Source organism: Wolbachia endosymbiont (group A) of Pogonocherus hispidulus (genome assembly GCF_964028195.1).
Taxonomy (GTDB): domain Bacteria; phylum Pseudomonadota; class Alphaproteobacteria; order Rickettsiales; family Anaplasmataceae; genus Wolbachia.
Map to the genome: position 1 here is coordinate 980412 of NZ_OZ034750.1, position 56947 is coordinate 1037358.

The window sequence follows — 56947 nt, forward strand, 5'->3', positions numbered from 1 at the left end:
AGTATCTCACACAAATAATCAGCTATTGCTAGAATACAACAAAAAATATGATCTAAAACTTGAAGAATTTTCAAGCATTGAAGCGCAAGTTGCTTCAATTGCCGATGATATTGCTTACAGTGTTCACGATCTTGATGATGCACTCAGGGCAAATTTAGTAACCATCGAAGATTTGCTGAATGTCCCTTTAATTGGAAAAATGTTTAAAGACGTAAGGAGCGGATATTCAGAATTGCCTCAGAGCAAACTCATACATGAATCACTGAGTGGAACTATAGGAATTATGATAAGTGATGTTGTTTCTCAGACTGAAAGAAATATTGAAGATCACAAAATAAAAAGCGTAGAAGACGTAAGAAGTCTAAACAAAATGTTAGTCACATTTTCACCAGAAGTTGCGAATGCTACAAAAGAAATGAAAAGATTCAACATGGAGAAAATATACAGAAGCTATAAACTGAGTAGAACGATGAACAAAGCGAAACGCATAATACAGGAACTTTTTCAATGTTTTTATGAAAACCCAAGATTACTTCCTACAGAGTGGAGCAAACTTGCTTGTGAATCTCAGCGTTCAGTAATAATATGTGACTATATCTCAGGTATGACAGATAGATTTGCCATACACGAACACAGAAGAATTTTTGATACCTCATACGAAATGACTTCTTTCTAATGACTGATGATCATTTCATGTCAATTGCATTAAGGCTTGCAGAAAAAAATCTTGGAAATGTTGCACCAAATCCTGCTGTTGGGTGTGTCATTGTAAAAGATGGTGTGATGGTTGGTGAGGGCTATACAGGGATCGGTGGGCGTCCGCATGCGGAGGTAGTCGCTTTGCAAAACGCGAAAGGTTCAACTCAAGATGCAACTATGTATATCACGCTCGAGCCATGTTGCCACTTTGGAGTTACAGAACCTTGCACCGCAGGAATTATAAGAGCTGGAATAAAAAGGGTAGTAATTGCAACTATTGACCCAGATAGTAGAGTTTTAGGTGGAGGCATTAAAGCTCTAAAAGAAGCAGGAATTGAAGTGAAACAAGGAATTATGCAAAAAGAGGCAGAAGAACTGAATGTCGGCTTTTTCACCACTAAAGAATTACATAGACCATTTATAGCTTGCAAAATCGCAACAACTCTTGACGGAAAAATCGCAACATTTACAGGCGATAGCAAATGGATAACAAGTGAGGATACAAGAAATTGGGTGCATGAGCTTAGAGCAAAATATGACGCAATTATGATTGGCAGCAATACCCTCATTAATGACGATCCACTCTTAACTTGCAGATTACCAGGACTTGAAAACAGATCGCCAATAAGGCTAATTATAGATAGCCAGGGAAAATTGCAGGAAGAGCATAATATTGTAAAGACTGCAGACAAAGTAATAACTTGGGTAATCACAAATAAGGAAGTAGAGAGAAAAATAAAAAACATTAATTATTTGATAGTCAATTCAAATCACAAACCTCCTGTTATTCCAGATGTCACCCCAACACACTCTCCTGTCATTCCAACGCCTTCTCCTGTCATCCCAGTGCCCAGACACTGGGATCCAGAGAACTTAATTGCAACCAAGCAATTGCATAATGAAAACTGGATTCCAGCGTCACGCGCTGGAATGACATCGGAACCTGATGTTATCGGCAAAGTCTGTCTAAAAGACATGGCATCAAAACTTGTTTCAGCAATTGGTATAACAAGATTATTAGTCGAAGGCGGAGGAGTGTTAATTACAGAACTATTAAAGTGTAATTTAATCGACAGGTTGATAATCTGCCGCAGTGGTAAAATTCTAGGTAATGATGCCACTCCTTTTGTAGGAAATTTAGGAATTCAATCCATCAATGAATGTTATCGGTTCAAAAAAGCAGAGGTAATAGATTTTAGTGAGGATGTAGTTGAGGTGTGGGACAGATTACCGTAACTCTTCTCAAATGAAAAAAAGAGGCAAAACCATCTCTACCTCTGTGCCATTTAGCTTATTTATTGTTTTTGAAATCCTTTGTCTATGAATGCTTGAACAACTGTAGACTCTTCTAATGAACTCTTAAGTGTTTCATTAAATCTACTTGAATCCAGTTTGTCAGCTAATTCAGTCTTGTCAGCTTTGTCAGCCAATTCAGTTTTAGTAGCTAAATCTTGAACTTTTCCCTCAACTCCATTCTTAGCTGTTTCAGCTTTCTGAGCTGCTGTTTCAGCACCTGTTTTAGCTTCACTTATTTCTTCATTCTTATACATTTGCTGATATGAAGAATAAGCTTGTGCAGCAAAATATACAGCTGCAATAAATAGAACTGCAATTCCAGCAGGGCTAGCAATAAGTGCTAAAGATGTAGGTCCAGCAATCACTTTAGTAGCAATTAATATTGTTGTTATTGCTGCTGCTAAAGATGCAAGTGCAACTGTACCTTCAATACCCATTTTTGTTATATGTGCAGTGTTTTCCCACTTCAATATGCTTTTATCTGTAGTCGTAATAGTCCCCTTAAAATAAGGCTAATAAAAAGATTAAGTATGTGTTAATAGATGCATGTTAGTCAAGCTATTTTTTACATTATTATTTAAAGTATATATTTCAAGCTAAACTGTTACCAATTGTATATAATTAACTATGAAACATGGTTGGCTGAATCTCGATAAACCAATAGGAATTAGTTCTGCACAAGCTGTAACTCAAATTAAAAGGATTTTTGGGATAAAAAAGGCTGGTCATCTGGGAACACTTGATCCTTTAGCTTCAGGTGTGTTGCCAATTGCTCTTGGTGAAGCAACAAAAACTATACCGTATTTATCTTGTAACTTAAAGGCATACGATTTTACAATAAAATGGGGCGAACAAAGAACAACGGACGATTTGGGTGGTGATATTATTAGAACTAGCACTATAAAACCTCAATATAATCAAATAAATTGTGCAATTAAAAATTTTATTGGTGAGATCAAGCAGACTCCTCCTCAATTTTCAGCAATAAAAATTAAAGGAGCAAGGGCGTACAAATTGGCAAGAAGTGGGCAAAAGGTGAATATAAAACCCCGACAAGTCAAAATACATGAACTGAAATTGATATCTGTGGACACCATAAATAATAGTGCAGATTTTTCTATGATGTGCGGTAGTGGTGTATATGTGAGATCAATTGCTCGGGATCTTGGAATTGCATTAAATTGCTTTGGACACATTACGAAATTAAGAAGAACTATGGTAGGTGACTTTAGAGAAAATGAATCAGTGACAATTGAACAGCTTACTAAAAAGGATGAAATAATTCCAATCGTATCAGCTTTAAAATCGATGTTCAAAGTTGAAATTTCCCCAGAAGATGCGGGGAAAATCAGAAAAGGTCAGGAAATTGTATTAAATAACTTGCGTAATTTAAAGAATTATGATATTTGTTGTACGATAGTGGGTAGTGTACCTATTGCAATCTGCAGTTTTATTTATGGTTGTGTGAAACCTATTCGTGTTTTTAATATTTAAAATGAGGTTTAGATGTCGATAACATCCGAAAAGAAAAAGAGTTTGATAAATATATATGCAATTAAAGAAGATGATACAGGTTCATCTTTTGTACAATGTGCAATTTTGACCGAGAGGATCAGTAATTTAACTGAGCATTTTAAAGTGCACAAGCATGACCATCACTCTAAGCGTGGTTTACTTATATTGATAGGTAGAAGACGCAAGCACTTAAATTATATAAAGCGTAAATTTGGTAATGAAGCCTATCAGGAATTAATAGAGAAGTTAGGCATTAGAAAATAATCGAGGAATTTAGTATGTTTAAAATTATAAAAAAATCTATAGAGTGGGGTGGTCGTACCTTATCTTTAGAAACAGGAAAAATAGCACGCCAAGCTCATGGTTCAGTAGTTGTAAATTACGGTGATACTTCTGTTTTAGTAACTGTTGTAAGTAAAAAGAAGGAAGAAAATGTTGATTTCCTACCTTTAAATGTACAGTTTATCGCAAAAAGCTATGCCATGGGTAAGATCCCTGGTGGCTTTTTTAAAAGAGAAGGCAAGCCATCTGATAGAGAAACTTTAATCTCAAGAGTAATAGATAGAAGTATAAGACCACTATTTCCAGAAGGATTTAATGATGAAGTTAGTGTGGTGTGCAATCTATTAACTTATGATACAGTCAATCCTCCTGAAGTGCCAGCATTGATTGGTACTGTTGCAGCTCTTGCAATTTCTGGTGTTCCTTTTCACTTTACTATAGCTGGAGTGATGGTTGGTTGTGATGAAAATAATAACTATATACTCAACCCTTCTGTTCAAGAGATGAAAGCAAGCAGCTTGGATCTATTTTTGTCTGGTGATGAAAATTCAATTTTAATGGTTGAATCAGAAGTGAAAGAGCTCTCTGAAGAAAATGTTTTTAATGCAATAAAATTTGGCCATGAACACCTTAAGCCTGTCATTGAGCTCATAAAAGAGTTTGCTGATACAGTTGGCAATAAACCTGAAAGCTTTGCTCCTGTTGATATATCAGATATAACACAAGAGCTTGAAAAACACGGTAAAGATTTTGAGAAAGCATATTCACAAACAGTAAAACAAGAGCGAGTTCAAGCTCTAGAAGCGATCAGAGATAATATATTGAATGCTCTTAAGGAAGCTGGAAAAGACGAAAAGTTAATTACGTATGCAGTAAAAAACTTTGAAAGATCTTTAGTACGTGAAATAATTAGAAAGAAAGGTGTAAGGATAGACGGTCGTAAGCATGATGAAATACGTCAGATAGAAATTGAAGTTGATGTTCTATCCAAGACTCACGGTTCTGCGTTGTTTACCAGAGGTAACACTCAGGCGCTGGTTGTTACTGCTCTTGGCACTACGCAAGATGAGCAAATCGTGGATGATATTGAAGGGGATAGACGTGAGCACTTTATGTTACATTATAATTTTCCTCCTTTTTCTGTTGGAGAAATTTCTACTGGACGTCCACCTGGAAGAAGAGAAATTGGTCACGGTAAACTTGCTTGGAAAGCAATTCATCCTGTTTTACCCGATAAGTCTGAATTTCCTTATACAATAAGAGTAGTGTCCGAAATTTTGGAGTCTGATGGTTCTTCTTCTATGGCAACAGTTTGTGGGACTTCTCTTGCTTTAATGGATACGGGTGTGCCAATAAAGGCCCCTGTTGCTGGAATTGCTATGGGCCTCATTAAAGATAAAGACGAGTATGTAATACTTTCCGATATATTGGGTGATGAAGATTATCTTGGTGATATGGACTTTAAAGTAGCAGGAACTAGTGAAGGGGTTACGGCGCTACAAATGGACATGAAAATTTCTGGTATAAACTTTGAAATTATTGAAAAATCTTTAGAACAGGCAAAAGCTGGAAGATTACATATTTTAGAAAAAATGAATGCAGTGATTTCAGAACACAGTGATGATGTCAAAGACCATGCACCAAGAATGTTATCATTTTACATAGATAAAGATAAAATTTCTGCAGCTATTGGTGCTAAAGGAAAAAATATACGCAGTGTGTGTGAAAGAAGTAATGCAAAAATTGAAATAGGAGATGATGGTAAAGTTTCTGTTTTTGCCACGAGTGGCACTGAAGCTGAAATTGCAAAGAGTATGATGATTGATTCAATAACAGAACTAGAACAAGGTTCTATAGTTGATGTCAAAGTTGTAAGAATAGAGAAGTCTATTGTAGAGCTTGAATTTCTTAATGGCAGAAAAGGAAAAATGCACATAAGTGAAGTAGCTAATGAACACATAGATTCTATAGAGAGCATACTTAAACAAGATGATACTTTCAAAGCACTAGTAATTGACTTCGAAAAAGGTGGATGTCCAAAGTTGTCAAGACGTCGAGTTGATCAAGAGACGGGAGAGTTTTTTGAAGGTGAGCTTTACAACGAGGAAAGGAAAGATGGTCCAAATGACAGGGATAATTATTACAATAATTCATTTAATAGAAAACCTGGAGGAAGTCACCATAAGAGGCCTTCTCGTCCTCGTTCTGGTTTCAGCAACAGAAATAGGCCGAAATTTGGTAATAATGATTCATCATCAGGCTTTTATTAAGAGTAAACTTCTTGCGTTACCTCTTGTCATCCAAGTAGCTTGACTACTTGGACCAGAGACTTTTTCAAATTGGTAGATAATAGAAATGGTTTGTGTTAACTAGCTAAAGATCTTAGGTTTGCCAACATTCCGCTACGTGTTAGTGGCTGAGATACCGCGAATGAATCCATAGCTGTACGAACATTGTGATTTTGGCCCATCAGGAGGGTGTCATCCCAGTGCTTGACACTGGGATCCAGGAATTTTATTAAGTTGGTAAGCATAAAAGTAGCCATTTTATGTAAAAATACAACATTTTGATGATTATGAAAAAGCTGGATCCCAGTGTCAAGCACTGGGATGACATCATAGAGGCACTGGAATGACACCTTCCTAGTGGAAATTGCTCTCAAATCATAATTGTTCTACAGTTGTGGAATGAATCGCGGTATGACGTAGGGCTGCACTAGCTATATAGGATTACCACGATGGATTTTTAAGATCGTTTACAGCCTTCTTAATATCTTCAGCTTTGAATATCGCCGATCCCGCAACTAAAATATCAGCACCTGCTTTTATTATATCAGCTGCGTTAGAAAAGTTAATTCCACCATCTACTGAAATTTGTGTTTTAAGATTACGCTCCTGTATCATTTTTTTTATAGTAGATATCTTGTTCAACTGTGAATGAATAAATTCCTGCCCTCCAAAGCCAGGGTTGACTGTCATAATCAGCACAATATCTAGCTCATGTATTATGTATTCAAGCACACTTGGGGAAGTTGAAGGAACAATTGAGACTCCAGCTTGAATCGGTTTTTTTGCGTCGTTTACATTTTTGTATGACTTTATCTTTCTTATCAACCTCTCAAGGTGTATCTCTGCTTCTGCATGTACATTGATAATATCAGCACCAGCATTTATAAAGCTTTCAATGTGGTTACCAGGAGATTTGACCATTAAATGCACATCAAAAGGAAGATTGCTATATTTACGTATTGCAGAGACAACACTAGGACCAATTGTAATATTTGAAACGAAATTCCCATCCATAACGTCTATGTGTATGTAATCTACACCTAAATCGCTAATTTTTCTTACTTCTTCCCCTAATTTTGCAAAATCTGCTGAAAGTATAGAAGGTGCAATTTTAATACTCATGAGCTGTTTTTTACTAAAAAATAACTTATTTTTAAAACTCTGTCACCCTAATACTATTCGCACCATCTGAGTAGCTATAGGAACTGGATACCGATATCGGCGATGGTTTATGCCTATTTAACTAGATCTTAAATTAGATAAAAAAAGGTAGTCTTGATAAAACTTATTTACAACAAGTTTTTTTACATTTGGATTTTCTGTTTGTTCTTTTTTGTACCCTAATTTATAGCTTATTGAATCCTTATATGGACTGATCGTTTTGTATGCTTTGTTCATCTCTCTAGGAAAGATGCCATTAGCAATTACGACGCATAACCCTGTAGCTGTTGCAAAAGCTAGAGTGGTAAATGCTAGATTTTGTAAAAAATTCCTTCCACTAACTTTTTTTTCCTGTATATTAGCAGAGTGCGATTTGTTTGACACTTCTTCTAGATATTCATGCCATATATGATTGCAGTTCGTACACTTTACCTTTCTTCCAGATGCACCAATTTGCTCGGGAGATACTAAGTAAGTTTTAGTACAACTATTACATTGTATTTTCATAGCACCTGCATATAAAGTAGTAACAAGCTCAAATGATACAGAACTATAAATTTAATATTAATATATATATAACAAATGGAAGATTTGCAACTAAAAAAAACTGAGATAGAAGATATTTGGAAAAATAGAGAAAAATTTAATGACTGTAATCTAAAGAAAACAGCAAGAATAGCAATTAAAGAGGTAATTGAGCTCCTTGATAGTGGCAAAATTAGAGTAGCAGAAAAGCTATCAAGTGGAGAATGGATAGTACATAAGTGGATAAAGCGGGCAATATTATTACATTTTCTCACTGAAGAAAACAAAATAATAGACAATACCAATTGCTGGTTTGATAAGATCGGTAACAAGTTTAGTGAATGGAATGAGGAGAAATTTCGCCGGTTAAAAATTAGAACAGTTCCTGGGTGTTTTGTTCGCCGATCTGCTTATATAGGTACAAATGTTGTTCTAATGCCAAGTTTTATCAACGTTGGTGCATATGTTGATTCAGGAACAATGATAGATACCTGGTCAACGATTGGTAGCTGTGCGCAAATAGGAAAAAACTGCCATATTTCCGGTGGAGTAGGAATAGGTGGAGTCCTTGAGCCTATTCAAGCTTCACCTGTCATTATAGAAGATAATTGCTTTATTGGAGCACGTAGCGAGGTGGCCGAGGGTGTGGTAGTGAGAAAAGGATCAGTTCTTGGCATGGGTGTGTTTATTGGGGCGTCAACAAAAATTATTGATAGAGAAACTAGCAAGGTATTTTATGGCGAAGTACCGTCTTATTCTGTAGTGGTACCAGGGTCTATTCCATCTAAAAATAACATTTCAACCTATTGTGCAGTCATAGTAAAAAAAGTGGATGAAAAGACGAGATCGAAAACCTCTATAAATGAAATATTGAGAGATTAAACTATATATCTGTAATATGACACAATATTACATAGTAAATGATGTCATTTCAGTACTTACTGTACGAACATTGTAATTTGTAGGCAATTTGTGTGGCAGGTGGTGTCATTCCAGTGCTTGACACTGGAATCCAGTTTTTCACGCAACCCCATCAAAAACGTAGTGTTTTAATATAAATGAGATTAGCTACTTTTATATTCACCAACCTAGCTGGATCCCAGTGTCAAGCACTGGGATGACAAGAGAGAAGGTATAGGAAAGACAGGAAGAAGATATTGGATGATAAGAGAGCAGTTTGCTATTTTTTGCTATCGCTTTTTTTATCATTATTACTAACCACAGTAATGGCATACGCACATAACTCTGAGAAAGAGACTCCATTTTCTTGAGATAGTTTATATAATTTTTGTAGACTTTCTTTTACTTTATTAGGGATATTCCCTCCACGTTCTTTTACAAGCCAGGAATCTTGATGATGAATTGGATGAGCATCACTTTTTGGATTTCCTATATATATTGCAAAAGGTGAACTTTGCCCTTTGAAGTCACATTGTACAGTAAATTTTTTTATAGATTCAGCCATCTAAAGACCTCTACTTTTCTTTTTGGTCGATTTTATAGCAGGTGGAAGAGGTGGTTTCTTTATAAAATCTTGTCTATTGACAACACTTTCTTTACCTTCCAAAGCTCGGCGAACATCAGCTCTGCTTAATTGCGACTCTTTTGCTACCTTCATTCCATGCTTTGCCATAATATTAGCATATGCTAGTACTTTTTTTACCAATTCTAGATCACCATCTAGCATTTGAACTAGCACTTGAAACACTTCCGCTAAAGTTAGTCCATCAGCATTTATAACCTTGTTTTCTATAAAATTGACAGCTTCTTCAAATTTGTATTCAATACTATCATCTTGAGGTATAAGGGCAACATAATCGGTGTTTTTGTCGTCCATAACTGAAGCACTATTACTCACAAACTTAAGTTTATACTATATATATAAATACTCTACTATTTTATATTATGGCACGCTATAGTTAAACATTTATTAATAACATGCTCACTTATATACACGAATTAATTGACAAAAGTCAAGGATCAATATCCATCAGTGATTTCATGAATGCCGTTTTGTACCATGAAAAATACGGCTATTATACGAGTAAATTGCCACTTGGTAAGGATGGTGATTTTACTACCGCACCTGAGATTAGCCAATTATTTGGTGAAGTAATTGCAGTTTGGATAATGCATACATGGGAAAAATTAGGAAAGCCATCAAAATTTTCGCTAGTTGAACTTGGGCCAGGCAAAGGAACACTCATTCACGATATAATAAGAGTCACTAAAAAATACAGCAGCTTTTTTAATTCAATGTTGATCCACTTAGTTGAAATAAGCCCTACTTTACGGAAGATACAAAAGGAAAAATTAAAAGGCTTAGATGTTAATTGGCACAAAGATATTGACAACCTACCAGAACAACCAACCATTTTTTTAGCAAATGAGTTCTTTGACGCTCTTCCGATAGATCAGTTTGTATATCGTGATGAGGGGTGGTATGAAAATAGGGTGACAAAACAAGATGATGGCAGTCTCTTGGTGTCATGCCAGTGCGTGACACTGGAATCCAGAAAAAAAGAATCATGGATTCCAGTGTTAGCTACTCAGATGACAAATGAAAAACTTTTTAATGGTGCAGTGGTGGAAATATGTTCAACTGGGGTTGAAATATTAAAAAAACTTGAGAAGAAGATACATAATAATAAAGGAGCTGCTTTGATTATAGATTACGGTTATGTATACCCCGCATATAAGAGCACTTTGCAATCGATAAAACAACATAAGTATGCTAATTTTCTTGAGAATATTGGTAATAGTGATATTACCGCACTTATGAACTTTCAAGCATTAAAAGATTCATTAAAACACGTAGATTGCGAGATTTTAACTCAAAGAGAATTTTTATATCTTTTTGGCATAAAAGAAAGAACCCAGGCTTTAATGAAAAGCGCAAGTGATGAACAAAAGAATAGGATCTTTAGTGAATTCTTAAGGTTGACTGAAAATATGGGCACTCTTTTTAAAGCAATGCTATTGATAGCATAGCTAAAATAATTTATGTTATTGGGAATGTTGTAACAAACTTAGGTATATTGGTACATACCTAAGTGGGGTAAAAGGAGGCTGACATGGCGGGTTTATACTATTCTAGAAGTGATATACGGAAAAGGGGGGATTCGAACCCCCGACATATTTTCATATGTGCACGCTTTCCAAGCGTGTGCTTTAGACCACTCAGCCACCTTTCCATGCATATTCATAATATTGAAAATTGTGCTGCTAAACAATATAAAAACCTGGTATATAGGGTTCACCACGAAAATTTACAGTATTGTTAAACTTGCTTCTGCAAGTTGGAAATGTTTTATCGCAACCTGCGAGTATTGAATATTTATCTCCAGCAAAAATTTGGTATGAAGGCGAAGTAAACAATGTAACTACTTTATTTTTATATTCTTTTACTATACCTTCAAACGCTGTTGAGCCAAAGAATTTCACTACTCCGTGCTTATAATATTCATCACTCTCAGTTAAATTCGTGTCTTCAAATCTTCTTTCATCTATTACTTTAGTGATTGTACTTATTTTACTAAATTTTTTAGTATCGGCTTTACATTTATCATCGCAAAATTGTGCTCTGCATGCAGGAGAGTATAATTCTGCTATGCTTCTCTCAAGCTTTGCTGAGAGCCCTCTAATTTCAACAATAAATCTTCCACTACTTAATGTCACTTTACCAAAAATTCCTGAATGTAGATTCATTGTCCCCTGGGTCAAGTCTTTATAATTCACAAGAAATATCTCAATATTTGCAAAGTCGTACTTTCCTGATAAAACATCTTCTTCTTTAATATCAACACTATTTAATATCCCTTCAATTTCTAGATTATCAGTTTTTAAATCGCTGTTTAATATTATACTACTGGCTGTAAATCCACTTGAAGATTTATAGAGTATATTATCAATATTTAAATCTTCATCATAGTCAGTGAATCCCATTACTTCTCCACCTGCGAGCTTTAATTTCCAGCACGTAGCGGTGGTAAGTAATTCTCCAGCCAAGTGATTTTTTAGTATGGTTTGCATAGGGGCCTCCTGCTTAATTGATTGAATTTGAAAGTAGCTATACGGCTAGTAGATAAGGTTGTCATCTGAGTAGTGACCTGGATCTAGAAACTTTCAGTCTGGAAACCCATCACTGTACGAACAGGTATAAAAAACGGCGTCATCCCAGTGCCCAGACACTTGTATCTTTATGATGTGAGGTATTAGAGCTAAAATATCTCACAGGGAGGGTGAAGCCAACTTGACACTAATGCCAATAAGGCTGAATCCCAGATTTTGCTCCCCTCCCATAGAGTTAGAAGACTGAACAGTATCTTTGGAATTATATCCCGTATTTACAAGAACTCTCAATTTATTTATAGTCTTGGAGGCAGTTTTATGCAAGTAAATGCTATTTTAGGTGTAGATATTTCTAAAAAGAAATTTGATGTTTGTTTGCTAATAAACGATAAGAAACGGCACAAAGTCTTTTGAAGACGGCTTTACAAAACTTGTAGTGTGGTGCAATGGACATGGAGCAAACCTTATTCATCTTTGTCTTGAAGCAACTAGCTGGTGTGGTGAAGATTTGGCTACTTTTATGCACGACTTGGGACATAACGTAAGTGTAGTAAATCCAGAAGGCTTTTGGCAAAAGTGAACTGCTCAGCCGATAAATCAGATGCAGCTATAGATTTTGTATCGCTAATAAACCTGCTCTTTGGAAACCTATTTCCCCTGAAGTTAGGCATTTAAGAGAGCTTTATCGTTGCATGCAATCACTTAAAGACGACAAGTTGCAACAGATGAACCGTTTGGAAAATAAAAATATGCACTCCAGCTGCAAAAACGCTAGATCCGAAGTAATTTCAACAATAGATGCACAAATTGCTATCCTGGAAAAAGAAATTGATGAGCATATTAATCACTATCCATACCTAAAAAATATGATAGAAAACCTCAAAACTGTAAAAGGCATAGGATATCTTACTGCTGTTGCTGTTATCGCAGAAACGCCGTCAGTTGATAATTTTAGTCATGCTAACAGCTTTTGCCGCCAGAACATCATCAATCTGGATCGTCAATAAGTAGAAGAAGCCGAATATGTAAAATAGGATCTGAGCGTATTCGAAAAGCTTTTTATATGCCAGCTATAGTAGTACAATCATCATTTTCAAAAATTTTGTCAGCGTTTAACGAGTAAAGGAAAGTGTCCAAAAGTCGTAGTTTTAGCCTTGATGAGAAAACTGATGCATGTCTTTTTTGGTATTCTTAAAAACAATCAGCCATTTAATTGTAAATTAATTGTTTGACATGAGAGACAGTATCTGGGATCCAGAAGACTTAATTCTAACCAAGTGGCTGCATAATAAAGACTGGATGCCAGTGTCAAGCACTGGCATGACACCTCTCTTGGGCTCTTTTAGTATAAATGTTTAAGAAATTTACCAAATGAAAAAAAAGGCAAAAGAAGCCCCGTAGTTGGCTAGTTACTTACATTATACTTTCAAGTATGGCGTTTTTTTATTCTAAACACTTAATAACCGCGATTTAGCTACTTTTAAGCCGCAACTAATCTAAATTATAAACGTTAAGAAATTTACTAAACAGAAAAAAAGGCAAAAGAAACCCTAGGGTAGCTAGTTATTCACTATCCATTTTTTAAGTTGGCGTTTTTTTATGTTTTAAACGCTTTATAAGCGCGTTTCAGCTTATGTAGGTAGAAATTTTAAAGACATAAGGTGCACATAGTGCAAAAAATTAAACATGATACGCCAGATACGTGAGTTTTTTTGTCATTTAATCTGTACAGAAAAGATAAATAAATAGCTTCAGTCTCATGACGTGTATAACAATGTTACAAAAAATAATATCATAGAATTCAATAGGATAATCCCTAGAGAATTACTCATCTACAAAAAGCCAAATCGTGTTAATGCTGTTTAGATGTAAAAGATAAGCTAAATCTTTACAGGGAATTTAAAACAGTAGAATACCTTTGATTGAAAGAAAGAACCAAACTAGGCAACCTAACCGGTTTGCTATTTCAATTACTACAACTAATACCAAATCTCAATGGTAATTGGATAAATGAAAAAGAGCGCTTTCTGCCTATAGCTAGAGGTTCAAGCGAATTTATCGTATGTCCTATTTGTCTTCCCAATAACGAAGTTTGGTATAAATCAATAAATCTTAATAGGGGGAAAAACATTATGAAAACGTCAAAACTGACTGGTGAATTAGTATGTGATATATATGAGTTAACAAATAAAGATAGAAAGAATATACAAAAACTAGCAAGAAAAATAGAAGAAGGGGAAGGTGTTGCCGAAAAGTTCAAAAATGGAATATTCAAAAATTCCAGCTATAACGCAAGCACGATTCTTTTAGCGAAAATAGCTTACAAATATCAGGGTAGAGAGGAGACATTGTCACTACTACATTATGCTATAAGTCATAAAAATAATCAAGCTGTAAAAGATCTTTTAGAAGAAGCCAAAAAACAAAAACTATTAAAGGAAGTTCTGAATGAAGAAATGACCACAAAACATTCAGATGGTCGGGAAGAAAATCATACAATACTTACAGATGCTATATCACGTAGAGACAATGACATTATGAGAGCAGTGTTAAAAATCTCTGAGGAAAATGGTATCTTGAAAGAGATTGTCAAAAAAAGAATAACGATAAAACATTCAAATGGCAAGGAAATGACTTACACCCCATTCACCTATGCTGAAGCGTGTGAAAATAGTGAAGCTGTAAGAGAACTGGGAAATATTCTTAATAAGAGAGCAACCCAGCAGTCCACTGTTGTAGAAGATCTTTCTGACTTAGTTGTTGATGAAAAAAAGGTAGAAGTAATAAAACCAGGGAATTTATGGATTTTAGGTGATCATCGAATCTATTGTGGTGATAGCTCTGTAGTTGAATCATATAAAGCGCTGTTAGATGATAAAATGGCAGACATTACTGTTTGTGATCCTCCATATAACGTTGATTATGTTGCGACGCGAAGGCGTCAGAAGTAGCTGTTTCTCAGGATTTTCTAGGTTTTCTTAGAAAGATCAAGAAGAAACCGTCCGTGTTGCCGGATGAATCTAGGGGCATGAATTAAGTAGCTGCCCTGACAATGTAACAAAGCATTATGCGGGATACAAATTGCAAAAGGCGTATTCTCCCTCAAACCATACAGAGGGTAAGTGCTAGATAGTGAATAAGGTGAAGGTAACTGAACCTGTGATAAAGACCGTAAACGTTGACAAGCGAAAGCGGTTGATACGCTTGGGCCAAAAGGCATTGGAAGCAGGAGGAACATCTCGTAGTTGTGTTCCCGTAACCTATAAGCTTCTCGGTCGACAGCAGGCACCTAAGTTCACAAGCTACTTTTGGGGAAGCGTGGAAACCCTGTACTTGCTCCCTACCATAGTGGGGACAGCAAACTGTAAGGAATGCTTATGGCAGTGCAGGTTTGGGATGTCGGAAAAAGCAAAGGTCTCACTGTAATGGTGGGAATACCAGTTGAAACATTACTGGACATAAAAGTGTGCCCACGTCCGATAGGTCTTTCTTTGTAAGAGATTTTGGAGAACTTTTTATATATGAGGAAAAGCAAATGACAACACTGACATATTCAGCGATTGGTGCATCCTCTACACCTACAATTACATGGGAATCTATTAATTGGACTAAAGTGATAATAGGTGTCAAAAAGCTCCAGATGCGTATTGCAAAGGCTGTTCGAGAAAGAAGGTACGGCAAAGTGAAAGCTTTGCAATGGATATTGACACATTCGTTTACTGCAAAACTTTTGGCTGTTAAACGAGTCACTCAAAATCAAGGAAAAAACACCCCTGGGGTTGATGGCTTAGTTTGGCGCACACCGCAACAAAAGATCAAAGCTGTTCAATCGTTAAAGCGTCGAGGATATTGCGTCCAACCGCTCCGACGAGTATGGATTCCAAAAAGAGCAGGAAAAAAACGTCCTTTGGGAATACCAACTATGAAGGATCGGGCAATGCAGGCTCTTTATCTGCAAGCACTTGAACCAGTTTCAGAATCAATTTTAGATCGTCATGCCTATGGTTTTCGGCATAAAAGATCAGCTGCTGATGCTATTGACCAATGTTTTAAAACGTTGTGCCAAAAAGTATCGGCACCATGGATCCTAGAAGCAGATATCAAATCTTGTTATGACTCCATTAGTCATGCATGGCTTTTAGAACACTGCCCTATGGATAAGAAAATTCTGAAAAAATGGCTGACAGCAGGATACATGGATAAGAACACTTTTTATATCACTAAAGAAGGTACTCCTCAAGGAGGGATCATCTCTCCTACACTGATGAATATTACCCTTAGAGGCTTAGAAAAGACAGCCCAAAAATCTGCCTTTTGGCGCGATAAGGTTAATACTACCGCCTACGCAGATGACTGTGCGCCGTAGAAACACGGAAAGTGTTGAAGCTGTGCAGTAGATGAGGGAGGGCCCCTCGGAGCCGGTTTGCAAGAGCAGGCTTCAAACAGCCATAAGCTGCTTTGGTAAAGAGCTAAGGTAGTGAGCGTTATGGAAAAGGCACAATTATGTGTCATGTATGAAATAGAGAGACGAACGCAAGTGAACCACTGATGAAGTGTCGAAAGCGTAGAGACGACGTCAAAACCAGGGGGTAGTCGTTAACCTGGGATGAATCTACAGGGAGCTTGTTTACTGGGTAGGTGGCGTCCGGCATAAAAGTGGCGTGAATCTATTTTAGGCTATTGCATGGAACTACGGGAACCTGTCGTTTCGATGAAAAGGGAGAAGTCCAAAGAGCTGATCTCTGAGGATGAGAGTACCGATGCGAAAAACAGGGGCGGATTAGCTCGTAGTAGCGAAGAAGTTTCTGTAATGGAAATGGAGTGAAGGGGCTAAGTTATTTAGTTTTAATTATTTATCAACCGAAAGGGAGGAGTTAATGAATGAAACAAAGTCTTTTGATATACCAAAGCAACTTATTTGGAGAGCTTATAAACAAGTATCGAAAAATAAAGGTGCAGCAGGTGTAGATGAGGTCTCGATAACAAAGTTTGAAGAAAATCTAAAGGATAATCTATACAAATTATGGAATCGGATGTCATCCGGAAGTTATTTTCCAGAGCCGGTAAAAGCTGTTGCGATACCAAAAGATACAGGAGGGCAAAGAATTTTATGTGTGCCTTCAGTATTCGACAGGATAGCGCAAACAGCAGCTACAATGTATCTTGAGCCGTTAGTAGAACCGAAATTTCACGAAGATTCATATGGTTATAGACCAAATAAGTCTGCGCTGGATGCGGTATACACAGCACGGAAGAGATGTTGGAAAAATGATTGGACGGTAGATCTTGATATATCTGGATTTTTCGACAATCTGGACCACGATTTAGCACTGCAGGCTATCAAGAAACACACAGACTGCAAATGGGTCATACTGTATGTTGAGAGGTGGATGAAAGCCCCCATTCAGCAAGCAGATGGCAGTAGGGTAACAAGGGATAAAGGAGTTCCGCAAGGAGGTTCAATAAGCCCAATCATTTCAAGCATATTTATGCACCATGCGTTTGATATGTGGATGAAACAAAATTATCCAACAGTACCATTTGAAAGATATGTAGATGATGCGATAGTGCACTGCAGAACTAAAAGACAGGCAGGATTTATGAAAGTAATGATTGAAGAAAGATTGGCTAAGTGTAAATTGAAGTTACATCCTGAAAAGACACAGATTGTGTACAGTAAGGATGATGATAGAAAAGAACAATTTCCTAAACAAAGCTTTGATTTTCTAGGTTATACTTTTAGACCTAGAGTAGCAAAGAATAAGATGAGGAATTATTTCATCTCATTTCTACCTGCAATTAGTAACAAAGCCAAGAAGAAGATCAAGAAAACCATAAAGTCATGGAGAATACATCGGATTACATGGACCACACTAGAGGAAATATCGAAGAAAATAGATCCAATAGTCAGAGGCTGGTTTCAGTACTATGGCAGGTTTTATAAATCAGAGATGTATCCATCTCTCAGAAATATAGAGAGATACCTCATAAGATGGGTCAGGACAAAATATAAGAAACTTCGTGATCACGGAAGACTAGCAAAGCAATTTCTAGGAAAAGTGAGAAAGAGGTCTCCAAGTATTTTCTATCATTGGACACTTGGGTTAGGATCAAAAGGCTAAATAATGGGAGCTGTATAAGCCGAGAGGTTTCCGTGCAGTTCTGCAAGAGACTGGTGGGGAAGTTCCGCCGGTCTACTCTCCTTATTATTACAGGAAGATCGAAAGAAGTCCTTGAAAACAAAGTAAAACCAGCAGTGTGTGCCTTTTTGAAGGAGCGTGGATTGGAATTCTCAGTAGAAAAAACTAAGATTACTTCCATTGATGAAGGATTTGATTTTCTAGGATTTACGATTCGAAAGTATCGAGGAAAGCTCTTGATCATGCCTTCTAAAGCAAGTATCAAAGAGTTCCTAAAAATGATCCTGGAAACCATGAGACTTCACAGCACAATAACAACGGAACAACTTATCTACACCTTGAATCCTAAGATCAGAGGATGGACAAATTATTACCGTCATGTTGTGTCAAAGAAAGTGTTCAACTATGTCGATCATAAGATCTTTGGTGCGCTTTTGAGATGGATTAAAAGAAGGCATCCAAATAAAAATTTTCAATGGAGAAAGCAGAGATACTTTTGCACCATTGGCAATAATAACTGGACCTTCTTTGCTAAGTCTTCAAAAGATAAAGGACAAGGTAGCATGGTAACTTTAATGCAAGCTGCCTCAATTCCGATTGTGAGACATGTCAAAATAAGAGCAGATGCTAATCCCTATGATCCAAAGTTTAATTCATACTTTTTCAAGCGAAATCTTGAAAGAAAGAAATACCAACATTGTATTAAGGAGAAGTAATTATGACGAAACTTGAGAACCAGTCTTCTATCGATAACAGCCGGGCAAATAAATCTGCCTTTGAAAGGCTTGAGCCGTATGACGGGAAACTGTCAAGTACGGTTCTTAGGGGGAAAAGGAGCGGCAACGCTTCTCTTTCTACCCGGCGTAGCAGTCAAGAAAGAGAAGATAAAAAAATATTAAACGATAATCAAGGTGAAAAGTATGAACTTTTTCTCTATGATATTTGCACTCATATTTTAGCATACACCAAAGGAGCAATTTACATCTGCATATCATCATCAGAGTTTTCAACGTTGCAAAAAGCATTTGAGGAGGCAGGAGGAAAATGGTCAACATTTATCATTTGGGCAAAGAATCATTTTACACTAGGCAGATCTGATTATCAAAGACAATACGAAGCAATGCTTTATGGATGGAAAAGCGGCAATAAACGTGAGTGGCATGGTGGTAGAAATCAAAGTGATCTGTGGTTTTATGATAAGCCAACACATAACTCACTGCACCCAACAATGAAGCCAGTAGAGCTAATGGAAAAAGCAATAGTAAACAGCAGCAGACCAGGAGACATAGTACTTGATCCATTTAGTGGTTCTGGCAGCACACTGATTGCATGTGAGAGAACAGGAAGAATCTGCAGAACAATAGAGCTAGATTCAAAGTTTGTAGATGTAACGATAAAACGTTGGCAAGTATACACGGGAAGAGATGCCATTTTAGCCGGTACTGGTAAAACCTTTTCAGAGATTCAAGAAGAAAATTCGTAGAAACAAGAGAGAGGAAAAAAAAGTGGAAAAAATAACACAAACAGAATGGGCAAGAGAGATAGGAGTATCAAAGCAATACGTCTGTTACTTAGTAAAGAAAGGAATAGTTGAGCTGGAGGATGGACTCATTAACCGAGAGCAAGCAAATAGGGCTATAGAAACAATCAGAGATCCAAGTCAGCCGCTGAGAAGAAAAAACTATTCAGAAAACGGAGAAAAACTTTCCACGATGTTACTAAAAACGCGAATAAAAAATGAAATGGAACGTGGTAAACTGCTTGAGGCGAAAGCTAAGGCTGAAATAGGAGAGCTTGTAGCAGTAGAGGAAGTAAAGCGCGATGCATTTAATGTAGCAAGAGTTGTCCGTAATAATTTGCTTAATATTCCAAATAGAGTTTCAGCACTACTTGCATCACTGAGTGACACTGAAAAGATTCATCAGACGCTAACTGAAGAGATTACAAACTCGCTTGAAGAATTATCTAACACTAAATTTCAAATATAAAAAGATTTTAAATATAAAATGGCTGATAACTTAAGTTTGGAGTTAATAAAGTGTCTCATTAATCAACCTGGATTAGATGTTAATGTTAGAGGATTAAATGGAAAGACACCACTACATTGCGCTATAGAGTTTGATGAATTAAGTATGGTGGATCTGCTACTCACAAAAAAGAATATCAATCCTTTTGTAGAAGATAATGATGGCAAAACATCTCTTGATTACGCCAAAGAAGGTAAAAAAGCAGAAATATTACAAGCGCTAATTAATAATAAATACGGATTGGAGAAAGATAGCTTACTTCACCTAGCTGCAATGTTGAATGAAGCAAATGCTGTAAGATTTTTACTTAACAAAGGAGTTAATGTTAATGAGCAGAATGCTTTACTACATACACCGTTACACTTAGCGGCAGGAGCTGGGCATGAAGGGATAGTAGAAATTTTAATTAGAGAAGGAAATGCGGATAAAGATGTTCTTGACGTGAGAAATCATGCAGCAATTCATTATGCAGTAAACAACAAGAAGCTAGAAGTAGTAAAATTACTTTCAAATCTTGGTGCGAATGTCAATATAGCTGGTAGCGGCAGCAATGCAATTATCTTCTTTGCACGTAGCTATAAGTAGTAGTAATTACGATGAAAGAGACTTATGTTTAGATATTGTAAGATGCTTAATAAATGCTCCTAATGCTGGGGTCAATTTACAAGACTACGAAAATAAAACACCACTACATTATGCTGAAAGACTTAAAACAATAGAAGTTTTACTAACGCGAGAAGATATAGATCCTTTGATTAAAGACGATAATGGCAAAACACCATTTTGTTATGCAAGAGAAGGGAATAAACAAGATATAGTGGAAGTTTTAGTGAGTAATAAATATGGAGAAGATAAAAACAGTTTACTTCATTTAGCAGCAAAAAAAGGATATGAGGAGTTCCTAGAAGCGATTTTGAAAGAGGGAGTTGAAGTAGATATTTTAAACAATAAAGGAGAATCAGCGATATATCTTGCGGCGATAAATAGGCATTTTAATATAGTAAAATTACTGCTAAAGAAAAGAGCAGATGCTACAGATGTTTTTGAGTACGCAATAACAACAAATAACGTAAAACTGATAAAGTTACTAAACAAAGAAAAGGATATAGTTTTATTTGGAAAAAATGACAACTTTCCAACATTTCATTTATTGAGCAATAAATATTTTGAAGAAAGAAAAATAGCAGATAAAAAAATAAAGAAATATAGCAGTATTATCTGTATTTCTATAACAGTATGCGCAATAGCGATAGTAGGAATTTACCCTAATATTATAGCTGTGGTAATGGTGGGAATAGTTGCGCTTATAGCTGCAATAGCAATGAATAATTTAATTCAGAAGTATATAGAAGAAGCGCTTGAAAAGAAAATGTTTACTGAACTTGAAAGTGAGAAAACAAGTAGTCCTAATTTAAGTGATGTTGAAGTATCATCTAATGATGGTGAAGAGCTAGCAATATGATATACGCCACATCTTTTTCTGAAGGTTTAAAACCAGATCCGCAACTTAAAGTATCAGAGTGGGCGAATGAGTATCGAGTTTTAGCGCCAACTGCAGCATCAGAGCCAGGAAAGTGGAGAACAGAGAGAACACCATACCTTAAAGAAATAATGGATTCACTATCTCCATCGTCGTCAGCAGAAAAAGTAGTATTCATGAAAGGAGCACAGATTGGAGGAACAGAAGCTGGTAACAATTGGATAGGCTATATAATCGATCAAACACCAGGTCCAATGCTGGTAGTACAGCCAACAGTTGAAATGGGAAAACGTTGGTCAAAAGGAAGATTTGCGCCGTTAATAGAGAGTACACCATGTTTAAAAAGTAAAGTAAAAGACCCAAGATCAAGAGATTCAGGTAATACTGTGCAAAGTAAGGAATTTCCAGGTGGAATAGTAGTAATAACTGGAGCAAATAGTAGTGTGGGTCTCAGGTCTATGCCAGTAAAATATCTCTTTCTTGATGAAATAGATGCATATCCAGGAGATTCAGGAGGAGAAGGTGATCCAGTACTGCTAAGCATAGCCCGTACCAATACATTTGCACGGCGAAAGATTTTTTTAGTATCAACACCAACGATTCATGGAATAAGTAGAATTGAGAAGGAATTTGAAGCAACAGATAAGAGATATTTTTTTGTACCATGTCCGCATTGTAATTACTATCAAGTTCTAAAATGGTCACAAATAAAATGGGAAGATAAAAATCCAAATACAGCACACTATATATGTATAGAATGTGGTGAAAAGATAGAAAATCATCAAAAAACAGAGATGCTGGACCGTGGAGAATGGAGACCTACTAATCCAATAAAGGGTGAGAAAAAAGGATTTCATCTTTCAAGTCTTTATAGTCCAGTAGGCTGGTATAGTTGGCAACAAGCAGTAGAAGATTTTCTTCATGCCAAAGAAAGTGAACAATTACTAAAAGTTTGGATAAATACTACGCTTGGAGAAACTTGGATAGACAAAGGAGAAGTACCAGACTGGAAGCAATTATTTAACAGGAGAGAATTTTTTCCCGTAGGCACAGTACCTAGGAGAGAAGTGGTACTTACTGCAGGAGTAGATGTCCAAAAAGATCGTCTAGAGGTGGAAGTTGTAGCATGGGGAAGAAGCCGTGAAAATTGGTCAATAGACTATCGAGTATTTGAAGGAGATACAGGAAGTGGAGAAGTATGGGGAAAGCTTTCAGAATTACTCAATCACCATTTTATCGGTGAAAATGGTCTTGAATACATGATAAGTATGATGGCAGTAGATGCAGGATATGCAACACAAGAAGTATACAACTGGGTAAGAGGTCATCAAGGCTCTGGAAGAGTAATGGCAGTTAAAGGTGTAAATAAAGCACTAGTGCCACTTAGTAGCCCAAGTAGAGTAGATATAACAGTTGGTGGTCAAAAGCTAAAGAGAGGAATAAAGCTCTGGCCAGTAGGAGTATCGATATTAAAGTCAGAGCTTTTTCAACTACTTAATATTTTAAAAGAAGAAGAGGGAAAAGCTCTACCTGGATACTGTCATTTTCCGGAGTATGCACCTGAATATTTTAAGCAGCTAACGGCAGAACAATTAGTCAGCAAGGTAGTAAAAGGATATACCAAACAAGAGTGGCAAAAGGTAAGAGAAAGAAATGAAGTGCTAGATTGCCGAATTTATGCGAGAGCTGCATCAATAGCACTGGGAGTAGACAGATGGCCAGAGAGTAAATGGAATAGTTTAAGTGAAAAACCAGAAAGTAAAAAACCTAAAAAAGTGAGACAAAGCAAATGGTTGAATGAGAAGTAAGATGTACAACGAAGAGTATTTAGTTCAAGTCGAAGAAGCGATAAAAAAACTGCAAAGCGGAGAGCGAGTAGTATCAATTGCATATGGTGACCATGTGGTAAGATATGCTGAAGTTCAGATAAATGACTTGCTGAATCTACGGCAACGTATTAAGGCTGAACTGAAAGTTGCAGGTGTGAGACCGAAGAGAAGAATTGTGATTGCGACAAGTAAGGGGATTGACAAAATTGTGTAAAAATGTTATAGTTTAAAGTTGGTATTTTCTAGTTAAAATATGGATCAAAGTCAAGAAAGGCTGAATGTTAATGTAAGTTTTGAGGGGGAATTTGCTCAGTATCTTACAGAGGTTGCAAAAGCATGGAATAAAACTATACCAGAAGTTTTAGTGTGTCTTGTGAAAGAAGAATTTGAGGCAGAGAAAGAGATGGCTGAAATCATAAAAGAACGTGATGTGCCAAATGCAAAGACGGTGAAAAATGAGGATGTTGACTGGGAAAAAATATTATCTGCAAAGACAATTAAAAAAGATGAGTGAAATACAGTATTATCTATTCGGAAAAGGTTCTTGAGAAAGATTTCCTTACTTTACCACCAACAATAAGATCAAGAATTAGAAGAGCTATAGACGAGCGTCTTACAATTGATCCGATTAATCTTGGTAAACCATTAAGTGGTAGGTTAGTAGGGAGTAAGAGACTAAGGGTAGGTAATTACAGGGTTATTTACAAAATAGCTAAACTAGAATATACAGTAATTATCACCGAAATAGGACATAGAGATACAATTTATAAAAGATAGCAGAACTTACTGGAGTGTAAATTGAAATAAAATCACTCAAATTTGTGCAGCAACTTGTTGCATAATTAAAACTCAAGGGGATAAATGTTACTCAAATCATTCAAACAACTATTTAACAAACCAAAAATCAAAAGTTCAGCCTGGGATGCAGTAGGCTCAGGAAGAAGATTTTTTCACTTTCAACCAGAGTTAGGAAGTATAAACAATTTGCTGTCTCAAAACCTTGAAACTTTACGTAGTCGATCACGTGACATGGTGAGAAAAAATCCATATGCAGCAAATATCATTGATACAATAGTAAGTAACTCTATTGGAACAGGAATAAAACCACAATCAAAAGCAAGGAATGCAGAATTTCGAAAGAAAGTGCAAGAATTATGGCTAAGATGGACAGATGAAGCAGACAGTAGTGGAGTAAGTGATTTTTATGGATTACAAGCTTTAGTATGCAGAAGTATGATAGAGGGAGGAGAATGTTTTGTACGGCTGAGAACAAGAAAATACGAAGATGGTCTTTATGTACCGTTACAATTGCAAGTACTTGAATCTGAACATTTAGACAATAAAACAAATCAAACTTTAGCAAATGGTAATGTAATAAGAAACGGGATTGAGTTCAATAGACTTGGGCAAAGAGAGGCATATTACTTATTTAGAGAACATCTAGGAGAAGGCTCGTTTGGAGAATCAGTAAGAGTACCAGCAAATGATGTTTTACATATTTATAGACCATTAAGACCTGGGCAAATTAGAGGAGAGCCATGGCTTTCTAATATACTGCTAAAGCTTTATGAGCTTGATCAATACGATGATGCAGAATTAGTAAGAAAAAAGACAGCAGCGATGTTTGCAGGGTTTATTACAAGACTTGATCCTGAGGCAAATATTTTAGGAGAAGGTGAAAGTAATGAGCAAGGAGTAGCACTATCTGGACTGGAACCTGGAACAATGCAGCTTTTAGACCCAGGAGAAGATATAAAATTTTCAGAGCCGTCTGATGTTGGAGGAAGTTATGAAGCATTCATGAGACAGCAACTGAGGGCAATAGCGATTGGTACAGGGATAACATATGAACAGCTAACAGGAGATTTAACAGGTGTTAATTATTCATCCATTCGAGCAGGGCTGATAGAGTTTCGCAGAAGGTGTGCAATGTTGCAGCATAACGTGATAGTGTTCCAGTTTTGTAGACCTATTTGGAATAGATGGCTAGAGTTAGCAGTACTTTGTGGAGAATTGAATATAGATGAAAAAGTTGCAAAAGCAGCGAAAGAAGAAGTAAAATGGATACCACAGGGATTTGATTGGGTGGATCCACTGAAAGATCAGCAAGCACAGCAAATGGCGGTAAGAAATGGCTTCAAAAGTCGAGCAGAAGTAGTATCAGAAATGGGTTACGATGTAGAAGAAATTGATCAAGAAATAGCAGAAGATAAAAAGCGTGCTGATTCTTTTGGACTTTGTTTCGATTCTGACGTTAACCATAAAGTAGAATAAGGGAAGGAAGGTGATGTGGATAAATAAACCAGTAATGGTAGAGAGAAGAAGCTTTGAACTATTATCATTATATAATAGCAAACAACCTATCTTTAAGAACTTAAAGCATTTTCATATAAACCCAAAAGGAATAGCAATAATACGTATTTATGGAGTTTTGACTAAAAAAACAGAAGCTTTTGATCATATTTTAGACATGACTTCGTATGAAAATATTCATGAAGAGATAGAGAGTGCTTTAGAAGATAAAAGCATAGAGACGATTCTACTTGACATAGACAGTCCAGGAGGAGAAGTAAATGGAGTATTTGACTTAGCTGATTTTATCTATAGTGCAAGAGGAAAAAAGAGGATAATAGCGATAGCAAATGATGATGCGTACTCTGCTGCATATGCTATAGCTTCAAGCGCTGAAAAGGTTTTTATGAGTAGAACCTCTGGTGTTGGAAGTATAGGAGTAATAGCAAGTCATATAGATCAAAGTGGGTTTGATGAAAAGCAAGGGATAAAATATACAACTGTTTTTGCAGGAAGTCGAAAGAACGATTTAAATCCGCATGAGCCGATAACGTCTGAAAGTTTGGAAAGCTTACAAAAAGAAGTAGATCGTCTATATGAAATGTTTTTGCAGCTTATAGCAAGAAATAGAGGTCTTTCAACGGAAAAGATCAGATCAACGGAAGCAGGGCTATATTTTGGTGAGAGAGCAATAGAGATAGGACTTGCTGATGGAATCACAACGTTTTCTGAATTTATAGATAATTATAGGAGAAATAATATGACTAAAACTGAGATAAAAGAACAAGCAATAGATATTGATGATCTAATTGAGCAAGGAAGATGTTTAGGCTACGAGAACTGTCGTAGAGAAATTTTAGAGGTAATAAGATTATGTAATTTGTCAAAGATGCCAGAAAAGATAGGAGAATTTATTGAGCAGGATGTGAATGCAAAGCAAGCACAAGAAATATTAATGTCGATACTGGCGGAGAGAACGAAGAAGACAGAGATTTTGAGTACAATACCACAAAGTTCATCAGAAGATTTAATGATGCAGGTAGCGAAAAGTCGAGCAAAATCGGGCATTTGATGGTGGTCTACTCTTAACCGCGGTATATAATACTAACATACGCCGCGGTAAAATAAAGTTGATCATCTTATAACCGCGGTATATAATGCTAACATACGCCGCGGTAAATTGTATGAGTGAACCAATAATTGGTAGAGAAAAAGAAACAGCGATTCTAGAAAATAAGCTTCTTTCCCAATCAGCCGAGTTTATCGCAGTGTATGGTCGACGTCGTGTAGGAAAAACATATTTAATAAAACAATTTTTCAACAAACGTAATGTAATCCTATTTGAGCAGACAGGTCTCAACAAAGGTGCTTTGAAGGAGCAGCTTGAGATCTTTGCAGAATCATTGTCTAGATCTTTTTACAATGGTGTAAGAATGGCTTTGCCTAAAAACTGGATGGATGCATTGCGTCAATTAACTCTTTCGATTGATATTCATAGAAATGAGCAGGTTGTTTTATTTTTTGATGAGTTGCCATGGCTTGCTGCAAGAAAATCTGGATTTTTAGTAGCACTAGAACACTTCTGGAATGTGTATTGGACATATCGAAAAAGGCTTATATTGATCGTGTGTGGTTCAGCAGCATCATGGATGTTAGAAAATTTAATCTATAATAAAGGAGGATTACATAACCGTATTACTGCAAGAATACCTTTGCAGCCTTTTAACTTAAGTGAAACTAAAGAGTATCTAAGGTATTTAGGAGTCAATCTTAATCACCAGCAGATATTACAGATCTATATGGCCATGGGAGGGATACCACACTACCTTAAGGAAGTAAGTCAAGGATTATCAGCAGCACAAAATATTAATGCGATCTGTTTTCAGAAGGAAGGTTTGTTATTTGATGAATTTGATATGTTGTTTCACTCGTTGTATGAAGAACCAGAAATGTATATAAATATTATTCGTGTGATTGCAAAAAAGCCAAAAGGGATCAGCAGGAAAGAACTTATAAAAGCAACTAAAATCACTGAAGATACCGTCTTGCAAGTCAACAAAAAAATTACAAAAATTGTTCAAGCTGTATCATAAAATCAAAAAATACTTCCAATTCACATTTTGTGTAACGTTACACAGATTATAGTTAGTGAATATGTTGATAAGTAAATTTCCGCTTTTTTGTACGTATAAAATTAATTTACTTATCAACATATTCACTAACCAACTACAAAATTTGTGTAAGATACTATTTCACATAAGATGTGATTGGAGCATTTTTTGATTTTAAAGCACTAAACTTTCAGCCAAACTCCTAGCTCTGTAGTTTTTGATATGATCTGGATCAAAAGCCTTTTTTGACCTTAAAACACCAAAAACAATATGGAGTAACTTACGCATTGCAGCTCCCACAATGGCCATGTTATGCTTGCCTTTCTCTTTTAACCTTTCGCAAAAAGTCATAATAATAGGATTATGATTCTTAGCTACTATAGCAGGAAAGTACATTGCCTTACATAATGTTCGTGAACCAGATTTACTTAATCTGGGCTTGGCATGTACAGATGTACCTGACGTTATATTTTGTGGTATAGTTCCTGCATATGCTGCCAATTGTCTGGCATTTATAAAAGCTTTTATATCAGGAATTTCAGCTAAAATAGCTATTGCTGATTCCTCTCCTATTCCTGGAATAGTTAATAGAAGTTGAAAATCCTCCAACAAATATTTGTGTTGTTTTAATAGTTCACGTATGGAATTTTTTATTGTTTCTATTGATTGTTCTATGTTAATTGCTAAGTTTTCCCAAACATTTACAACTTCTTCAGGCAGTCTCTCTTTCTTTTCTAAATGATTATTTACTAATGTCAATTCATCTTTTAATGCAACTGAGCAGCGATAAAGCTGTTTTAATTGTTTCTTTTCATGAGAAGGTGGTGTCCAACGAGAAGGTTCCTGTCTTTGACAATAATCTGCAATAATCTCTGCATCAGTCTGGTCATTCTTCTGTCGTGCAAGCTTACTTTTTGCATAAAACCTTATGCAAGCTGGATTTACAACACTAACAAAATGTCCAGCGTTGTGGAGGAATTCAGCTAAAGCTTCACTATAACAACCAGTAGCTTCCATGCAGGCTTTTACTTCTTCTAGGTTATGTTTTTGTAGAAAGTTCATCAGACCTTGAAACCCAGTATCATCGTTTTTAAAATTCCTTTTCCTACTTTCACGTTTTCCTTTTTTGCTTATGAATGAGAGAGAAACATCAAAGCGTTCTTTTGAAACATCTATACCTAAAAAGTTGTTGATCATATATAACCCCATATGTTACCATTTTAAATGAAAAGTAAGGCTAACCTTGTGAATACAGAATTAGAACCATTTAGGTTCTCTAATTGCATGAAAGTCAATAATAATTTTTTGTATCATGAAAAATATTTTTTGATATAAAATTCAGCTCTAATGCAACCTTTTATTTACTATTGTATTATCTTATTCAATCAAAAGGGGTTTTATTGGCAATAAAAACACCAGCACTAAATTTCTAATTAATCTCTTTTAAATTATGCAGCCAATGAATATGTGAATAAGTACGCTACACACACTTAAAGTGCTTATTCACATATTCATTAGGTTTATAAAAATTAAAGTGTCATATTTTCCCCATCACCCTAATGATTTTACATAAGTTAAAGTAGTATGCTTCCATGGTTCTCTCCGCGGTCTAACATGGCCAAAATTTTAATTTGCCAAGCCGCACTATACTTGTTAGGCGGAAGTGGACGGCAACATGTCTTTCACGAAGTCTATGCTTCAACCTAAATTCTTGCTTATCCCTTCCATCGGCATTACTATCTTTACTTTCAGTAAAATTATTGTTTATACTCCTTTAGTGTTTATTGATAACAAAATTCTGTTTTGTTAACCAACATCCTATGCATAATTACAGATAATTTTCTTGCTACAGCAATAATTGCTTTCTTCATACCCTTCTTTTTTGCAAGCTTTAATCCCCAGCTTCTTAATTTAAATGTCCTTTTACATTTTACCAGTAAGACTTGTGCAGCTTCATACAACATATTCCTACATTCCACTGGCCCCATTTTTGATATACTTCCGTGTCGATCAATCTCACCAGAAGCGTACTGTCTTGGGCTTAATCCCATATAGGCTCCAACCGTATAGGATGTTTCAAACCTATATGGATTATCTATTGCAGCTTTATATGTCATTGCTACTATAATACCAACTCCTGGAACAGTAGTTAATAATTTACAATCCTCATCTTTTTTACCTTGCTTTGAGAGCATTTTATCAAGTTTTCTTATCGATTCTTCTATTGTTTCTAAACTATGTACTAATGATTCAATTGAGTTTTTGCTAATTTCATCTAGATTGTTAATTGTTTCTTGCATTTTGAAAGCAAAGTTTGCAGAACTAAGACGTTGATTAACTTTTATTCCGTATATTTTCAGTAATCCTCTTATTGTCCCCGCAATTTGCTCTCTGCTACGTATTAATTGTCTTCTGCTTCCAAGCATTATTTTAACCTGACAAGCTTCGTCTGATTTTACTAATACCTCCTTAAATAGCCCAACTCTCATCATTTGTGCTATACCTCTTGCATCATTTTTATCATTCTTATTGATCCTTGCAGATAATGCTGCTGCCATATGTCTCGCATCTACACAAATTACTGGCAATCCAAGATTCCTTAACTCTTTGCACATTGGTATTGATAACTGTCCACTTTCTATTCCTATGGCTTCATATTTTTTGCATTGACTAAGCAAATACTCTGCTATTGCCTTGCTTTCGCTTGCAACAACTTCCTCTTTAACAATCTTACCTTTCTCATCAACGATACTAATAAAAGTTTCTTTGAGTGAGACATCTAATCCACTATAATATTTCATGAGACTACTCCTACCGTAAAAGTTTAAATTATTTTTGAAGAACTCATTCTATTGAATTTGTTACTTCGCGCTAAAATAATGGAGTATGTCTCTCCATCATTCAATTGCAATTACAGTATGTTTTTCTAAGATACCGTCCAGCCTTATATGTTAAAAATAGGTTTTTATAAGTACTACAAAGTAGTAATGTAAAGACATACAGAGAAGAGGAACCGTGTCCAGTCTTGGTCATAAGGACCGTAGTATAGCAAGGTTTTCTTCTCTGGTTTATACTGAAGTTCCGAACAACTGATTGAGTTTTTAGACTCGTATATAAGGGTGGAAAATACAGTATATATTGTTTATCAACATTTACGGAGGAATTATGAATTCATCAAATATTATTGCTGGCATTGATGTTAGCAAAGCTAAACTTGATATTCATATCCATCCACTTGGATATCATAAAGTATTTGAAAATAACGTGCAAGCTATTGATCAAATACTCGACTTTTTACGTTTGCATAATGTAAGCAAAGTTGGTCTTGAAGCAACAGGTGGATATGAAAAATTATGTGCCTATACTTTACTAAGCAATGGTTTTGAGGTATATGTTATTCAACCTAGATGGGTTAGAGATTATGCAAAAAGCCTTGGCGTTGCTACTAAAACCGATAAAATAGACTGTAGTATCATCTCACGTTATATTAATAATACAGATATGCGTGTTACTCCTTTAAAAGTTAGTAATGTTGATTGTTTGAGGCAAAAGCTATCTCGTAGAAATCAACTTGTAGAAATAGCAAAAATACAAAAAACCCAAGCTTACCAGGTAACTGATATATCCATAATAAAACAAATGGAAGAGCTACTTGCCATTTTACAAAATCAAATCCAAGCCTTAGAAGATGAGATGATGGAGTTGATTGATCAAAGTCAAGAGCTTAAAAGAAAATACATATCAATAACTAGTATACCAGGTGCAAGTAAAATCACAGCTATTACTATGATTTGTTATCTACCAGAACTAGGGACGCTTCAAGAAAAGCAAATATCCAGCCTTGCCGGGGTTGCACCTTTTAATCGAGACAGTGGTTTTAGTAAAGGAAAAAGGTGTATTCAAGGCGGTAGGTCACAAATTAGAACAGTTTTGTATATGTGTATTCTTAGTGCGCGGGAATGGAATTCTTACATAAAAACTTTTTTTGATAGGTTGTATAATCAATATAAAAAACCATATAAAGTTGCTTCTACCGCTGCTATGAGAAAGTTACTTTTACTTGCTAACTCCTTGGTAAGAGACGGTAGAGTGTTCACTGAGGAATATAGCCCTAAGTCTACTTCTCTAGTAAGTTAGTGTAGCTGTGGATAAGTACGCCCACATAAACTATAAGTACTTATACACAGCTACATCAATTAAGAGTTATAGCTTATATTATGTAAAAATACATTGAAGAGCACATTATATTTAACGGGCTAAATTTCTTTGATATTTTTCATTTTTCTATTGACTTTTAACACAACTGCTCTGTTATCTACAATCTTATAAGCTTGTTTGAAATCTGCCATCGCAATTACCGGTAGCTGATTGTTTGGCACCGGTGGCATATCGGCAGATTGATATACTGGTATTCCCATTAAGGTATCTGGAGCTTCAAGCGACAAACTTGGTTGCCAAAGATATTGACCTGTTTGAGCTTTTAGTAGCCTAACATTCTTCAACGTACTCCTGTTCATCAAAAATGACGCATTTCTAGAGTAATACTCATTTAGAGAATAGTACAATATCATTATTGAATCGCTATCTAATTTTTCAGTTTTAACTTGCTCTATTTTATTATAACTGTTTCCATTTTCATAAGTTAAAATCCCTTTAGGTTGAAAAGTGCCCTCACCTTTAATGAAGGCTTCGCTTTCTTCCTTACTAAAAGTCTCGGCAATCTTTTCTACCAGCCAACTCTCAACATCAACAAACGCATCATCGAGTAACTTTTGTGATATCTGTGGTTGAGCATATAACTCGTAAGTTGTTATGGAAATTTTTTGGATTTTAGGTGTGTCCGTATCTTTTGCAAAATCATACTTAGATTTATTGCCACCGTCATCATCATCTACTGTTTCACTGCTCCAACCTGCACCGGCACGGTCAAAATCTTCTATAATGTAATCCAATGTTTCAGTAGAGATTCTTTGATTGGAGCATATTTGCCGCATTGGGGACGAATCAGTTACGCGCTTGTTTATGCGTTTTACAATATGCGGAGTAATTAGATACCCTCCGATATCATTATCATCTCCACTGAGGGTTTTGTGTGATAAACCGCTTTCCATTCCCTTGCGGATATAATCAGAAAAATATTTATCACTTGTGCTAAAATCTGTATTTACTTCTGGACGTTGAGCTGCAGTTTCGATCAAGTCTAAACGCTCTTTGCAACTATCAATGGCATTATTTACCTTGCATAGCTGCTCAATCGTTGCAGAATCAGCACGCCCTTTGCTCTCAATTTCTTTTAATTTGCGATCATTTATTAATTTAAATTGCTCCCATGATGAAGCGAGTTCATTGATACGGTGAGCGATATCGGTAAGTGACATAATAGCCTCCTTTGAAAATGAAATTAGAATGGAAATAAGGTAATAGGAATGGCATCCATAGATGTTTTCCACAGTTGTACGAATATTGCAATATGGTACATAGCAAACGATGTCATTCCAGTGTCAAGCACTGGAATGACAAAAAGAGGGCACTGCCGTCTTGGATGGAAAACTGGATTCCAACGCCACGCGCTGGAATGGCATCATTTTTTATCTATTGAAAATATAAATCGAAAAATAGCGTGGCACTTTGTGCCACGCCTAGTACTGTAGGCTTAATTCAGTAATTAAATTAAGCGAGGTAAAACGAAAGGTAATGACATCATATAACGTTCGTTTTTTTGTGTCAAGCACTTTTTTTTGTCTGCTTTAATTAGTAAGGGATTTCAATATTAATTCTGCACTACTTGCAGTTTTTGTAATGGGTCTGCCAATGACGATATAATCAGCTCCTAAATTTATTGCTTCTCTTGGTGTTGCTGTTCTTTTTTGGTCGTCATGACCTGGATCTATACGAATTCCTGGAGTAATAATTTTAAAGTCTTTACCGCATTCTCGGCGCACTTCTTGAGCTTCCAATGCAGAACAGACTATTCCATGGAGTCTAATCTTTTTTGCAAGCTTTGCAAGCAAAATTACCTGTGATTTTACCTCTCTTGCTACTCCAAGCTCGTTTAAATCCTCATTGCTCATACTAGTTAGCACTGTCACTCCAATCAGCTTTATCTTTGTGCCTTGCACTACATTTAGCGCTTCTTTAAGCATTTTTGTTCCACCGCTGATGTGCAGAGTTAACATTTCAACGTTCAGAACTTTTATTACTTCAACTGTTTTAGCTACAGTGTTTGGAATGTCATGCAATTTCAGATCTAAAAAAATTGGTACATTGCATTTTGCAACTTCTTGCACTCCAGAGAGACCATGAGCAGCAAAAAATTCTAACCCAAGTTTTACCATACCAACTTTACCACGCAGAGTATTAGCTAGAGAAATAGCCTTATTTAAGTCTTCTGTATCCAGTGCACATATTATTGGGTTCATTGTATACTTCCTTGCATGATTTATTTTATAATAAGACTAATTGTTGTGTTTTGCAAATACTTTCACTCTGATTACGTTCATAAGATTCTGTCAATAGTGATTTGGCAATTTGATCGGGGTAGAACATCTACTGGAATATCCAAAATCTTCTAGCTGTGAAACTTCACTCAGCTTGCTTAATGGCAGTCCTTTTGGAGTTGATGTTTGCCGTGATCCTTCTCTAGAACTTTCAATTTTCCCGTTAGCCTGCTTATTCGATATCTCTTCAATATTATGAGTCTTCTTAAAATTTCGACAAATAACCGCAGTCCTAGTTCTGTCAGGTGCTTTTTTATTTGTACAATCTTCTATTTCCTCTAATAAACCAATCAGATTTGCTGGTGAAAAATTCTCATCAGTATTGTGTAAAATTGTGTCAGTAGACGTACCTTGCAAATTTTTCCTCTGACAATACTCATTTATTATTTTTTTACGTGTGTCTGTGTCTAATGTAGGAATCTTAATGTGTGTAGACAAACGACCACCCCTAATAAGTGCATCATCTAAAACATTTATACGATTAGTTGCAGCAATCACCGTCACACCTTTTCTAGATTCAAATCCATCCAATTTAGCTAATAAACTATTTAAAGATTCTACATTATTATTATCACTGCGTATTTTGCCAACGCTATCAATTTCATCTATAAAAACTATACAAGGAGTGTTTTTTTTTGCTTTCTCAAAAACCTTATTTATATTTGACACATTAAGCAAATCAGATCCAGAAACACTTATAAATGTAGATTTTAATCTAGTTTCACTTGCAATCGCCTTAGCAGTCATAGTCTTACCAGTTCCTGGTGAACCATACAAAATGTATCCTTCTCCTTTTTCTAGAGCATTTGGTTCATAAATCCTTATCAACTTTTGTTTTATATCGTTTGTAAGTATAACATCATTCAATGTTATCTTTCCTCTTTCTTCATCTTTTCCATAAAACTTCATCCGCAGCTCTTCTTTTACTTCAACTTTCTTTATGAGACTACCAAGCCTTTCTTCCAATTCCTCTTTTGTTATGAGACTACCAATTAGCTTTTCCATTTCACCTTTTGTTGTAGCATTATTAGCTTGCTTTGAAATTTCATCTAATTTTGTCGTGAAACTACTAATTAGCTTTTCCACTTCATCTTTTTTTGCAGCACGATCAATTAGCTTTTCCATTTCACCTTTTGTTGTAGCATTATTAGCTTCCTTTCCTAGAGTTATTTTATTTTCCAACTCTTGCTCTTTTCGAGCGAATTTATTTTTCTCAGCTTCCATTTCTTTATTATTACGAATTATCTTATATAAAAGTGCAAGCACCAAAACAGATAATGCAGCTAAAGCAAGAATTAGAGGAAGAGGTACATTAGAAGTTACAGTAAGCGCTAAAGATGTAAGTAACGTAAGAGTAGCTAAGGAACTAGCTACAAAATAAAATGTGTTAGCTTTGTTAAACAAATTGCTCATTACTCCCCTCCCCTCATGAACAAAACTTCAGCAGTCTTGTATATATTTATTAAAATTCTCTTATCTGTGGAGGAATTATAGTGCTGCACTTACAACAAACTTCCCATTTTCAGTCTGCTATAGCTAACCCAAGAAAGGTTTCCCTACGTCATACCGCGATTCATTCCACAACTGTACGAACATTGCAATGTGACACGATGTTGCATAATAAATGATGTCATTCCAGTGCGTGACACTGGAATCCAGCTTTTTTGTAATTTTATTGAAAATGTTATATAGTCGTTTGTTTATACCAAACTTCGTTATTGGGAAGACAAATAGGACATACGATAAATTCGCTTGAACCTCTAGCTATAGGCAGAAAGCGTTCTTTTTCATTTGTCTAATTACCATTGAGATTTGGTATTACAATCAATTTTTCTGGATCCCAGTGTCTGGGCACTGGGATGACAAAAAAAGGAGGCTACTTAGATGACAAGAAAGGGGCTACTCGGATGACACCCTTTTGGATGGGGACCAGTGTCAGCTACTTGGATGACAGCAGATCACCTCTTCACAAAAATTTTATCAGTAATACGCATATCAATAATACTCCAATCGCTGAAAGTAAAATCAGTTGTATTTTGCAAGTGATTTAAATAGTCCCATGCACTATAAGGGTTATCTTCAGGCAGTTTCACTGTGGAATCGTTGTCAAGTATGATATTCCATCTTCTATTCCCTATATAAGCAAAAGAAGAAATGTGGTCACTTAATTGAGCTTTACTCTCTAATACATCTTTAACAAATTCTAGGTTTGATAACGAGTTTTGTCCTGTAATTACAACAAGATCATCTATTGGATAGTCATCTACGATCACTTTGCCTTCGGAATCAATTACCGAAGTTTTGTTATTATCTTTCCAGAGAGCAAACGGTTTATGCTCATCTATATTAATGTGTAGAGTATTGGGCAAAATTCTGTGAACTCTTACGTATTTTATCCATCTGCTTACGGATTGTATGTTACCGGCAAGTTTTGAAAGTGATATATACAGGATAGGTTGCGTTCTATCTGTCAAACTTAGAATATCCTTTTTGTTTGTAAATTTATTGCCGCTCACGACTACTTCGTCGATTGAAAATCCACTACTGAGTAATAAACTGGATAGGCAGTCATTATACCAAGTAAAGTAGTAATTAAATCGATTTATTATTTTATCAAGTGAGCTGTAGAGTATTAGCGTAAGAAAAAGTGCTGTGATAATAACCAAGGCACACTTACGCAAAAAACTCCTTTGGCTTCTAGTAATACTGCTCAACATGACTTAAATCCCTAATATTTTTGTGCTGCAAACTATCTTCAATAATAATTTTAACTAATTCATTAAAATTGATTCCTTTTGCCAATTTTGCAATTTCTGGCACTAACGATAACTCAGTAAAGCCAGGATGTGTATTAATCTCAAGCATTTTTAAAGTGTTATTTTTGGGATTATAACGGAAATCTGAGCGGGAAATAGTTTTGCATTCTAAAAATTGATGAACTTTCAGTGCGTGTTCCAAGGTCATTCTATATATGTTGTCAGGAATTTCAGCAGGAAATATATGTTCTGCAAATCCATCTGTATACTTTGCTTCATAATCATAGAATTTATTTTTTGGTCGTATTTCCATAGTGCCAATTGCTTCATCTAGCAATACAGCAGTATGTAACTCTATGCCCGGTATGTATTCTTCTACAATCATCTTTTCCATTATAGTAGAACTATTATCTTTCAGTTCTAAGTAATCCTCGTGCGAGAAAATTATGTACACTCCAATACTTGAACCTTCATTAATTGGTTTTAAGACGTACGGATAATCGATTTTAATATTATTTTTTAGTACATCTTCTCGGCTAATTACATAACCTTTTGGAGTATCAATACTAAGGGACCGGAATATATGCTTTGACATTGCCTTGTTCATAGCAACAGCCGAAGCCATAACTCCTGAGTGTGTATATTTTATACCTAAGATTTCCAATAAACCTTGAATGCAGCCATCTTCACCATAAGGTCCATGCAGAGCGATAAAAGCAAGGCCCGGATTAATTTTTTTAAGCTTTTCAGCAATATTGCTGTCAACATCTATTTCTATTGCATTATATGAAAGGCTATCGAGCGCCTTCTTCACTGCTTTTCCGCTCATAAGCGACACTTCTCTCTCACAAGAAAATCCACCACTTAAAATTGCTATAGTTGGAATCATGGGCATTCTATGTTTTACTATATAGCATATATAAAAGATGCTCTTATCTTCAATAGAAAAAACGCTTTGAAAAATTCTATAGCTCTATCCTATGCACAACTGTACGAACGTTTGTTTTGTTAAGATACAACAAATGGTGTCATCCCAGTGCTTGACACTGGGATCTATTTTGCATGTAACTCCAATTGTGTTTTGGCATAAAACGCGACGCGTATTAGACTTATTTGCAAGCAAAGCTTGCTAGATCCCAGTGTCAGCTACTTGGATGACATCATAGGGGCACTGGAATGACACCATTCTTTTTTCTGGATCCCAGTGTCAAGCACTGGGATGACATCATAAAGGCCACTGGGATGACATCATAGGGACACTGGAATGACACCATTCTTTTTTCTGGATCCCAGTGTCAGGCACTGGGATGACATCATAGAAGGCTACTCGGATGACATCATAGAGGCCACTGGGATGACATCATAGGGGCTACTCGGATGACATCATAGAGGCACTGCCCTTTTGGATGGAAACCAGTGTCAGCTACTTGCATGACACCATCTGCCACCTGCAAATTGCAATGTTCGTACGATTGTGCGTCACGCGCTGGAATGACAAAGAAAAGTGAGTTGCTAGTTTTTCATATGGTTATGCAAGGAGTCTGATCTTTTTCTTTGTTAATATTATTCTAAATTTTCATCAAAATAAGCTGTTTTATCCTTTTTTTCCTTATACTCTTCTGCAGTATAGAGAGGTTGCTTCTTAGCTGTGATATTTGGCCATTTTTGTGAGTATTCTACATTTATATCGTAAAATAACTTGAAAGTTTTTTGTTCGCTGCTCAGCAACTCTTCATCTAGTTCTAAAATATCTTTTATGGAATCATCAGTTACAATTGCATCTACTGGACATTCAGGTATGCACACTCCGCAATCAATACATTCATCTGGGTTAATCACGAGCATGTTTTTACCTTCATAGAAGCAGTCAACGGGACATACTTCTACACAGTCCGTATATTTACATTTTATGCATTTATCTGTAACAAAATGCGTCATAAAACACTGTATATTTGTATTATCTTGGGTACACTAAATTGATAAGAAATTCAAGCCTTTTATGAAGATAAATAAATTGAACAACAAAGAATTAGAAGTATGGTTAAGCTTGGCTAGAACTATAGGACCAATAAAGTTTTTTAGTATACTAAGAACACATGGATCGCTAGATGAGGTGCTAAAATATCTCAATAGGGTGGCTAATAATAAGGTGTATGGCATTCAAGATGCACGAGAAGAAATCAATAATGCAGAAAGAATTGGAGCTAAAATTATACCCGCATGTGACCCAGATTACCCTGATCTTTTAAGAAATATCTCTAGTTGTCCTCCTGTAATAACTGCGCTTGGTGATATATCATTATTAAGCCGTGAGATAATTGCAATAATCGGTGGGCGTAACTCTTCAATGAATGGAAGAAATTTTGCCAATAAGTTGGCACTTGATTTAAGCGAAGCTGGTTTTGTTATCGTTTCTGGACTTGCAAAAGGAATCGATACTGCAGCAAACAGTGTAATATACAAAAATCATCCCACTATTGCTGTTACAGCAAGCGGAATTGATGTGGTGTATCCAAAAGAGAATTTTGATCTATACAAAAAAATCACTGGGAACGGTGGTTTAGTAATTACTGAGCTTCCATTTGCTACTAAACCAAAGCCTCAGTATTTTCCTCAAAGGAATCGAATTATATCTGGTCTATCGCTGGGTGTTGCAGTGATTGAAGCATCGAAACGTTCTGGCTCTCTAATAACAGCAGATTTTGCTTTAAATTAAGGGAGAGAGGTGTTTGCAGTTTCTGGTTTCCCTTTAGATTCACGCTGTAGTGGTAGTAATTATTTAATTAAAAACGGTGCTAAGCTTATCGAGTCCGCTGATGACATAATAGAAAGTGTTAGATTTAGTTTACCTCCGCAGCAAAAAAACCTATTTGATGTTGAGCACTATGCTGTTAACCAAAAACAAGAAAAATTACAACAGGCAAAATCTGTTATAGTTGATCATATTAACTCTGTACCTGTTGATATAGATGAACTTATATTAGCAAGCGGACTTTCTACCAACATAGCTCTAATGGCTCTTTTAGAACTAGAGTTGGAAAACAGAATAGAGCGTTCACCGGGGAATAAAATATCGTTAATTTTCTAGATTACTTTAGCTATAAGCCCACAACCGTACGAACATTATGATTTGAGTTCACCAAGAAAGATGTCATTCCAGCGCGTGACGCTGGAATCCAGCCTTTATTATGCAGCCACTTGGTTGAAATTAAGTCTTCTGGATCCAAGTAGTCTGGGCACTGGCGTCTTGGATAGAAATCAGTGTCAGCTACTTAGATGACACCACCTTTGTATGGAAACCAGTGTCACTCTGACAACCGTCATCTCGCTACGTGTTAGCGGATACCGTGACGTTATGACGAGGGAGTACGCGTTAGCGGAATCTGCTGAGACGCCCGTGATAGCCCTATTCCTATAGTGAGTAATTCCCTTTTATCTACTTTTAGAATTAATAAGAGAAAACTTTTTTTCAACTTGTTGTATAATTTTATAAAAGTGATCGAAATCTAAGCTTGCACTGCCAATTAAAACTCCTGATAAATTTGAAATATTTAACAAATTTTCTATATTTTCTGAACTGACTGAACCACCATATATAATGTGTTTTTTACCAGTACACAATTTTATTACCTCTATCACCTCAGCAATTGCATCATTATTTGGCACATGACCTGTGCCTATTGCCCATATTGGCTCATATGCTACGGTATATTCACCGTGTGTTGGCAAACGTTTTTTGCATTGATATTCTATTACTTCTTTTGTTTTTTCATTCTTATAATCTTCTGAATTTTCACCTACACAGATAATTGGGTGTAAGCCTGATTCTATTGCTATTTCCGACTTAAGTTTTATTTCACTATCTTTTTCATTGGCCCTTTCAGAATGCCCAAGTATTACGTAAGTACACCCTAGTTCTTTTAACATTTCTGCACTAATTTCACCTGTGTAAGAACCGAACTTTTTATGATGGCAATTCTGTGCTCCTATATTAATATTATTGTTCAACTCTATACTGCTTGGAAGTGATGTAAAAGGAGGGCAAATTACTAATTTAGAGGTAATTTCGTTGCTCTTGTTGTTAAGTTTGCCTATAAAGTTAACAAATGAAGAACGCATTCCATTCATTTTCCAATTTGCTACTATTAAAAAGGACATCAACTTTACTCATATGGGTGAGAGTGCCGGCTGTCGGACTTGAACTGACAACCTACTGATTACAAGTCAGTTGCTCTACCAATTGAGCTAAGCCGGCGTTAAACACATTAATAATATACAATCATCAATGAATTTTAGTCAACTGATTTTTAAAATACTGTATAATGAAAATAATATGAGAAAATTTTTACTGAAGCCAAAAAAGAGTCTAGGGCAAAATTTTATTTTATCGAGTGAGATAACAAAAAAAATCGTCGCTTTAGCTGGTAGTCTGGAAAATTTTAATGTCATTGAAATCGGTCCTGGATATGGTGCATTAACAAGAGAAATATTGGTGCATAATCCAAAGTCTCTACTTTCTATAGAAAAAGATAGAGATTTAGTAAAACACCATGACCAACTGCTAAATGAGCATCAAGGAAAGTATAGAATTATAGAAGCGGATGCACTTCATGTTATAGAAGAAGAGCTGATAGAACGCCCAGTCAAAGTTATTGCTAACTTGCCTTACAATATCTCGGTAGTGTTATTTTTAAAGTGGTTAAATAATATAAAATTTTTTACGAACTTGACATTAATGTTTCAAAAAGAGGTAGCAGATCGCATTACGGCAAGACCCAATTCTAAAGATTATGGTTCCTTATCAGTGCTAAGCCAGTTACTATGTGATATAAAAAAGGAATTTGATATTGAACCTAAAGAGTTTTTTCCAAGACCAAAAGTACATTCTTCAGTAATTACAGTAAATCCTTTGCCTACCCCAAAGTTTGCAGTAAATTTGGAAACCTTAACAAAATTAACACGTGCTGTTTTTTCTCAAAGAAGAAAGATGCTGAGGAATAGTTTGCAAAATATAACGAACCATGCTGAAACTGTCCTCGAAAACGCTAAATTGAGTGGAAACCAGCGTCCAGAAAACTTAACCATTGAGCAGTTTTGTTTGCTGGCAAATAATGTAGAATGCTTATTTTGCAATAAAATATATTAGCAACCATATAGCCTTTCTATCCCCTAAAAACAGTTAGAGCTATACGACAGAGCCACACCGGCTTCTATAGCTCCGCTTCTGTCATCCTATGGCTTACTGTACGAACATTGCAATATGGCACATAGTAAACGATGTCATTCCAGTGCTTGACACTGGAATCCAGCTTTTTCATAATCATCAAAACGTTGTATTTTAACATAAAACGGCTACTTTTATGTTTACCAACTTAATAAAATTCCTGGATCCCAGTGTCTGGGCACTGGGATGACATCCTCCTGCTAGACAATATTCGTACAGTTGTGGGCTTGACCATAGGATCCAGCTTATAAAAGCTGGATTCCAGCGTCACGTGCTGGAATGACAACTTAAGGCATCACCTATAGTTACTAGTCTAACTATAAATATATTTCGGTAAACCTAAATTGCTTTAGCTATAGCTAATTTTGCAAAAGCCCTATTGCAATTTAATTAATTGGCGTATAAGCTTTAAATAAAGCCTATGAAAAAAATGGAAGCTTGTTATTCGTTTGACGATATACTTCTTTTGCCAGCCTATTCTGATATATTACCTTGCGATGCAGATACAAAAACTTATTTAACAAATAGTATAGAACTAAATATCCCTCTCATATCCTCTGCAATGGATACTGTTACTGAATCGGGCTTTGCAATAGCTATTGCCCAACATGGAGGGATAGGTTGCATACATAAGAATTTATCAATAGATGAACAAGTTTTAGAAGTGAGAAGGGTGAAAAAATATGAAAGTTGGATCGTGTATAACCCAATTACGATTTCACCGGATAAAACAGTTGCGGAAGCAATTTCATTAATGAGAGAGCACAATTATTCTGGCATTCCTGTAGTCGATCAACGCAAGTTAGTTGGAATTTTAACTAACCGAGATGTGAGGTTTATTGAAGACCAGAACATAAATGTAAAAGTTTCCGAAGTGATGACAAAAGATAAGTTAGTAACAGTGCGGGAGCAGGGAGTGGATAGTGCCTCAGCAATGAAATTGTTGCATGAAAATAGAATAGAAAAGCTTTTGGTCGTAGATGAAAATTCTTGCTGTATAGGTTTAATTACGGTTAAAGACATTGAAAAATACAATAGATACCCAAATTCATGTAAAGACAGTAAAGGACGGCTCAGAGTTGCCGCTGCAATTGGCACTGGTAAAAAAGATGGTATAGAAAGATGTGAAGCTTTGATCGGAGAAGAAGTTGATGTAGTTGTTGTGGATACTGCTCACGGTCATTCCGAAAACGTTATCAATACCATTAGGGAAATAAAAAAGATGTATCCTAATACGCAATTAATTGGCGGAAACATTGCAACAAAGGAGGCTGCTGAAGTGTTGATTGATGCGGGTGTTGATGCAGTGAAGGTTGGAATAGGACCAGGATCAATCTGTACAACCAGAATAGTTACAGGTGTTGGTGTGCCACAATTCTCTGCAATCAAGAATGTTGCAGAGGCGTGTAGAGCAAGAAACGTCAGACTAATTGCTGATGGTGGGGTAAAATACTCAGGAGATGTTGCAAAAGCTATTGCAGTTGGTGCTGACTCTGTGATGATTGGTTCGATTTTTGCTGGCACTGACGAAAGCCCAGGTGAGATTATTATGTATAAGGGCAGAGCATATAAAGGCTATCGAGGAATGGGATCTATTAGCGCAATGAAACGAGGTTCAGCTAGCCGTTATTTTCAAGATAAAGATTCAAAACTAAAATTAGTTCCACAAGGAGTGGAAGGAAGAGTTCCATTCAAAGGTCCAGCTTCAGGAGTAATCCATCAGTTGATTGGCGGATTGCAAGCTGCAATGGGGTATACTGGTAATAGGAATATAGAAGAGATGAAAAAAAATTGTAAATTTGTGACTATTACTGCATCAGGATTAAGAGAGAGTCATGCTCATGATGTAGTCATTACACAAGAAGCTCCAAATTACGCTTATCAAGCGTCCAATTTGTCAACCGATTCAGAGTAGTGACCGTTTATTACTTTGCACCCCAGTCTTTTTCAAATATTGCTAGCCCTTGGTCAGTAAGTGGGTGATTAATTAATTGTCTAAGTACTTTTGCTGGTACAGTAATTGAATCAGCACCAAGCCTTGCAGCTTCTATTACATGTGCTGGGCTTCTCACTGATGCAACAAGAACTTTAGTATCAAAACCGTAATTAGAATATATAGTACATATATCTTCTATTAGCGATAAGCCATCATAGCTTATATCATCAAGGCGACCAACAAAGGGAGAAATAAAATAAGCACCGGCCTTAGCGGCAAGCAGTGCTTGTCCAGGAGAAAAACATAATGTGATGTTAACAGGTATTTTATGCTCTGTCCACAACTTTTTACAAGAAATTAATCCTTCATATGTAAGGGGCAATTTTACCACAACATTATCAGCGATTTTCGCTAACTTAAGGCCTTCTTTAACCATATCTGCATGGTTATTTGCAACAACTTCAACACTAACAGGCCCCTTGATAATAGAGCATATTTCACGCACTAAATCCTCGTATTTATCTTTACGCCCGGACTTTGCTATTAAAGAAGGATTAGTTGTTATGCCGTCAATGAACTCCTTTAGTTCTTTAATTTCATTTAAATCAACGCTATCAAGAAAAATTTCCATATTAATCTCCCATAAAAAAAATACCCTTGCAAAATCTTGTCATCCAAACGCTCTCCTTTGTCATCCAAGTAGCTGACACTGGGATGGCTTTGTTGCACCGCTCAAGTGAAAAGAACTGGCAGTTACTGACAAAATTCATTATAAAATAGCCATTTAACCTTTGAAGAAAAAATATGCCACAAAAAATGAGAGTCAGTAACTGCCATGAATATAACAAATTTCTCCATGAAAGAGGAAGCATTTTTTGTTATATCAATGACGCCATAGAAAATTGGTACGAGAATGGTCCAAAAATGCAGGGTGGCAACAATATTTACAGCAATAAAGTGGTAATTTTGATACATATAATAACCCATCTATTCAGAATAGGTTTAAGACAAACAGTTGGGTTTATAAAAAGATATTTGCAACAAATAGGAAGAGATTTGGCAGTTATCAGCTATTCACAAGCATCAAGAAAGTTTAAGAAACTTAATATTAAGATCAATGATTGCAGAATTGATAAAAATAATATGGAAGATATCGAAATTGCCATAGATAGCACAAGCATCAGCAATACCCCAGAAGGAAAATAGTGCAGACAGAACGGCTATGAGCAGACACGGAAACTGCATGTAATGTTGAGTATAAAAAGTCATAGCAGCAAAATACAGCAGCGGAGTTTATTCGGATCACTTGCGATTTGTTAGAAGAAGTTCATGCTGTAAAGGTATTATATGCGGATAGAGCATATGACAGGCATAAGCTTTACGAATTATGTAACAAGTTTGGTATAAAGACAAAAGTTCTTCCGAAAAACAACGCAACAGAGCACCAAAAATTGGATTACATGGATGATAGAAATGCTGCTGTTAGACTAATAAAGTCATATGATTGCATAAAAAAGTGGAAAGAAGAAGTAGATTATGGAAAGAGAGCTCGCATTGAAGGATTTTTCTCAAGATTAAAGCAAATATTCGGATTTAGTTTTAGGAACAAATCTGAAATTAATCGTGAGAGGGAACTGCTACTCAAGTGTTATTTACTTAACAAATTCACTGATATTGGTATGGCTAAATTTGAGATAGTTACATGAATTTACCATAAATCACCATCTCATAAAGTGCGATGCAAAAGGCCCACTGGGATGGCTTTGTTGCATCGCTCAAGTGAAAAGAACTGGCAGTTACTGACAAAATTCATTATAAATAGCCATTTAACTGTTGAAGAAAAAATATGCCACAAAAAATGAGAGTCAGTAACTGCCATGAATATAACAAATTTCTCCAAGAAAGAGGAAGCATTTTTTGTTATATCAATGACGCCATAGAAAATTGGTACGAGAATTGTCCAAAAATGCAGGGCGGCAACTATATTTATAGTGATAAAGTTGTGATTTTGGTGCATATAATCGTCAGTTTCTTTAGAATTGGTTTAAGACAAACAGTCGGGTTTATAAAAGGGTATTTGCAACAAATAGGAAGAGATTTGGCAGTTATCAGCTATTCACAAGCATCAAGAAGGTTTAAGAAACTTAATATTAAGATAAATGATTGCAGAATTGATAAAAATAATATGGAAGATATCGAAATTGCTATAGACAGTACAGGAATTAGTATATACAACAACACTCCTGAAGGAAAATAGCACTGACAGAAAATATCGTGGCTATGAGCAAACGAGAAAATTGCACGTAATGTTGAATATAAACAACAAAAAAGCCATAGCTGTAAAATACAGTAACGGTGTCTACTCTGATCACTATGGAGCTTGTGATTTGCTAAAAGAAGTTGATTTTCAGCATGCCATAAAAGCACTATATGCAGATAGAGCATGTGATAGGCACAAGTTTTATAAGTTGTGTAACGAATATGATATAAAGACAAAAATTCCACCAATAAACAATGCGGCAGAACATCCAGAAATAGATTATATGTCTGACAGGAATGCTGCTATTAGGTTAATAAAATTATACGGTGAAGATGGCATGAAAGAATGGAAAAAAGAAGTAAATTATGGGAAAAGATCTTATATTGAAGGGTTTTTCTCAAGATTAAAGCAAATATTCGGATTTAGTTTTAGGAATAAATCTGAGATAAATCGAGAAAAAGAACTAAATGCTATTTGCTTAATAAATTCACTGATATTGGTATGGCTAAATTTGAGATAGTTACATGAATTTACCATAAATCACCATCTCATAAAGTGTGATGCAACAAAGCCCACTGGGATCCAGGAAAGTTTGCTTGTGAGTAAGCAAACTATAGCTAACCCAAGTAAGGTTTCCCCGAGTGCTAAAATCAATAGCCGAATTGATATCGGGCCAAAAGTTCTGCAGAGCTTTTCTTATGGCATGCTTGATGGCAAACCATAACTTTTCAATTGGATTTAAATCCGGCGAGTATCTTTGTCTTTGCACATATTGCCAAATTTTTCAATTATCTTTTCTCTTGCTTATCTCCTCCATAGTCATTTTTTTCTCGTCTACTACTTTCAAAACACGTTCCCTCAGATCCTCACTTTGGCATCATTCTACCTTATCTAAAGCCATTTTATACCTTTTTATCCCTTCTGGGGTAACCTTTTTTCAGTTTAGCTATATAACCCTAATTATGAATTAACAGACAGTAGAATCGAAAGATTATTACAAGGAAAAGTCTATACAGATCGACCCTTTTGTGAATCTGCGTTTCTGCTTTCTTCAACTTGTTTTGCAAAAGATGTTTCCTGCTTCTGAAGTGGTTTAGCAATTTCGCGCACAACGGCAGTAACTGCTGTTAAAAATGTTTTTAACAATGCACCTAAAGCTCCACCAACTGCTTCCCTGCCATATATATGAGCTTGCTTTTCGTTATCGTCAGCAGTTTCCCCTGCTCTCCTTCTTGGATCCATCCTATGAGCAATCACCGAAAACAACACTCCCCTGATTGAAGACTTCACTCGTTTTTTTGCTTCATCATCATGTGCTGTTTCATGTCCATGACTTAAGTGTTTAGCGTTCATTAGCTCCTTTTGTTGCTGGGCAAACATGCTACTTAATACTTCTTCTATTGCTTGCTTCCTTCTTTTCTCTCTAACTCTTTTCATAGATTCTGATTTATCGCGAGTATGCTTTGTGGTTTCAAATTCTGCATCAATATCTTCAGACGCAGCCTGACTATATAAAGTCTCTATGAGCCTGTCTATGCTTCGCTTTATTTGCATAGTCCTTTCGTAACTATCCGAATTATCAATTCCTTCGTCGATCTGATTTAGAATATCCTCAAAAGCTTTTAAATAGTCTTGAATATACTGTATTATGTATTGCTTATCTTCCTCTTTGTATTGTTCTTCTTGATTTTGCTGATTTTCATTTTCTAAACTTTTCTCTCTTTTATCATCGTTATTTTCTTCAATATTATCACCGTCTTTCTCGAAAAGGTCTTCGTCGTTCATGATTTTTTTTAATTTAGTTAAAATTCTCACCAGTTACTATTGTATATGAAAAAATTAAATTAACATTAATGAAAAGCGTTTACAACTTCAGCACTCGCTAAAATTACAGTAAAGCTGTCAAAAGCAGCGGGGTCATAATATCTCTCATACAGTTCAACTGAACACCGTAATCTGATCTTTTCCTTAGTGTTAAAATTAATTTCATAATCATTATTAGAGTTTAATATAGCAGAATTACGTAATAATTCATCAGCTAATACAGAGTCTAAAATTCCATTAATTTTTATCGTAATGTGTCTGCTTCCAGCACAATCGAGCACTTTTCTCCAGCCAAAAGAAGAAATATCTTTCACCTCTTCTCTGTTATTACGCAAAGTAAACCTTAGGTTTCGTATATTATTTAACACAATAAAATTATTGTCATGATCTTTAATTTTTAGCTGTAATTTGCTCATTATCACCTCCTTTCATTAAAATATCAAAATTAATTGTTGAATGTAAAATTTCATCGTGCTGACTCATAGCACAATTACTTTCCAAAATAGTTTCATTATCAGAATATTTAATACTCTTAAGTATCAAGTTAATATGCCTTATAATGGCAAACATACTGCCTATATGATGGGTATATATGTCGCATGAAAATCTTGCCTTTGTAGCAAAATTGGACAGCATGTGCAGATTATTATAATTCACTACGCGCAATCTTAGGTAAGGAATGGTGACCTGTTTAGGTAAGTAGTCATAAATGTTAGTAACATATTTCCTTAAATCAGAGTTTGCTTTTAGTGCTGCATAAATACTATTGTACAACTCGTTTATAGCTTGAATTTTTTCCATGATTAATCCTCGAAAGATATATAGCTAAAACATAAGCAGTGATACAAACTCGTCATCCCGCTACTTGTTAGCGGGATCTATGCTAAGAGATACCGCGAATGAATCGCGGTATGACGTAGGACTGCTGTCATCCCGCTACTTGTTAGCGGGATCTATGCTAAGAGATACCGCGAGTGAATCGCGGTATGACGTAGGACTGCTGTCATCCCTCTGCTTGTTAGCGTGATCTATGCTAAGAGATACCGCGAATGAATCGCGGTATGACGTAGGACTGCTGTCATCCCTCTGCTTGTTAGCGGCCGAGATACCGTGACGGTATGACGTAGTGCTACATTATCGTCATCCCGCTGCTTGTTAGCGGGATCTATGTGAGATACCGTAACGGTATGACGTAGGTAGCCCAGTTTGGATGACAAGAAAGAGCTACAAAACAACCTTTGGTTCGCGAAATGGAGAATACACCTTCTTCACTTCAGACAAATGGCTACTTACCCCCGATTCACGATCTTTGTAAATAGCAGAAACATGCCGCATAATACCTAGTTTTATCTGCTCAGGAACATTGTCATAGCCAGCCTCGTATACAACATCTGCTCTTATTGCATTCAAATAATTGAAAAACTCAACGTAGCTCCCTACATCACTAAAATAATACTTAAGTGTTCTCTTCTCTTGACCTTTAGACATCATTGCAGTAGCCAATACTATCTTACTCACAGGGCCATAGCTTAAATAGATCCTACGAGGTACATAATCTTCATATGAAACTTGCCATGTTTGTTTCACCAGTGACTTTTCCATATGCCACTCAGCATAGTCAGTTGCCATAAAAATTAGATCTGAAATCAACTTATCATCTTGATCGTTCTCAATGCGTAAAAAAGATTTAACCTTTTCTAAAGTAACTGGAAAAGATTCAGGCTTAGATTTACGTTGCACATGTATTCTTGGTGAAGTAGATCTTATTGACATAATAACCCTCCTTTTTTGTATATAGCTAGAATAAGTAAGGTTTACCTCGTTTATCGTGGGGCAAATCTTACTTACTTTAGCTATGCAGCTTGCATTCAATATTAAGTTGAATTGGCGCAGCAATACTTATACAACTCTGAGTGCTTGAATTCTTTATCGTATGAATATATTAAGAAGAGAACGTATTAAAGCTGTTTCTCCTTTTTTATTGATAAAATTTGAACTTATAACATATTCAACTAGGCTGGATTTTAGTAGATTAACATTTTGAGAATGAATATTATTGAAGATGGAGTTTAACTCTTTAGCAAGCAGACTGCGAAATTTTTGCACACTGTCATATGCGATATTTTCAAGTTCATGTGCAAATTTATCTTGAGCTATAGTTGTTATATCTTCAATTTCCTTATTAAACTCCTCTAGCTTTTTTTCGTTATTTTTAAAATTTTTCGTAAAAGTTTTCATATCAATTAAACTCAACTACTTTTATGATTATAACTGTAATAAAAAAACTACCGAAGTAAAAAATTCATACTACTGTGTAACTTGCAAATACTTTTACGCGCTAGGGCTATAGGTGTCATCCAAGTACCCCCTTCCCGTCATCTGAGTAGCCTCCTTTTCCTGTCATCCCAGTGCCCCTGTGATGTCATTCCAGTGCCCCTGTGATGTCATTCCAGTGCCCTCTTCTTGTCATCCGAGTAGCTGACACTGGTTTACTTTATGATGATGTCATGAAAGTAGCTTTCCATCCAAAAGGGTGTCATCCCAGTGTCTGGGCACTGGGATCCTTTTTTTGGGATTCCAGTGTCAGCTACTTGCATCTGCAAACTGCAATGTTCGTACAGATGTAGGTGCTAAGTTTTACAAACACCATGTTGCGCTGAACCTTGAATATTCACTCCTTTCAATTCAGTGTCAGGAGCGATGGGTTTTGATATTGTGTATGTAATGCCACCGGCTATCAGTGCAGATACCACAGAAGCTGCAACTATTAATAGAGCAGACAATCCGGAAGCGATACTAAGAGCAGCACCTACTACTAACATAGCTGCAAGGCTCGCGTAGGCAACTTTTGGGGAAAATTGTCTTTTTCCTACTTTTTCTAGCGACACTTCTGTTTTAGAATACTGACTTTCTGTTTTGTCTAATTTATCCTTAAGCTCTGTGTTTTCATTTCCTAGATCTTGCATTTTTTGTTTTAGTGACTCATTCTCTTCATTGGATTCTTTCAACTTAGTCTCATGTTCAGCTATACAACTTTTTGATTCTCCTAGTTCCTTTTCTAATTTTTTTAATTCTTCATTTTTTGCATCAATGTCTTCTCCATCTTCTGATTCAGTACATATTCCACTGTCGTCACTACTACTACTTTCATTTAAAGAGATAGAGGTCTGTTCATTACTATATGTAGCATTTGTTTTTTTCGGTGACTCAATTTTTTTTACCATACTCTTAACATTAACACGTTGGTATTGCTCATCTACTGTACTGTCACTACTTTCACCCGTAACAGAAGTCTGTTTATCATTACGTGTAGCATCATGTTGTTTCAAATAAGGACTTATAACATTTGCTGGTGCAGCAGCTGCATTATTCCCGTTCACAACTAAACCTTCTGGAGTTTTATTCGTTTTTATTATGATATCTCTTGGAGTTTTGTCTTTATTCTTTTCTAATTGAGGATTTGCGTTAGCACTTAGTAAAAGCTGCACTATCTCTTGATTACTATTCGAAGTAGCAATGTCCCAAGGAGTCAGTCCAGAGTGATCTTTCATAGTAGCACTTACTTTATTTTCCAGTAGGAGCTTCACCATTAGTGCATTACCGCATTGTACAGCAAAATGTAATAATGTACCTCGTGCTGTAGTGCTATCTGGCATTTGCAGCTTAAATTCGTGGTTTTTATAAAAACTGTGAGATTTAAATATGTTATATACTATTGTATATGGAGAATCTATTCCGTTCTCATCACTCTTTTCTTTTAATTTATCTCGTACTTTTTTTAATACATTATCACTGCTTAAGTCTTTGCTTTCACTTACTTCTCGTATTATTAAAAAAAACTTTTCCTTTTCTATTGCCATAACCTTTGCACCTAACTTGTTTATTGTTGCTGAACAATCTCACAAAAAAGTTAAGTTTGTCGAAATTCCATGTTTGATCTAAAAATTAGTCATAAACATTTTCTATGCAAGTAGCTGACACTGGTTCACTCTATAATGGTGTCACAGCAGTCCTACATCATGCCACCGCGAACCGTCATACCGCGATTCACTCGCGGTATCTCATCCGCTAACACGTAGCGGGATGACGAGCTTATCGTCATACCACCACGAACCGTCATACCGCGATTCATTCGTGGTATCTCAAAGCATAGATCCCGCTAACAAGCAGCGGGATGACGGTTGTCGTTTAGCCATAAACATTAAGAAATTTACCAAATGAAAAAAAGGCAAAAGAAGCCCCGTGGTGGTTGGCTATTTACTATGTACTAAAATATCGGCGTTTTTTTTATTCTAAAACGCTTGATTAAGAGCGATTTAGCTGCTTTTAACTTGCAACTAACCTACACCGCAAGTGTTTAAGAAATTTACTAAGCAGGAAAAAAGGCAAAGAAAACCCAGAGTAGCTAGTATTCAAATTCTCCCTTGTCAATTTGACGTTTTTTGCTGTCTTAAACGCTTTGTAAGCGCGTTTCGGCTTATGTAGGTAAAAACCTAGAAATTTTATAAAGACATACGATGCACATAGTGCAAAAAATTAAACAATAGTACGCCAAATACGAGTTTTCTTGTCATTTTAATCTGCTGCAGAGATTGCGAAGTTAAATAAAATAGCTTCAATTTTATGACGTTCAGTACAATGTTGCAAATTAAAAATTTCTCCATCCTACACTGGTTCTTCGATCCGAAATGCTACTTCTACCTGATCACGACCAATGTTAATTTGTTCTATTAATGCTTTAATAATACCACGTTTAGTTCGCCAATCTAGCTGTTCCAAGTTCGATTTTACACTAGAATAAAGACTCTTTATGCTATTTATAATAAGATTCATTCCCTTTTCTACTGCCTTTTGGTCAACTACCTTTTTTTCTCTTCTTCTATCCCTTTTAAGCGTTCCTTCATTAGACTTCTTGCATAACTAAAGAAAAGGAGTACTATAAGGAAGGTAATATATTAGTGAAGATATGAAATTTGAACAAATAAACAAGCTTGATGAAGAAGAATTTCGTAGGTTAACAGGAGTAAAAAAAACATTTAAAAAAGTAATTCAAATTTTAATAGAGGAAGAGACTAAGAAAAAGGCAAAAGGTGGAAAGCCAAATAAGCAGTGCATGGAGGATCGTCTTTTAATGGCCTGGGAGTGTTAAATAAACCATACGCGTCAAGTTAAGGGAAAGTAGCATAAGGAAAAAGAAAAGTGGTAAAAATTATTTTAGATATTAAGTAATAAAGCTAGTAATTTATAGACTCTTCTAAAAGAATTATCTTATTTTAGATCAAAATTTCCAAAAAAATAAATGTAACAAACAAGATACCCACTTTAAATGGTGCTATATTGGGCCTTAACTTGACGCGTATGGTTTATTTAACACTCCCGTAAAGTGTAAAAAAATCAACCACATTACACCGTATTTGGCCCGTTTTATTCTAACGATTTTGTTTGTTCAGCCATTTTCTGCCGCTCCGCTGAACAGATACGTTGGAAAAGTACTTAACAAGTAACTCGCTGGCTGCCCACTCTACTTTACGTACAGTTCTGCGAGAGACTGGTGCATAAGTGTTGAAAGTATCAAAAATGGCGTGATATAAGATGATCGACAACATGTAAATTACCTCCTGATAGTAAAACAATTGAGCGTATAAAAGAATCATTAAGATCTAGTGTAAATTGCAATAATGCCATTTTAAATCCATGTAAATTGTTTTTAATTTTATAAACGAGAAACAGCAGGGCTGTAATAATAATCATATAAATATATACTTTCATTCCGTTCATGCTATGGCTCAAAAAGTGTTTATATCCAAGGTTTTGCTTTATAAATTTGAAGAATACTTCTATGTCCCACCTTCGCCTATACGCCTGTGCAACATCATAAGCAGGCATCGTAAACAAGTTAGTTAAAAACCATATTTCATTTCCTGCCTTGTTTTTGATTTTTATCAAACGTAAGTTATGCTTTTCTGCAATTTTGCCCTGTGCGCGATAAAGATTAACTATTATATCTTCTAAAATTTCTGATCCATCTTGCTGTTGTCCTTGAATAACTTTACTCCTACTTACAACATCATGCTTTCTGCTTGTTTCAACTCTTGTTATAAATTTGTATTCCTTCTCATCAAACTCAGCAAAAGTTCCAACCTTTCTGATTCCCCTATCAAATAGCAAAATATCCTCTTTTTTAACTTTTGCTTCGTTGATTGCCCTTACCAGTGCTATGTCTTCACTACCTTCTTCTTGCCCTTTACAAAACCTTATACTTGTTGGCAATTGTCCTTTTAATCCCAGACTTACTTTGACTTATTACTTTGGTTACCTAACTTTAGTCCATCTTTTATAAGATACCCTGATAAATTTATGATTGTTGAATCAAATCTATGTAAATCATGTGACGTTTTTTTGGGCAACAATTTTTCAACTTTGTTTATCAGATCAATATATACTCCCTTAAAATAATCAGAACTTTTAACCTTTTCGACAAGCCACTTTATGTGACTGTACTTTTGTCATCATTTTTATCTATCACACACCTGTTTATTACCATTGCTAATGCTCTTAAGCTTGTTTTCTGACCCATTAATATTAACTTCATTAAGCCTTTAAATATGATTTTGCCCACTAACTTAGTATTGCATTTATCTATCTCACTTAATTTTCCTAGCCTTTCCAAATCCTTGTCTTTAATTAAGCTTAATATGCCTTCTATTTGATCCATTATTGCCTCCATTTTTCTGCAATAATAGCTCTTTATATCCTTTTTGTATTACTTTCAACACTTATGCACCAGTCTCTCGCAGAACTGCACGGAAACCTCTCGGTTTATACAGCTCCCATTATTTAGCCTTTTGATCCTAACCCAAGTGTCCAATGATAGAAAATATTTGGAGACCTCTTTCTCACTTTTCCTAGAAATTGCTTTGCTAGCCTTCCATGATCCCGAAGTTTCTTGTATTTTGTCCTGACCCATCTTATGAGGTATCTCTCTATGTTTCTGAGAGATGTATACATCTCCGATTTATAAAACCTGCCATAGCCAGCCTCTGACTATTGGATCTATTTTCTTCGATATTTCCTCTAATGTGGTCCACGTGATCCGATGTATTCTCCATGACTTTATGGTTTTCTTGATCTTCTTCTTGGCTTTGTTGCAAATTGCTGGTAGAAATGAGACGAAATAATTCCTCATCTTATTCTTTGCTACTCTAGGTCTAAAAGTATAACCTAGAAAATCAAAGTTCTGTGTAGGAAATTCCTCTCTTCTATCATCATCCTTACAGTACACTATCTGTGTCTTCTCAGGATGTAATTTCAACTTATACTCAGCCAATCTTTCTTCGATCATTACTTTCATAAATTCTGCCTGTTTCTTAGAACCTGTCTTGAAAAGAAATGAGAAAGAGAATATGATGAGATAAGTAAAAAATAGTAGGTAAAAATGTATCCAAGTGATATAAGTGACAAAGAATGGGAAATTTTGGAGCCAAGTGTTGCACAAGGTGCAGTAGGACGGCCAAGAAAACACAATATTAGAACAATTATTAATGCAATAAGATACATAATGAAAGGTGGTTGCCAGTGGAGAATGCTGCCAAAAGATTTTCCGCCATGGAAAACGGTGTATGATTATTTTCTCAGGTGGCGTAATAGTGGCAAATTGGAAGAAATACACGATATATTAGTAAAAAAGGTAAGAAAAATGGTTGGCAAAAATGAAATACCTTCGGTAGGAATAATTAATCAGTGAAAACCACTCAAAAAGGGGATCCAGAGGATATGATGTTGGCAAGAAAATAAAGGGTAGAAAACGCCACATCATTGTGGATACAATAGGCCTAATTATTACAGCTGATGTTCATAGTGCAGGCATTCAAGATCGTGATGGTGCTCTAAATCTTTTTACTCAAGCTAAACGAAAAGCTCCAACGCTACAAAGGTTTTTTGCTGATCAGGGATATATTGGTAAATTGCAAAATTACTGTTTATTGAAAACAGGATACGATTACTAAAAAAGCAGCTGATGCTGTAGGATTTCAAGTTATTCCTAAACGGTGGATTGTTGAAAGAACTTTTGCTTGGCTTTCCAATTTTAGACGTATGAGCAAGGATTATTCCTCTTACTTCAAAAACTAATATCTCCTTTAATATGATTACTATTATGCTTGCTAAATTAGCTGCTTAGCTCCTTTCAAGACAGGTTCTAAGTTTTGATGAGAACAAGCTGCATATAGAGGTGTTCTACCACTCTTGCTTTTAACATTAATATCAGCCCCTTTTTCTACAAGGTATTTTATTATATCTAAATTACCTTGCTTAGCAGCCAAATGCAGAGGTGTGTAGCCCATTTCATCTTGGGCACTAATGTCACCACCTTTTTCCACAAAATATTTTACTGCATTTAAATTACCTTGCTCAGCAGCTAAGTGTAAAGATGTATTGCTATATTCCTCTGTGACATATTCTTTATTTAATATCTGAGAAAACTTCTCTGCAACTCTGAGCCCAGGAAAAGGATCTAAAACAATTTCACAAACTTCTTGTATAAAAGCCTTACGTTGTTCTTCGGTTGTATATTTTTCAATAAGCTGCTCTATAAAATTATCTATAAGTTCCCCAGTAATATACTTGCGAAGAGCATTTACAAACCCACCTAAATTAGCATTTGACAAAAATTTCCTCACTTTTAGCGCTAAACTAAGAAGTTTACGTGCATCATCCTTCTGATTTTCGGCGATAA

Annotated in this window: 58 protein-coding genes, 2 tRNA genes and 7 pseudogenes (2 of these 67 only partly in view); 34 read left to right on the plus strand and 33 right to left on the minus strand. The window is 35.8% G+C overall.

Annotated features, from left to right (window positions below; genetic code table 11):
* Positions 1–676, plus strand: the 3' portion of a protein-coding gene (locus ABWU58_RS04650; RefSeq protein WP_353282714.1) for a deoxyguanosinetriphosphate triphosphohydrolase. It extends 506 nt beyond the left edge of the window; the window shows 676 of its 1182 coding nt (coding positions 507–1182); its start codon lies off the left edge, out of view; the stop codon is at positions 674–676.
* Positions 676–1935: a bifunctional diaminohydroxyphosphoribosylaminopyrimidine deaminase/5-amino-6-(5-phosphoribosylamino)uracil reductase RibD gene (ribD, locus tag ABWU58_RS04655; RefSeq protein WP_353282715.1), complete on the plus strand. Its 1260-nt coding sequence runs from the start codon at positions 676–678 to the stop codon at positions 1933–1935. The genes ABWU58_RS04650 and ribD overlap by 1 nt, the downstream gene beginning before the upstream one ends.
* Before the next feature lie 59 nt (positions 1936–1994).
* Here ribD and ABWU58_RS04660 read toward each other — a convergent pair whose 3' ends face one another.
* The gene (locus ABWU58_RS04660) at positions 1995–2465 is read right to left on the minus strand and encodes a hypothetical protein (RefSeq protein WP_353282716.1); all 471 of its coding nucleotides are present in this window, start codon (positions 2463–2465) and stop codon (positions 1995–1997) included.
* A 157-nt stretch (positions 2466–2622) separates the two neighbouring features.
* Here ABWU58_RS04660 and truB point away from each other — a divergent pair, with 157 nt between their 5' ends.
* The 3 genes from truB to pnp are packed head-to-tail and all read left to right on the plus strand — an operon-like array spanning position 2623 to position 6062.
* Positions 2623–3489: a tRNA pseudouridine(55) synthase TruB gene (truB, locus tag ABWU58_RS04665; RefSeq protein WP_353282717.1), complete on the plus strand. Its 867-nt coding sequence runs from the start codon at positions 2623–2625 to the stop codon at positions 3487–3489.
* A gap of 12 nt (positions 3490–3501) precedes the next feature.
* Entirely contained in the window at positions 3502–3774 is a 273-nt protein-coding gene (gene rpsO, locus ABWU58_RS04670; RefSeq protein WP_006279944.1) for a 30S ribosomal protein S15, read from the plus strand.
* 14 nt (positions 3775–3788) lie between these two features.
* A complete protein-coding gene (pnp, locus tag ABWU58_RS04675) occupies positions 3789–6062 on the plus strand; it encodes a polyribonucleotide nucleotidyltransferase (protein ID WP_353282718.1) in 2274 nt (757 codons plus the stop codon).
* A 95-nt stretch (positions 6063–6157) separates the two neighbouring features.
* On the opposite strand, the gene ABWU58_RS04680 is transcribed toward pnp, so the two are convergent.
* The 3 genes from ABWU58_RS04680 to ABWU58_RS04690 all read right to left on the minus strand — a co-directional run bounded on the left by ABWU58_RS04680 (position 6158) and on the right by ABWU58_RS04690 (position 7748).
* Positions 6158–6454: a hypothetical protein gene (locus tag ABWU58_RS04680; RefSeq protein WP_353282719.1), complete on the minus strand. Its 297-nt coding sequence runs from the start codon at positions 6452–6454 to the stop codon at positions 6158–6160.
* A 67-nt stretch (positions 6455–6521) separates the two neighbouring features.
* Positions 6522–7202 carry a ribulose-phosphate 3-epimerase gene (gene rpe, locus ABWU58_RS04685; protein WP_353282720.1) on the minus strand — a complete coding sequence of 227 codons (681 nt, stop codon included), beginning with the start codon at positions 7200–7202 and terminating at the stop codon, positions 6522–6524.
* Between the two features lie 117 nt (positions 7203–7319).
* Positions 7320–7748, minus strand: coding sequence for a zinc-ribbon domain-containing protein (locus tag ABWU58_RS04690; RefSeq protein WP_353282721.1), 429 nt, complete (start codon positions 7746–7748; stop codon positions 7320–7322).
* Positions 7749–7823: 75 nt separating this feature from the next.
* Here ABWU58_RS04690 and dapD point away from each other — a divergent pair, with 75 nt between their 5' ends.
* The gene (gene dapD, locus ABWU58_RS04695; RefSeq protein WP_353282722.1) at positions 7824–8648 is read left to right on the plus strand and encodes a 2,3,4,5-tetrahydropyridine-2,6-dicarboxylate N-succinyltransferase; all 825 of its coding nucleotides are present in this window, start codon (positions 7824–7826) and stop codon (positions 8646–8648) included.
* Positions 8649–8946: 298 nt separating this feature from the next.
* On the opposite strand, the gene ABWU58_RS04700 is transcribed toward dapD, so the two are convergent.
* Complete coding sequence (locus ABWU58_RS04700; RefSeq protein WP_064125056.1) at positions 8947–9231, minus strand: DUF2610 domain-containing protein; 285 nt, start codon at positions 9229–9231, stop codon at positions 8947–8949.
* On the minus strand, positions 9232–9603 hold the full coding sequence (locus ABWU58_RS04705; protein ID WP_353273101.1) for a hypothetical protein: 372 nt from the start codon (positions 9601–9603) through the stop codon (positions 9232–9234). It abuts the gene before it with no gap.
* Between the two features lie 101 nt (positions 9604–9704).
* Between ABWU58_RS04705 and ABWU58_RS04710 the strand changes: the two genes are divergently transcribed.
* Positions 9705–10757 (plus strand): class I SAM-dependent methyltransferase, encoded by a 1053-nt coding sequence (locus ABWU58_RS04710; protein ID WP_353282723.1) that lies wholly within the window; start codon positions 9705–9707, stop codon positions 10755–10757.
* Positions 10758–10873: 116 nt separating this feature from the next.
* Here ABWU58_RS04710 and ABWU58_RS04715 read toward each other — a convergent pair.
* Both ABWU58_RS04715 and ABWU58_RS04720 read right to left on the minus strand, forming a co-directional pair.
* A tRNA-Ser gene (locus ABWU58_RS04715) sits at positions 10874–10960 on the minus strand.
* Between the two features lie 31 nt (positions 10961–10991).
* On the minus strand, positions 10992–11798 hold the full coding sequence (locus tag ABWU58_RS04720; RefSeq protein ID WP_353282724.1) for a DUF2163 domain-containing protein: 807 nt from the start codon (positions 11796–11798) through the stop codon (positions 10992–10994).
* 905 nt (positions 11799–12703) lie between these two features.
* Between ABWU58_RS04720 and ABWU58_RS04725 the strand changes: the two are divergent.
* From ABWU58_RS04725 to ABWU58_RS04805, 16 genes and pseudogenes are all read left to right on the plus strand, one after another.
* Positions 12704–12960, plus strand: a pseudogene (locus tag ABWU58_RS04725) (transposase).
* A 1615-nt stretch (positions 12961–14575) separates the two neighbouring features.
* Positions 14576–14782: pseudogene (locus tag ABWU58_RS04735) on the plus strand (DNA methylase N-4); the annotation flags it as partial.
* Between the two features lie 590 nt (positions 14783–15372).
* The gene (locus ABWU58_RS04740) at positions 15373–16203 is read left to right on the plus strand and encodes a reverse transcriptase N-terminal domain-containing protein (RefSeq protein WP_353282726.1); all 831 of its coding nucleotides are present in this window, start codon (positions 15373–15375) and stop codon (positions 16201–16203) included.
* Between the two features lie 318 nt (positions 16204–16521).
* Positions 16522–16662, plus strand: coding sequence for a hypothetical protein (locus ABWU58_RS04745; protein ID WP_019078704.1), 141 nt, complete (start codon positions 16522–16524; stop codon positions 16660–16662).
* Between the two features lie 52 nt (positions 16663–16714).
* Positions 16715–17959 carry a group II intron reverse transcriptase/maturase gene (gene ltrA / locus ABWU58_RS04750; protein WP_353276809.1) on the plus strand — a complete coding sequence of 415 codons (1245 nt, stop codon included), beginning with the start codon at positions 16715–16717 and terminating at the stop codon, positions 17957–17959.
* Between the two features lie 53 nt (positions 17960–18012).
* Positions 18013–18693 (plus strand): group II intron maturase-specific domain-containing protein, encoded by a 681-nt coding sequence (locus ABWU58_RS04755; protein ID WP_353282727.1) that lies wholly within the window; start codon positions 18013–18015, stop codon positions 18691–18693.
* A 149-nt stretch (positions 18694–18842) separates the two neighbouring features.
* Positions 18843–19460, plus strand: a pseudogene (locus tag ABWU58_RS04760) (DNA-methyltransferase); the annotation flags it as partial.
* A 22-nt stretch (positions 19461–19482) separates the two neighbouring features.
* The gene (locus tag ABWU58_RS04765; RefSeq protein WP_353282728.1) at positions 19483–19965 is read left to right on the plus strand and encodes a hypothetical protein; all 483 of its coding nucleotides are present in this window, start codon (positions 19483–19485) and stop codon (positions 19963–19965) included.
* Positions 19966–19983: 18 nt separating this feature from the next.
* A pseudogene (locus ABWU58_RS04770) lies at positions 19984–21466 on the plus strand (ankyrin repeat domain-containing protein).
* Positions 21463–23292 (plus strand): phage terminase large subunit family protein, encoded by a 1830-nt coding sequence (locus tag ABWU58_RS04775; RefSeq protein WP_353282729.1) that lies wholly within the window; start codon positions 21463–21465, stop codon positions 23290–23292. Before ABWU58_RS04770 ends, ABWU58_RS04775 begins: the two are co-directional and overlap by 4 nt.
* Position 23293: 1 nt before the next feature.
* The gene (locus ABWU58_RS04780) at positions 23294–23527 is read left to right on the plus strand and encodes a gpW family head-tail joining protein (protein ID WP_353282730.1); all 234 of its coding nucleotides are present in this window, start codon (positions 23294–23296) and stop codon (positions 23525–23527) included.
* A 39-nt stretch (positions 23528–23566) separates the two neighbouring features.
* Positions 23567–23827 (plus strand): hypothetical protein, encoded by a 261-nt coding sequence (locus tag ABWU58_RS04785; protein WP_353282731.1) that lies wholly within the window; start codon positions 23567–23569, stop codon positions 23825–23827.
* Complete coding sequence (locus ABWU58_RS04790) at positions 23824–24090, plus strand: type II toxin-antitoxin system RelE family toxin (protein ID WP_353282732.1); 267 nt, start codon at positions 23824–23826, stop codon at positions 24088–24090. The genes ABWU58_RS04785 and ABWU58_RS04790 overlap by 4 nt, the downstream gene beginning before the upstream one ends.
* Before the next feature lie 84 nt (positions 24091–24174).
* The gene (locus ABWU58_RS04795; RefSeq protein WP_353282733.1) at positions 24175–25587 is read left to right on the plus strand and encodes a phage portal protein; all 1413 of its coding nucleotides are present in this window, start codon (positions 24175–24177) and stop codon (positions 25585–25587) included.
* A gap of 13 nt (positions 25588–25600) precedes the next feature.
* The gene (locus ABWU58_RS04800) at positions 25601–26677 is read left to right on the plus strand and encodes a S49 family peptidase (RefSeq protein ID WP_353282734.1); all 1077 of its coding nucleotides are present in this window, start codon (positions 25601–25603) and stop codon (positions 26675–26677) included.
* A 112-nt stretch (positions 26678–26789) separates the two neighbouring features.
* On the plus strand, positions 26790–27698 hold the full coding sequence (locus tag ABWU58_RS04805; protein WP_353282735.1) for an AAA family ATPase: 909 nt from the start codon (positions 26790–26792) through the stop codon (positions 27696–27698).
* Between the two features lie 192 nt (positions 27699–27890).
* Here ABWU58_RS04805 and ABWU58_RS04810 read toward each other — a convergent pair whose 3' ends face one another.
* Positions 27891–28913 carry an IS110 family transposase gene (locus ABWU58_RS04810; RefSeq protein WP_353282736.1) on the minus strand — a complete coding sequence of 341 codons (1023 nt, stop codon included), beginning with the start codon at positions 28911–28913 and terminating at the stop codon, positions 27891–27893.
* Positions 28914–29497: 584 nt separating this feature from the next.
* Positions 29498–30517, minus strand: coding sequence for an IS110 family transposase (locus tag ABWU58_RS04815; protein WP_353282737.1), 1020 nt, complete (start codon positions 30515–30517; stop codon positions 29498–29500).
* 364 nt (positions 30518–30881) lie between these two features.
* Here ABWU58_RS04815 and ABWU58_RS04820 point away from each other — a divergent pair, with 364 nt between their 5' ends.
* A complete protein-coding gene (locus ABWU58_RS04820; protein ID WP_353282680.1) occupies positions 30882–31853 on the plus strand; it encodes an IS110 family transposase in 972 nt (323 codons plus the stop codon).
* Between the two features lie 119 nt (positions 31854–31972).
* Here the strand turns inward: ABWU58_RS04820 and ABWU58_RS04825 are convergent, their stop codons facing one another.
* Positions 31973–33094, minus strand: a complete 1122-nt coding sequence (locus ABWU58_RS04825; protein ID WP_353282738.1) for a phage major capsid protein — start codon at positions 33092–33094, stop codon at positions 31973–31975.
* A gap of 48 nt (positions 33095–33142) precedes the next feature.
* Here ABWU58_RS04825 and ABWU58_RS04830 point away from each other — a divergent pair, with 48 nt between their 5' ends.
* Positions 33143–33367, plus strand: a complete 225-nt coding sequence (locus ABWU58_RS04830) for a hypothetical protein (protein WP_353282739.1) — start codon at positions 33143–33145, stop codon at positions 33365–33367.
* A gap of 96 nt (positions 33368–33463) precedes the next feature.
* On the opposite strand, the gene pyrF is transcribed toward ABWU58_RS04830, so the two are convergent.
* The 5 genes from pyrF to ABWU58_RS04855 all read right to left on the minus strand — a co-directional run bounded on the left by pyrF (position 33464) and on the right by ABWU58_RS04855 (position 38907).
* Positions 33464–34135 carry an orotidine-5'-phosphate decarboxylase gene (pyrF, locus tag ABWU58_RS04835; RefSeq protein ID WP_353282740.1) on the minus strand — a complete coding sequence of 224 codons (672 nt, stop codon included), beginning with the start codon at positions 34133–34135 and terminating at the stop codon, positions 33464–33466.
* Between the two features lie 90 nt (positions 34136–34225).
* Positions 34226–35626, minus strand: a complete 1401-nt coding sequence (locus tag ABWU58_RS04840) for an AAA family ATPase (RefSeq protein ID WP_353282741.1) — start codon at positions 35624–35626, stop codon at positions 34226–34228.
* A 545-nt stretch (positions 35627–36171) separates the two neighbouring features.
* Positions 36172–36930, minus strand: coding sequence for a cell division protein FtsQ/DivIB (locus ABWU58_RS04845; protein ID WP_353282742.1), 759 nt, complete (start codon positions 36928–36930; stop codon positions 36172–36174).
* On the minus strand, positions 36911–37864 hold the full coding sequence (locus ABWU58_RS04850; protein WP_353282743.1) for a D-alanine--D-alanine ligase: 954 nt from the start codon (positions 37862–37864) through the stop codon (positions 36911–36913). The genes ABWU58_RS04845 and ABWU58_RS04850 overlap by 20 nt, the downstream gene beginning before the upstream one ends.
* A gap of 668 nt (positions 37865–38532) precedes the next feature.
* Positions 38533–38907 carry a ferredoxin family protein gene (locus tag ABWU58_RS04855; protein WP_010082601.1) on the minus strand — a complete coding sequence of 125 codons (375 nt, stop codon included), beginning with the start codon at positions 38905–38907 and terminating at the stop codon, positions 38533–38535.
* Positions 38908–38968: 61 nt separating this feature from the next.
* Between ABWU58_RS04855 and dprA the strand changes: the two are divergent.
* Positions 38969–40057, plus strand: a pseudogene (dprA, locus tag ABWU58_RS04860) (DNA-processing protein DprA).
* A gap of 344 nt (positions 40058–40401) precedes the next feature.
* Here the strand turns inward: dprA and ABWU58_RS04870 are convergent.
* Positions 40402–41127, minus strand: a complete 726-nt coding sequence (locus ABWU58_RS04870) for a triosephosphate isomerase (RefSeq protein ID WP_353282745.1) — start codon at positions 41125–41127, stop codon at positions 40402–40404.
* Between the two features lie 24 nt (positions 41128–41151).
* Positions 41152–41224: transfer RNA gene (locus ABWU58_RS04875), tRNA-Thr, on the minus strand.
* 78 nt (positions 41225–41302) lie between these two features.
* Here ABWU58_RS04875 and rsmA point away from each other — a divergent pair.
* The gene (rsmA, locus tag ABWU58_RS04880) at positions 41303–42115 is read left to right on the plus strand and encodes a 16S rRNA (adenine(1518)-N(6)/adenine(1519)-N(6))-dimethyltransferase RsmA (protein ID WP_353283724.1); all 813 of its coding nucleotides are present in this window, start codon (positions 41303–41305) and stop codon (positions 42113–42115) included.
* A 64-nt stretch (positions 42116–42179) separates the two neighbouring features.
* Here the strand turns inward: rsmA and ABWU58_RS04885 are convergent, their stop codons facing one another.
* On the minus strand, positions 42180–42314 hold the full coding sequence (locus tag ABWU58_RS04885; protein ID WP_353274834.1) for a hypothetical protein: 135 nt from the start codon (positions 42312–42314) through the stop codon (positions 42180–42182).
* 300 nt (positions 42315–42614) lie between these two features.
* On the opposite strand from ABWU58_RS04885, the gene guaB reads away from it, so the two are divergent.
* Positions 42615–44108 (plus strand): IMP dehydrogenase, encoded by a 1494-nt coding sequence (guaB, locus tag ABWU58_RS04895; RefSeq protein WP_353282746.1) that lies wholly within the window; start codon positions 42615–42617, stop codon positions 44106–44108.
* A gap of 10 nt (positions 44109–44118) precedes the next feature.
* Here the strand turns inward: guaB and fsa are convergent, their stop codons facing one another.
* A complete protein-coding gene (gene fsa / locus ABWU58_RS04900) occupies positions 44119–44760 on the minus strand; it encodes a fructose-6-phosphate aldolase (RefSeq protein ID WP_353282747.1) in 642 nt (213 codons plus the stop codon).
* Between the two features lie 173 nt (positions 44761–44933).
* On the opposite strand from fsa, the gene ABWU58_RS04905 reads away from it, so the two are divergent.
* The 4 genes from ABWU58_RS04905 (at position 44934) to ABWU58_RS04920 (ending at position 46909) form a co-directional block, all read left to right on the plus strand.
* Positions 44934–45335, plus strand: coding sequence for a transposase (locus ABWU58_RS04905; protein WP_353282748.1), 402 nt, complete (start codon positions 44934–44936; stop codon positions 45333–45335).
* A gap of 107 nt (positions 45336–45442) precedes the next feature.
* Positions 45443–45835 carry a transposase gene (locus tag ABWU58_RS04910; RefSeq protein ID WP_353282749.1) on the plus strand — a complete coding sequence of 131 codons (393 nt, stop codon included), beginning with the start codon at positions 45443–45445 and terminating at the stop codon, positions 45833–45835.
* 140 nt (positions 45836–45975) lie between these two features.
* Positions 45976–46386, plus strand: a complete 411-nt coding sequence (locus ABWU58_RS04915; protein WP_213863164.1) for a transposase — start codon at positions 45976–45978, stop codon at positions 46384–46386.
* A 49-nt stretch (positions 46387–46435) separates the two neighbouring features.
* Complete coding sequence (locus ABWU58_RS04920) at positions 46436–46909, plus strand: transposase (RefSeq protein WP_250296353.1); 474 nt, start codon at positions 46436–46438, stop codon at positions 46907–46909.
* 132 nt (positions 46910–47041) lie between these two features.
* Here the strand turns inward: ABWU58_RS04920 and ABWU58_RS08115 are convergent.
* The 8 genes and pseudogenes from ABWU58_RS08115 to ABWU58_RS04955 all read right to left on the minus strand — a co-directional run.
* Positions 47042–47143: pseudogene (locus ABWU58_RS08115) on the minus strand (IS630 family transposase); the annotation flags it as partial.
* A 254-nt stretch (positions 47144–47397) separates the two neighbouring features.
* Positions 47398–48174 carry a hypothetical protein gene (locus ABWU58_RS04925; protein ID WP_353283725.1) on the minus strand — a complete coding sequence of 259 codons (777 nt, stop codon included), beginning with the start codon at positions 48172–48174 and terminating at the stop codon, positions 47398–47400.
* Positions 48175–48239: 65 nt separating this feature from the next.
* Positions 48240–48629, minus strand: coding sequence for a phage tail tube protein (locus tag ABWU58_RS04930; RefSeq protein WP_182159821.1), 390 nt, complete (start codon positions 48627–48629; stop codon positions 48240–48242).
* Positions 48604–49014: a DUF3168 domain-containing protein gene (locus tag ABWU58_RS04935; RefSeq protein WP_353282750.1), complete on the minus strand. Its 411-nt coding sequence runs from the start codon at positions 49012–49014 to the stop codon at positions 48604–48606. The genes ABWU58_RS04930 and ABWU58_RS04935 overlap by 26 nt, the downstream gene beginning before the upstream one ends.
* 423 nt (positions 49015–49437) lie before the next feature.
* Entirely contained in the window at positions 49438–49986 is a 549-nt protein-coding gene (locus ABWU58_RS04940; protein WP_353282751.1) for a head-tail connector protein, read from the minus strand.
* A gap of 153 nt (positions 49987–50139) precedes the next feature.
* On the minus strand, positions 50140–50451 hold the full coding sequence (locus ABWU58_RS04945) for a hypothetical protein (RefSeq protein ID WP_353282752.1): 312 nt from the start codon (positions 50449–50451) through the stop codon (positions 50140–50142).
* 392 nt (positions 50452–50843) lie between these two features.
* A complete protein-coding gene (locus tag ABWU58_RS04950) occupies positions 50844–52073 on the minus strand; it encodes an ankyrin repeat domain-containing protein (RefSeq protein WP_353282753.1) in 1230 nt (409 codons plus the stop codon).
* Positions 52074–52878: 805 nt separating this feature from the next.
* Positions 52879–53046, minus strand: a complete 168-nt coding sequence (locus tag ABWU58_RS04955) for a hypothetical protein (protein WP_353282754.1) — start codon at positions 53044–53046, stop codon at positions 52879–52881.
* A 133-nt stretch (positions 53047–53179) separates the two neighbouring features.
* Between ABWU58_RS04955 and ABWU58_RS04960 the strand changes: the two genes are divergently transcribed.
* A complete protein-coding gene (locus ABWU58_RS04960; protein WP_353282755.1) occupies positions 53180–53362 on the plus strand; it encodes a hypothetical protein in 183 nt (60 codons plus the stop codon).
* A 422-nt stretch (positions 53363–53784) separates the two neighbouring features.
* On the opposite strand, the gene ABWU58_RS04965 is transcribed toward ABWU58_RS04960, so the two are convergent.
* The 4 genes from ABWU58_RS04965 to ABWU58_RS04980 form a co-directional block, all read right to left on the minus strand.
* Complete coding sequence (locus tag ABWU58_RS04965) at positions 53785–54483, minus strand: IS4 family transposase (RefSeq protein WP_353282756.1); 699 nt, start codon at positions 54481–54483, stop codon at positions 53785–53787.
* A 217-nt stretch (positions 54484–54700) separates the two neighbouring features.
* Positions 54701–54928, minus strand: coding sequence for a hypothetical protein (locus tag ABWU58_RS04970; protein WP_353282610.1), 228 nt, complete (start codon positions 54926–54928; stop codon positions 54701–54703).
* Between the two features lie 122 nt (positions 54929–55050).
* A complete protein-coding gene (locus ABWU58_RS04975; protein ID WP_245970122.1) occupies positions 55051–55221 on the minus strand; it encodes a hypothetical protein in 171 nt (56 codons plus the stop codon).
* A gap of 7 nt (positions 55222–55228) precedes the next feature.
* The gene (locus ABWU58_RS04980) at positions 55229–55564 is read right to left on the minus strand and encodes a hypothetical protein (RefSeq protein WP_353282757.1); all 336 of its coding nucleotides are present in this window, start codon (positions 55562–55564) and stop codon (positions 55229–55231) included.
* Between the two features lie 84 nt (positions 55565–55648).
* Between ABWU58_RS04980 and ABWU58_RS04985 the strand changes: the two are divergent.
* A pseudogene (locus ABWU58_RS04985) lies at positions 55649–56392 on the plus strand (IS5 family transposase).
* On the opposite strand, the gene ABWU58_RS04990 reads toward ABWU58_RS04985, so the two are convergent.
* Positions 56376–56947, minus strand: partial view of an ankyrin repeat domain-containing protein gene (locus ABWU58_RS04990; protein WP_353282758.1) — the 3' portion only. It continues 133 nt past the right edge of the window; the window shows 572 of its 705 coding nt (coding positions 134–705); the start codon falls outside the window, past its right edge; it ends in the stop codon at positions 56376–56378. The pseudogene ABWU58_RS04985 and the gene ABWU58_RS04990 overlap by 17 nt on opposite strands.

Bases quoted from the DNA above. Each gene is read 5' to 3' on its own strand.
- ribD (WP_353282715.1), top strand. From the start codon at position 676: ATGACTGATGATCATTTCATGTCAATTGCATTAAGGCTTGCAGAAAAA.
- truB (WP_353282717.1), top strand. From the start codon at position 2,623: ATGAAACATGGTTGGCTGAATCTCGATAAACCAATAGGAATTAGTTCT.
- rpsO (WP_006279944.1), top strand. From the start codon at position 3,502: ATGTCGATAACATCCGAAAAGAAAAAGAGTTTGATAAATATATATGCA.
- pnp (WP_353282718.1), top strand. From the start codon at position 3,789: ATGTTTAAAATTATAAAAAAATCTATAGAGTGGGGTGGTCGTACCTTA.
- rpe (WP_353282720.1), bottom strand. From the start codon at position 7,202: ATGAGTATTAAAATTGCACCTTCTATACTTTCAGCAGATTTTGCAAAA.
- ABWU58_RS04690 (WP_353282721.1), bottom strand. From the start codon at position 7,748: ATGAAAATACAATGTAATAGTTGTACTAAAACTTACTTAGTATCTCCC.
- dapD (WP_353282722.1), top strand. From the start codon at position 7,824: ATGGAAGATTTGCAACTAAAAAAAACTGAGATAGAAGATATTTGGAAA.
- ABWU58_RS04700 (WP_064125056.1), bottom strand. From the start codon at position 9,231: ATGGCTGAATCTATAAAAAAATTTACTGTACAATGTGACTTCAAAGGG.
- ABWU58_RS04705 (WP_353273101.1), bottom strand. From the start codon at position 9,603: ATGGACGACAAAAACACCGATTATGTTGCCCTTATACCTCAAGATGAT.
- ABWU58_RS04710 (WP_353282723.1), top strand. From the start codon at position 9,705: ATGCTCACTTATATACACGAATTAATTGACAAAAGTCAAGGATCAATA.
- ABWU58_RS04720 (WP_353282724.1), bottom strand. From the start codon at position 11,798: ATGCAAACCATACTAAAAAATCACTTGGCTGGAGAATTACTTACCACC.
- ABWU58_RS04740 (WP_353282726.1), top strand. From the start codon at position 15,373: ATGACAACACTGACATATTCAGCGATTGGTGCATCCTCTACACCTACA.
- ABWU58_RS04745 (WP_019078704.1), top strand. From the start codon at position 16,522: ATGGAACTACGGGAACCTGTCGTTTCGATGAAAAGGGAGAAGTCCAAA.
- ltrA (WP_353276809.1), top strand. From the start codon at position 16,715: ATGAATGAAACAAAGTCTTTTGATATACCAAAGCAACTTATTTGGAGA.
- ABWU58_RS04775 (WP_353282729.1), top strand. From the start codon at position 21,463: ATGATATACGCCACATCTTTTTCTGAAGGTTTAAAACCAGATCCGCAA.
- ABWU58_RS04780 (WP_353282730.1), top strand. From the start codon at position 23,294: ATGTACAACGAAGAGTATTTAGTTCAAGTCGAAGAAGCGATAAAAAAA.
- ABWU58_RS04785 (WP_353282731.1), top strand. From the start codon at position 23,567: ATGGATCAAAGTCAAGAAAGGCTGAATGTTAATGTAAGTTTTGAGGGG.
- ABWU58_RS04795 (WP_353282733.1), top strand. From the start codon at position 24,175: ATGTTACTCAAATCATTCAAACAACTATTTAACAAACCAAAAATCAAA.
- ABWU58_RS04800 (WP_353282734.1), top strand. From the start codon at position 25,601: ATGTGGATAAATAAACCAGTAATGGTAGAGAGAAGAAGCTTTGAACTA.
- ABWU58_RS04805 (WP_353282735.1), top strand. From the start codon at position 26,790: ATGAGTGAACCAATAATTGGTAGAGAAAAAGAAACAGCGATTCTAGAA.
- ABWU58_RS04810 (WP_353282736.1), bottom strand. From the start codon at position 28,913: ATGATCAACAACTTTTTAGGTATAGATGTTTCAAAAGAACGCTTTGAT.
- ABWU58_RS04815 (WP_353282737.1), bottom strand. From the start codon at position 30,517: ATGAAATATTATAGTGGATTAGATGTCTCACTCAAAGAAACTTTTATT.
- ABWU58_RS04820 (WP_353282680.1), top strand. From the start codon at position 30,882: ATGAATTCATCAAATATTATTGCTGGCATTGATGTTAGCAAAGCTAAA.
- ABWU58_RS04825 (WP_353282738.1), bottom strand. From the start codon at position 33,094: ATGTCACTTACCGATATCGCTCACCGTATCAATGAACTCGCTTCATCA.
- ABWU58_RS04830 (WP_353282739.1), top strand. From the start codon at position 33,143: ATGGCATCCATAGATGTTTTCCACAGTTGTACGAATATTGCAATATGG.
- pyrF (WP_353282740.1), bottom strand. From the start codon at position 34,135: ATGAACCCAATAATATGTGCACTGGATACAGAAGACTTAAATAAGGCT.
- ABWU58_RS04840 (WP_353282741.1), bottom strand. From the start codon at position 35,626: ATGAGCAATTTGTTTAACAAAGCTAACACATTTTATTTTGTAGCTAGT.
- ABWU58_RS04845 (WP_353282742.1), bottom strand. From the start codon at position 36,930: ATGTTGAGCAGTATTACTAGAAGCCAAAGGAGTTTTTTGCGTAAGTGT.
- ABWU58_RS04850 (WP_353282743.1), bottom strand. From the start codon at position 37,864: ATGCCCATGATTCCAACTATAGCAATTTTAAGTGGTGGATTTTCTTGT.
- ABWU58_RS04855 (WP_010082601.1), bottom strand. From the start codon at position 38,907: ATGACGCATTTTGTTACAGATAAATGCATAAAATGTAAATATACGGAC.
- ABWU58_RS04870 (WP_353282745.1), bottom strand. From the start codon at position 41,127: ATGTCCTTTTTAATAGTAGCAAATTGGAAAATGAATGGAATGCGTTCT.
- rsmA (WP_353283724.1), top strand. From the start codon at position 41,303: ATGAGAAAATTTTTACTGAAGCCAAAAAAGAGTCTAGGGCAAAATTTT.
- ABWU58_RS04885 (WP_353274834.1), bottom strand. From the start codon at position 42,314: ATGTTAAAATACAACGTTTTGATGATTATGAAAAAGCTGGATTCCAGT.
- guaB (WP_353282746.1), top strand. From the start codon at position 42,615: ATGAAAAAAATGGAAGCTTGTTATTCGTTTGACGATATACTTCTTTTG.
- fsa (WP_353282747.1), bottom strand. From the start codon at position 44,760: ATGGAAATTTTTCTTGATAGCGTTGATTTAAATGAAATTAAAGAACTA.
- ABWU58_RS04905 (WP_353282748.1), top strand. From the start codon at position 44,934: ATGCCACAAAAAATGAGAGTCAGTAACTGCCATGAATATAACAAATTT.
- ABWU58_RS04915 (WP_213863164.1), top strand. From the start codon at position 45,976: ATGCCACAAAAAATGAGAGTCAGTAACTGCCATGAATATAACAAATTT.
- ABWU58_RS04920 (WP_250296353.1), top strand. From the start codon at position 46,436: ATGTTGAATATAAACAACAAAAAAGCCATAGCTGTAAAATACAGTAAC.
- ABWU58_RS04925 (WP_353283725.1), bottom strand. From the start codon at position 48,174: ATGAACGACGAAGACCTTTTCGAGAAAGACGGTGATAATATTGAAGAA.
- ABWU58_RS04930 (WP_182159821.1), bottom strand. From the start codon at position 48,629: ATGAGCAAATTACAGCTAAAAATTAAAGATCATGACAATAATTTTATT.
- ABWU58_RS04935 (WP_353282750.1), bottom strand. From the start codon at position 49,014: ATGGAAAAAATTCAAGCTATAAACGAGTTGTACAATAGTATTTATGCA.
- ABWU58_RS04940 (WP_353282751.1), bottom strand. From the start codon at position 49,986: ATGTCAATAAGATCTACTTCACCAAGAATACATGTGCAACGTAAATCT.
- ABWU58_RS04945 (WP_353282752.1), bottom strand. From the start codon at position 50,451: ATGAAAACTTTTACGAAAAATTTTAAAAATAACGAAAAAAAGCTAGAG.
- ABWU58_RS04950 (WP_353282753.1), bottom strand. From the start codon at position 52,073: ATGGCAATAGAAAAGGAAAAGTTTTTTTTAATAATACGAGAAGTAAGT.
- ABWU58_RS04955 (WP_353282754.1), bottom strand. From the start codon at position 53,046: ATGAATCTTATTATAAATAGCATAAAGAGTCTTTATTCTAGTGTAAAA.
- ABWU58_RS04960 (WP_353282755.1), top strand. From the start codon at position 53,180: ATGAAATTTGAACAAATAAACAAGCTTGATGAAGAAGAATTTCGTAGG.
- ABWU58_RS04970 (WP_353282610.1), bottom strand. From the start codon at position 54,928: ATGGATCAAATAGAAGGCATATTAAGCTTAATTAAAGACAAGGATTTG.
- ABWU58_RS04975 (WP_245970122.1), bottom strand. From the start codon at position 55,221: ATGTATACATCTCTCAGAAACATAGAGAGATACCTCATAAGATGGGTC.
- ABWU58_RS04980 (WP_353282757.1), bottom strand. From the start codon at position 55,564: ATGAAAGTAATGATCGAAGAAAGATTGGCTGAGTATAAGTTGAAATTA.